Origin of the sequence: Methylocella sp. CPCC 101449, assembly GCF_031921685.1 — a bacterium.
Taxonomy (GTDB): Bacteria; Pseudomonadota; Alphaproteobacteria; order Rhizobiales; family Beijerinckiaceae; genus Terripilifer.
In genome coordinates, this window is the sequence record NZ_JAPDHU010000002.1 from 736,219 (window position 1) to 790,397 (window position 54,179).

61 protein-coding genes (2 of these 61 only partly in view) are annotated in these 54,179 nt (G+C 61.7%); 23 read left to right on the forward strand and 38 right to left on the reverse strand.

The features are described from left to right. Positions 1–884, forward strand: partial view of a pilus assembly protein TadG-related protein gene (locus tag OIM99_RS14165; protein WP_311851069.1) — the 3' end only. 898 nt of this gene lie to the left of the window's left edge; only the last 884 of its 1,782 coding nucleotides appear in the window; its start codon lies beyond the left edge, outside the window; it ends in the stop codon at positions 882–884. A gap of 47 nt (positions 885–931) precedes the next feature. On the opposite strand, the gene OIM99_RS14170 is transcribed toward OIM99_RS14165, so the two are convergent. Beyond that, complete coding sequence (locus OIM99_RS14170) at positions 932–1,189, reverse strand: hypothetical protein (RefSeq protein ID WP_311851070.1); 258 nt, start codon at positions 1,187–1,189, stop codon at positions 932–934. A 358-nt stretch (positions 1,190–1,547) separates the two neighbouring features. Continuing rightward, positions 1,548–2,579 carry a LacI family DNA-binding transcriptional regulator gene (locus tag OIM99_RS14175; RefSeq protein ID WP_409371516.1) on the reverse strand — a complete coding sequence of 344 codons (1,032 nt, stop codon included), beginning with the start codon at positions 2,577–2,579 and terminating at the stop codon, positions 1,548–1,550. 187 nt (positions 2,580–2,766) lie between these two features. On the opposite strand from OIM99_RS14175, the gene OIM99_RS14180 reads away from it, so the two are divergent. The 3 genes from OIM99_RS14180 to OIM99_RS14190 all read left to right on the forward strand — a co-directional run bounded on the left by OIM99_RS14180 (position 2,767) and on the right by OIM99_RS14190 (position 5,405). Continuing rightward, positions 2,767–3,708, forward strand: a complete 942-nt coding sequence (locus OIM99_RS14180; protein WP_311851071.1) for a dihydrodipicolinate synthase family protein — start codon at positions 2,767–2,769, stop codon at positions 3,706–3,708. A gap of 87 nt (positions 3,709–3,795) precedes the next feature. Continuing rightward, a complete protein-coding gene (locus OIM99_RS14185; RefSeq protein ID WP_311851072.1) occupies positions 3,796–4,776 on the forward strand; it encodes a tripartite tricarboxylate transporter substrate-binding protein in 981 nt (326 codons plus the stop codon). Between the two features lie 245 nt (positions 4,777–5,021). After that, the gene (locus tag OIM99_RS14190; RefSeq protein ID WP_311851073.1) at positions 5,022–5,405 is read left to right on the forward strand and encodes a hypothetical protein; all 384 of its coding nucleotides are present in this window, start codon (positions 5,022–5,024) and stop codon (positions 5,403–5,405) included. Between the two features lie 13 nt (positions 5,406–5,418). Here the strand turns inward: OIM99_RS14190 and OIM99_RS14195 are convergent, their stop codons facing one another. The 4 genes from OIM99_RS14195 to OIM99_RS14210 are packed head-to-tail and all read right to left on the reverse strand — an operon-like array spanning position 5,419 to position 8,012. Continuing rightward, positions 5,419–5,952: a DoxX family protein gene (locus tag OIM99_RS14195; RefSeq protein WP_311851074.1), complete on the reverse strand. Its 534-nt coding sequence runs from the start codon at positions 5,950–5,952 to the stop codon at positions 5,419–5,421. Further along, complete coding sequence (locus tag OIM99_RS14200; RefSeq protein ID WP_311851075.1) at positions 5,949–6,746, reverse strand: DNA-binding domain-containing protein; 798 nt, start codon at positions 6,744–6,746, stop codon at positions 5,949–5,951. Before OIM99_RS14200 ends, OIM99_RS14195 begins: the two co-directional genes overlap by 4 nt. Then, positions 6,736–7,668 carry a DUF692 domain-containing protein gene (locus OIM99_RS14205; protein WP_311851076.1) on the reverse strand — a complete coding sequence of 311 codons (933 nt, stop codon included), beginning with the start codon at positions 7,666–7,668 and terminating at the stop codon, positions 6,736–6,738. The genes OIM99_RS14200 and OIM99_RS14205 overlap by 11 nt, the downstream gene beginning before the upstream one ends. Before the next feature lie 38 nt (positions 7,669–7,706). Then, complete coding sequence (locus OIM99_RS14210; RefSeq protein ID WP_311851077.1) at positions 7,707–8,012, reverse strand: DUF2282 domain-containing protein; 306 nt, start codon at positions 8,010–8,012, stop codon at positions 7,707–7,709. A gap of 232 nt (positions 8,013–8,244) precedes the next feature. On the opposite strand from OIM99_RS14210, the gene OIM99_RS14215 reads away from it, so the two are divergent. Further along, the gene (locus tag OIM99_RS14215; protein WP_311851078.1) at positions 8,245–8,760 is read left to right on the forward strand and encodes a sigma-70 family RNA polymerase sigma factor; all 516 of its coding nucleotides are present in this window, start codon (positions 8,245–8,247) and stop codon (positions 8,758–8,760) included. Next, positions 8,753–9,415: a DUF1109 domain-containing protein gene (locus tag OIM99_RS14220; protein ID WP_311851079.1), complete on the forward strand. Its 663-nt coding sequence runs from the start codon at positions 8,753–8,755 to the stop codon at positions 9,413–9,415. Before OIM99_RS14215 ends, OIM99_RS14220 begins: the two co-directional genes overlap by 8 nt. Positions 9,416–9,429: 14 nt before the next feature. On the opposite strand, the gene OIM99_RS14225 is transcribed toward OIM99_RS14220, so the two are convergent. Continuing rightward, positions 9,430–10,524, reverse strand: a complete 1,095-nt coding sequence (locus OIM99_RS14225) for an AI-2E family transporter (protein ID WP_311851080.1) — start codon at positions 10,522–10,524, stop codon at positions 9,430–9,432. A 224-nt stretch (positions 10,525–10,748) separates the two neighbouring features. Between OIM99_RS14225 and OIM99_RS14230 the strand changes: the two genes are divergently transcribed. Beyond that, complete coding sequence (locus OIM99_RS14230; protein ID WP_311851081.1) at positions 10,749–11,258, forward strand: DUF3060 domain-containing protein; 510 nt, start codon at positions 10,749–10,751, stop codon at positions 11,256–11,258. A gap of 10 nt (positions 11,259–11,268) precedes the next feature. Here the strand turns inward: OIM99_RS14230 and OIM99_RS14235 are convergent, their stop codons facing one another. Continuing rightward, a complete protein-coding gene (locus tag OIM99_RS14235; protein ID WP_311851082.1) occupies positions 11,269–12,603 on the reverse strand; it encodes an MFS transporter in 1,335 nt (444 codons plus the stop codon). Between the two features lie 132 nt (positions 12,604–12,735). On the opposite strand from OIM99_RS14235, the gene OIM99_RS14240 reads away from it, so the two are divergent. Further along, complete coding sequence (locus tag OIM99_RS14240) at positions 12,736–13,254, forward strand: VOC family protein (protein WP_311851083.1); 519 nt, start codon at positions 12,736–12,738, stop codon at positions 13,252–13,254. Between the two features lie 73 nt (positions 13,255–13,327). On the opposite strand, the gene OIM99_RS14245 is transcribed toward OIM99_RS14240, so the two are convergent. Together OIM99_RS14245 and OIM99_RS14250 are read right to left on the reverse strand one after the other, a co-directional pair. Next, positions 13,328–14,494: a mandelate racemase/muconate lactonizing enzyme family protein gene (locus tag OIM99_RS14245; RefSeq protein WP_311851084.1), complete on the reverse strand. Its 1,167-nt coding sequence runs from the start codon at positions 14,492–14,494 to the stop codon at positions 13,328–13,330. A 7-nt stretch (positions 14,495–14,501) separates the two neighbouring features. Then, positions 14,502–15,428, reverse strand: a complete 927-nt coding sequence (locus tag OIM99_RS14250; RefSeq protein WP_311851085.1) for a 2-dehydropantoate 2-reductase — start codon at positions 15,426–15,428, stop codon at positions 14,502–14,504. Between the two features lie 297 nt (positions 15,429–15,725). Here OIM99_RS14250 and OIM99_RS14255 point away from each other — a divergent pair, with 297 nt between their 5' ends. Continuing rightward, positions 15,726–16,733 (forward strand): LacI family DNA-binding transcriptional regulator, encoded by a 1,008-nt coding sequence (locus OIM99_RS14255; RefSeq protein WP_311851086.1) that lies wholly within the window; start codon positions 15,726–15,728, stop codon positions 16,731–16,733. On the opposite strand, the gene OIM99_RS14260 is transcribed toward OIM99_RS14255, so the two are convergent. Next, entirely contained in the window at positions 16,730–17,707 is a 978-nt protein-coding gene (locus OIM99_RS14260) for a tripartite tricarboxylate transporter substrate binding protein (RefSeq protein ID WP_311851087.1), read from the reverse strand. The two genes, OIM99_RS14255 and OIM99_RS14260, sit on opposite strands and share 4 nt — an antisense overlap. Positions 17,708–18,068: 361 nt before the next feature. On the opposite strand from OIM99_RS14260, the gene OIM99_RS14265 reads away from it, so the two are divergent. Next, the gene (locus OIM99_RS14265; RefSeq protein WP_311851088.1) at positions 18,069–19,112 is read left to right on the forward strand and encodes an LLM class flavin-dependent oxidoreductase; all 1,044 of its coding nucleotides are present in this window, start codon (positions 18,069–18,071) and stop codon (positions 19,110–19,112) included. 33 nt (positions 19,113–19,145) lie between these two features. Here OIM99_RS14265 and OIM99_RS14270 read toward each other — a convergent pair whose 3' ends face one another. The 10 genes from OIM99_RS14270 to OIM99_RS14315 all read right to left on the reverse strand — a co-directional run bounded on the left by OIM99_RS14270 (position 19,146) and on the right by OIM99_RS14315 (position 28,879). Further along, positions 19,146–19,640 (reverse strand): MarR family transcriptional regulator, encoded by a 495-nt coding sequence (locus tag OIM99_RS14270; protein ID WP_311851089.1) that lies wholly within the window; start codon positions 19,638–19,640, stop codon positions 19,146–19,148. 65 nt (positions 19,641–19,705) lie between these two features. Further along, positions 19,706–20,707: an NAD(P)H-quinone oxidoreductase gene (locus tag OIM99_RS14275; protein ID WP_311851090.1), complete on the reverse strand. Its 1,002-nt coding sequence runs from the start codon at positions 20,705–20,707 to the stop codon at positions 19,706–19,708. 42 nt (positions 20,708–20,749) lie between these two features. Continuing rightward, positions 20,750–21,565 (reverse strand): IclR family transcriptional regulator, encoded by an 816-nt coding sequence (locus OIM99_RS14280; RefSeq protein ID WP_311851091.1) that lies wholly within the window; start codon positions 21,563–21,565, stop codon positions 20,750–20,752. Positions 21,566–21,636: 71 nt separating this feature from the next. After that, positions 21,637–22,065 (reverse strand): nuclear transport factor 2 family protein, encoded by a 429-nt coding sequence (locus OIM99_RS14285; RefSeq protein WP_311851092.1) that lies wholly within the window; start codon positions 22,063–22,065, stop codon positions 21,637–21,639. 1 nt (position 22,066) lies between these two features. After that, positions 22,067–22,840: an aldolase/citrate lyase family protein gene (locus tag OIM99_RS14290; RefSeq protein WP_311851093.1), complete on the reverse strand. Its 774-nt coding sequence runs from the start codon at positions 22,838–22,840 to the stop codon at positions 22,067–22,069. 6 nt (positions 22,841–22,846) lie between these two features. Continuing rightward, positions 22,847–24,199 (reverse strand): Rieske 2Fe-2S domain-containing protein, encoded by a 1,353-nt coding sequence (locus OIM99_RS14295; RefSeq protein ID WP_311851094.1) that lies wholly within the window; start codon positions 24,197–24,199, stop codon positions 22,847–22,849. Between the two features lie 13 nt (positions 24,200–24,212). Then, positions 24,213–24,995: an ABC transporter ATP-binding protein gene (locus OIM99_RS14300; protein ID WP_311851095.1), complete on the reverse strand. Its 783-nt coding sequence runs from the start codon at positions 24,993–24,995 to the stop codon at positions 24,213–24,215. After that, a complete protein-coding gene (locus OIM99_RS14305) occupies positions 24,995–25,789 on the reverse strand; it encodes an ABC transporter permease subunit (RefSeq protein ID WP_311851096.1) in 795 nt (264 codons plus the stop codon). The genes OIM99_RS14300 and OIM99_RS14305 overlap by 1 nt, the downstream gene beginning before the upstream one ends. Before the next feature lie 36 nt (positions 25,790–25,825). Further along, entirely contained in the window at positions 25,826–26,794 is a 969-nt protein-coding gene (locus OIM99_RS14310) for an ABC transporter substrate-binding protein (RefSeq protein ID WP_311851097.1), read from the reverse strand. A 69-nt stretch (positions 26,795–26,863) separates the two neighbouring features. Next, positions 26,864–28,879, reverse strand: a complete 2,016-nt coding sequence (locus tag OIM99_RS14315) for a thiamine pyrophosphate-dependent enzyme (protein WP_311851098.1) — start codon at positions 28,877–28,879, stop codon at positions 26,864–26,866. A gap of 413 nt (positions 28,880–29,292) precedes the next feature. On the opposite strand from OIM99_RS14315, the gene OIM99_RS14320 reads away from it, so the two are divergent. The 3 genes from OIM99_RS14320 (at position 29,293) to OIM99_RS14330 (ending at position 32,629) form a co-directional block, all read left to right on the forward strand. After that, positions 29,293–30,459 (forward strand): MFS transporter, encoded by a 1,167-nt coding sequence (locus OIM99_RS14320; RefSeq protein ID WP_311851099.1) that lies wholly within the window; start codon positions 29,293–29,295, stop codon positions 30,457–30,459. Positions 30,460–30,555: 96 nt separating this feature from the next. Further along, on the forward strand, positions 30,556–31,899 hold the full coding sequence (locus tag OIM99_RS14325) for an esterase-like activity of phytase family protein (protein WP_311851100.1): 1,344 nt from the start codon (positions 30,556–30,558) through the stop codon (positions 31,897–31,899). A 145-nt stretch (positions 31,900–32,044) separates the two neighbouring features. Continuing rightward, positions 32,045–32,629, forward strand: coding sequence for an HdeD family acid-resistance protein (locus OIM99_RS14330; RefSeq protein ID WP_311851101.1), 585 nt, complete (start codon positions 32,045–32,047; stop codon positions 32,627–32,629). A 19-nt stretch (positions 32,630–32,648) separates the two neighbouring features. Here OIM99_RS14330 and OIM99_RS14335 read toward each other — a convergent pair whose 3' ends face one another. The 3 genes from OIM99_RS14335 to OIM99_RS14345 are packed head-to-tail and all read right to left on the reverse strand — an operon-like array spanning position 32,649 to position 35,206. Continuing rightward, on the reverse strand, positions 32,649–32,780 hold the full coding sequence (locus tag OIM99_RS14335; protein WP_311851102.1) for a DUF2474 domain-containing protein: 132 nt from the start codon (positions 32,778–32,780) through the stop codon (positions 32,649–32,651). Further along, positions 32,780–33,790 carry a cytochrome d ubiquinol oxidase subunit II gene (cydB, locus tag OIM99_RS14340; RefSeq protein WP_311851103.1) on the reverse strand — a complete coding sequence of 337 codons (1,011 nt, stop codon included), beginning with the start codon at positions 33,788–33,790 and terminating at the stop codon, positions 32,780–32,782. The genes OIM99_RS14335 and cydB overlap by 1 nt, the downstream gene beginning before the upstream one ends. 9 nt (positions 33,791–33,799) lie before the next feature. Next, positions 33,800–35,206: a cytochrome ubiquinol oxidase subunit I gene (locus OIM99_RS14345; protein ID WP_311851104.1), complete on the reverse strand. Its 1,407-nt coding sequence runs from the start codon at positions 35,204–35,206 to the stop codon at positions 33,800–33,802. Between the two features lie 271 nt (positions 35,207–35,477). On the opposite strand from OIM99_RS14345, the gene OIM99_RS14350 reads away from it, so the two are divergent. The 5 genes from OIM99_RS14350 to OIM99_RS14370 all read left to right on the forward strand — a co-directional run bounded on the left by OIM99_RS14350 (position 35,478) and on the right by OIM99_RS14370 (position 38,157). Further along, entirely contained in the window at positions 35,478–35,837 is a 360-nt protein-coding gene (locus OIM99_RS14350; RefSeq protein ID WP_311851105.1) for an ArsC family reductase, read from the forward strand. Between the two features lie 86 nt (positions 35,838–35,923). Then, a complete protein-coding gene (locus tag OIM99_RS14355; protein ID WP_311851106.1) occupies positions 35,924–36,292 on the forward strand; it encodes a DoxX family protein in 369 nt (122 codons plus the stop codon). Positions 36,293–36,308: 16 nt separating this feature from the next. After that, complete coding sequence (locus OIM99_RS14360; protein ID WP_311851107.1) at positions 36,309–37,118, forward strand: DUF72 domain-containing protein; 810 nt, start codon at positions 36,309–36,311, stop codon at positions 37,116–37,118. Continuing rightward, positions 37,118–37,750 (forward strand): hypothetical protein, encoded by a 633-nt coding sequence (locus OIM99_RS14365; protein ID WP_311851108.1) that lies wholly within the window; start codon positions 37,118–37,120, stop codon positions 37,748–37,750. Before OIM99_RS14360 ends, OIM99_RS14365 begins: the two co-directional genes overlap by 1 nt. Positions 37,751–37,938: 188 nt before the next feature. After that, positions 37,939–38,157 carry a hypothetical protein gene (locus OIM99_RS14370; protein ID WP_409371517.1) on the forward strand — a complete coding sequence of 73 codons (219 nt, stop codon included), beginning with the start codon at positions 37,939–37,941 and terminating at the stop codon, positions 38,155–38,157. On the opposite strand, the gene OIM99_RS14375 is transcribed toward OIM99_RS14370, so the two are convergent. Further along, complete coding sequence (locus OIM99_RS14375) at positions 38,141–38,653, reverse strand: MarR family winged helix-turn-helix transcriptional regulator (RefSeq protein ID WP_311851110.1); 513 nt, start codon at positions 38,651–38,653, stop codon at positions 38,141–38,143. The genes OIM99_RS14370 and OIM99_RS14375 overlap by 17 nt on opposite strands. A 55-nt stretch (positions 38,654–38,708) precedes the next feature. On the opposite strand from OIM99_RS14375, the gene OIM99_RS14380 reads away from it, so the two are divergent. Beyond that, positions 38,709–39,662: a zinc-binding alcohol dehydrogenase family protein gene (locus OIM99_RS14380; RefSeq protein ID WP_311851111.1), complete on the forward strand. Its 954-nt coding sequence runs from the start codon at positions 38,709–38,711 to the stop codon at positions 39,660–39,662. Between the two features lie 12 nt (positions 39,663–39,674). On the opposite strand, the gene OIM99_RS14385 is transcribed toward OIM99_RS14380, so the two are convergent. Further along, complete coding sequence (locus OIM99_RS14385; RefSeq protein WP_311851112.1) at positions 39,675–39,971, reverse strand: hypothetical protein; 297 nt, start codon at positions 39,969–39,971, stop codon at positions 39,675–39,677. 257 nt (positions 39,972–40,228) lie between these two features. Between OIM99_RS14385 and OIM99_RS14390 the strand changes: the two genes are divergently transcribed. After that, the gene (locus OIM99_RS14390) at positions 40,229–40,975 is read left to right on the forward strand and encodes an NAD(P)-binding domain-containing protein (RefSeq protein WP_311851113.1); all 747 of its coding nucleotides are present in this window, start codon (positions 40,229–40,231) and stop codon (positions 40,973–40,975) included. A gap of 68 nt (positions 40,976–41,043) precedes the next feature. Here OIM99_RS14390 and OIM99_RS14395 read toward each other — a convergent pair whose 3' ends face one another. After that, the gene (locus tag OIM99_RS14395; RefSeq protein WP_311851114.1) at positions 41,044–42,021 is read right to left on the reverse strand and encodes a S1C family serine protease; all 978 of its coding nucleotides are present in this window, start codon (positions 42,019–42,021) and stop codon (positions 41,044–41,046) included. Positions 42,022–42,167: 146 nt separating this feature from the next. Then, positions 42,168–43,358, reverse strand: coding sequence for an MFS transporter (locus tag OIM99_RS14400; RefSeq protein ID WP_311851115.1), 1,191 nt, complete (start codon positions 43,356–43,358; stop codon positions 42,168–42,170). 377 nt (positions 43,359–43,735) lie between these two features. On the opposite strand from OIM99_RS14400, the gene OIM99_RS14405 reads away from it, so the two are divergent. Both OIM99_RS14405 and der read left to right on the forward strand, forming a co-directional pair. Further along, entirely contained in the window at positions 43,736–44,395 is a 660-nt protein-coding gene (locus tag OIM99_RS14405) for a tetratricopeptide repeat protein (RefSeq protein ID WP_311851116.1), read from the forward strand. 17 nt (positions 44,396–44,412) lie between these two features. Next, positions 44,413–45,831, forward strand: coding sequence for a ribosome biogenesis GTPase Der (gene der / locus OIM99_RS14410; RefSeq protein WP_311851117.1), 1,419 nt, complete (start codon positions 44,413–44,415; stop codon positions 45,829–45,831). On the opposite strand, the gene OIM99_RS14415 is transcribed toward der, so the two are convergent. The 10 genes from OIM99_RS14415 to OIM99_RS14460 form a co-directional block, all read right to left on the reverse strand. Next, a complete protein-coding gene (locus OIM99_RS14415; RefSeq protein ID WP_311851118.1) occupies positions 45,828–47,273 on the reverse strand; it encodes a deoxyribodipyrimidine photo-lyase in 1,446 nt (481 codons plus the stop codon). The genes der and OIM99_RS14415 overlap by 4 nt on opposite strands. 119 nt (positions 47,274–47,392) lie before the next feature. Then, on the reverse strand, positions 47,393–47,704 hold the full coding sequence (locus OIM99_RS14420) for a hypothetical protein (protein WP_311851119.1): 312 nt from the start codon (positions 47,702–47,704) through the stop codon (positions 47,393–47,395). Positions 47,705–48,001: 297 nt separating this feature from the next. Further along, positions 48,002–48,313, reverse strand: coding sequence for a hypothetical protein (locus tag OIM99_RS14425; RefSeq protein ID WP_311851120.1), 312 nt, complete (start codon positions 48,311–48,313; stop codon positions 48,002–48,004). Positions 48,314–48,535: 222 nt separating this feature from the next. Next, positions 48,536–48,781, reverse strand: coding sequence for a hypothetical protein (locus tag OIM99_RS14430; RefSeq protein ID WP_311851121.1), 246 nt, complete (start codon positions 48,779–48,781; stop codon positions 48,536–48,538). Between the two features lie 175 nt (positions 48,782–48,956). Further along, the gene (locus OIM99_RS14435) at positions 48,957–49,949 is read right to left on the reverse strand and encodes an aldo/keto reductase (RefSeq protein WP_311851122.1); all 993 of its coding nucleotides are present in this window, start codon (positions 49,947–49,949) and stop codon (positions 48,957–48,959) included. A gap of 90 nt (positions 49,950–50,039) precedes the next feature. Further along, entirely contained in the window at positions 50,040–50,297 is a 258-nt protein-coding gene (locus OIM99_RS14440; protein WP_311851123.1) for a YARHG domain-containing protein, read from the reverse strand. 86 nt (positions 50,298–50,383) lie between these two features. Further along, a complete protein-coding gene (locus OIM99_RS14445) occupies positions 50,384–50,857 on the reverse strand; it encodes an SRPBCC family protein (protein WP_311851124.1) in 474 nt (157 codons plus the stop codon). A 27-nt stretch (positions 50,858–50,884) separates the two neighbouring features. Next, positions 50,885–51,238, reverse strand: a complete 354-nt coding sequence (locus OIM99_RS14450; RefSeq protein ID WP_311852265.1) for a DoxX family protein — start codon at positions 51,236–51,238, stop codon at positions 50,885–50,887. Between the two features lie 177 nt (positions 51,239–51,415). Next, on the reverse strand, positions 51,416–52,696 hold the full coding sequence (locus OIM99_RS14455) for an RNA polymerase sigma factor (RefSeq protein WP_311851125.1): 1,281 nt from the start codon (positions 52,694–52,696) through the stop codon (positions 51,416–51,418). Further along, positions 52,693–53,067 carry a YciI family protein gene (locus OIM99_RS14460; RefSeq protein ID WP_311851126.1) on the reverse strand — a complete coding sequence of 125 codons (375 nt, stop codon included), beginning with the start codon at positions 53,065–53,067 and terminating at the stop codon, positions 52,693–52,695. Before OIM99_RS14460 ends, OIM99_RS14455 begins: the two co-directional genes overlap by 4 nt. 448 nt (positions 53,068–53,515) lie before the next feature. On the opposite strand from OIM99_RS14460, the gene murC reads away from it, so the two are divergent. Continuing rightward, positions 53,516–54,179 carry the 5' end (the start) of a Mur ligase family protein gene (gene murC / locus OIM99_RS14465; RefSeq protein ID WP_311851127.1) on the forward strand. 758 nt of this gene lie beyond the right edge of the window, so the window shows 664 of its 1,422 coding nt (coding positions 1–664); its start codon is at positions 53,516–53,518; the stop codon falls past the right edge of the window.

Here is a 54,179-nt window from a genome sequence, read left to right on the forward strand (position 1 = left end):
TTGGTGTTTATGGCGTGCGGGTGCCGGGCGAAGGCGATCCGCTGACCGCGACGATTTCGGCGCTCAATCTCGTCTCTTCCATCGCGCAGGTTTCCGGCGGCACCAATCAGCTCAGTGCTTCGTTGAGCTTGGGCCTGCCGGGCATTTCTTCGGTCAATCTCGCGCTCGCCATCGGCGCGCGTCCGGTCAGCACGAGCGCGATCGCCGTCGGCTCGATCGGTTCCACCGCCTACACCGCGCAGACCAGGCTGCTGCTGACGGTGAGCCTGATCGGCTCCGGCAAAGCGTCTCTGATCAACGTTCCCATCTATATTTCGATTGCCAGCGCCTATGCACGCCTCACGGCGCTGAGCTGTTCGCCATCGAACCTCAGTTCGTCGAGCGTCACGCTCGGCGTCAAGCCGGGCATCATCGACGCGTGGATCGGCAATATCAGCATGTCCGACATGACCAATTTCACCAGCCCCCCGTCGCCGGGCACGGCTACATTGGTCAATGCGATCGGCGTCGTCACGGTCACCGGCAGTGCCCACGCCAGCATCAGCAATATGACGGAAACGCCGCTGACGTTCAGCTATGCCGACATTTCATCGGGCACCGTCAAATCGACGTCGACCACGGATTTCACCACGTCGCTGATCACGAGCTTGATCACCAATCTGAACATGCAGGCCACCGCCCTTGGCGGATTGCTCAATCTTGATCTGCTTGGACTCGGAGGTCTCGGTGGCACGCAGAGTCTGGTGACCAGCACGCTGACGAGCGCGACCGGCTCGATCGATACCATTCTCAACAGCGTGCTGACCGCCCTTGGAATCAACATCGGCGAAGCCGATGCCTGGGTCACGGGCGTGAGCTGCGGCAACGCTGTCTTGGTGAACTGAATTGCAGCGACATTCCATGCGCCAGTAAAAGCACGAAAAGCTGTCCGTTAGTTCGACATCAACGAAAAGAAGTAACGCGTTTTCCGTCGCACGTCTTTAGATCTTCGTTCTTCTACATCGTCAGATTTCATGAGCCGTTTGCGAAAAGGGGCGCAAAGTCGGATGCGCAGTACGAGAACTTTATCGAGGGTGATGGTGGCAGACGTCCTTCCTTCGATTTTTCTGGAAACTTCTTCCAAGAGTTCGAGCGCCTCTTCAGCATTGCGCATCCGCGACACCGCATGAGCGTGCTTGGAGTTTTCCATTAGACCCTCCGGTTTCGTATTTTATGTGGCAATCGAAAACGGTTGATGATCGATAGCCCAGACATAAGAGGGGACTGTCGATCGCGTTCCTTCACTGCCGCAAGAATTCCGGGGATGAAAGCGCGGTGAAAAAGACAACAGAAAGGGGTGCCATGGAATCCCAAGCAGAGTTCAAATGCTATGGTGTTCGACCGGCAGAAAGATTTTGTCTTTGGGTCGGACGTTAAGCGCGTTGCGACCACTTTCTCGCGCGGTTAATGCATGTTTAATCAGTCCGCGCCGATCACCAATAGAGTTTTAATTGGATGCTGAAATGGTTTGCGGCGATCAATAATCAACGGATCGTCCGGCCTGCGTTTCAACGCGGCGGATGAGCCGTCGATCGCCGAGGGATTAACGTCGGTGTCGCGATCCTGATCCGATCATGTTCGCCGGTCGGTCCGTGCGTCAATAGATCCAAGGCGGCATTGGCGATCTGATCGAAAGGCACGCGCACCGAGGTCAGCGGTGTCGGCAGGCGGCTGACGATGGGAATGTCGTTATAGCCGACGAGCGAAACGTCGCCTGGCACCGACAAGCCGAGCCGTTGCAGGGTCGAGAGCGCGCCGATGGCCGTATTGTCGTTGACGGCGAAAATGGCGGTCGGCGGGACGGGCAGGCGCATCAATGTCTCGGCCGCTTCGGCGCCGGAGTCGATGCCGAAGGTCGCGTCGACGATCAGCGACGGATCGACCGAGACGCCAGCTTCGGCCAATGCCTGCTGATAACCTTTGAGGCGGCCCTGGCTGCTCGAGGCATAGTCAGGCCCCGCGATCAGGCCGATGCGGCGATGGCCGAGATCGAGCAGATGCCGCGTCGCCAGATAGCCGCCGAGCCGGTCGTCGACGACGGAGGAGAGACTGCGGCCGTCGGTGCGCAGGATGAGGACGAAGGGTACGCCGCGTGCCGTCAGCTCCTGCGGAAAATCATCGTCGGTGCGCGCGGTCGAGAGGATCAGGCCGTCGACGCCCCGTTGCAGCAGGGTTTGCGCCGCCGTGCGATCGGCCTTCGGCTCATCTTCCGTGATCGCCACGATGGCGAAGCGGCCGGTGCGGCTGCACGCGCGTGCCAGCGCTTCGTAATGCATCGCCATGACCGTGTCGGTGAGGCGGGGCACCACCACGCCAATGGTCATCGTATTGCCGCGCCGCAGACTGGCGGCGGCGCCGTCGCGGACATAGCCGAGATCGGCCGCGACCTGGCGCACACGCTTGGCGGTCTCGCTGTCGGAGCGGGGCAGGCGTTCGTCGAGGATGCGCGAGACGGTCGACTTGGAGACGCCGGCCGCCGCCGCGACGTCATGCAAGGTCACCCGCGATTGTCGCTCTAGAATTTCTGGGTCCACAGGCACTTGGCATCCTCTCGCAGGCAGCCGGTCGAATCGAGCCCGATGGACCGCCCAATCGGTGATTGACTCGAAAACCGGTCGCGTCTATATCTGGGAACGTTCCCGCCATCGATCCTGATCCCAATGAGGGCATCGCGCGGTCCGTATTGGGAACGTTCTCGGTAACGATATTATCATCAGGGAGATGACTATGTCTATTATGGACCTTCGAGGCCTAAACCCCGCTCCGGTCACGGCTTTCACCCGCGACGGCGAAGTCGATCACAAGGCCAATGCGGACATCGCGCGCTGGCTGGTGTCGGTGAAGGGCGTCAAAAGCCTCGTCATTCTCGGCCATGCCGGCGAGGGCACGTTTCTGACCTCGGAAGAGCAGGTGGAGCTGATCCGCACCTATGTCGACGCGGTCGGCAAGCAAGTGCCGATCATTGCCGGCATCACCGGCGAAGGCACCAAGGTTGCGGCGCTCGAAGCCAAGCGGGCGGCGGATGCCGGCGCCATCGGCGCGCTCGTCTATCCGAACCACGGCTGGCTGCGCTTCGGCTTTCAGAAAGGCGCACCGCAGGATCGCTATAAGGCCATCCACGAAGCCTCGGGCCTGCAATGCATCCTCTTCCAATATCCCAATGCCACCAAGGCCTCCTACGATCTGCAGACGCAGCTCGAGATCGCCGCGCAGCCGGGTGTCGTCGCCACCAAGAACGGCGTGCGCGACATGAAGCGCTGGGACACGGAAATTCCGGTGCTGCGCAAGGAATTCCCGGATCTGCAAATCCTCACCTGTCACGACGAATGGCTGCTGCCGACCATGTTCGATGTCGACGGCATGCTGGTCGGCTACGGCAGTCTCGCGCCGGAGCCGCTGGTCGATTTCCTCGCCGCCGGCAAGGCGCGCGACTACAACGCCGCCCGCGCCATTCATGATCGCCTGCTGCCGGTGACGAAGGCCGTCTACCATCGCGGTTCGCATATGGAAGGCACCTGCGCGCTCAAGCTCGGCCTCGTCGCCCGCGGCAAGCTCGATCATGCCACCGTGCGCTCGCCGCTCGTGCCGCTGGCGGCCGGCGCCGAAAAGGAAATCCACGACGCGCTCGCTCAGGCCGGCCTGCTCGCCAAAGTGGCCGCTGCCGCCTGACCCGATGGCCGGCGCGACGGAGGTGGCGCGCCGGCCATTTTGCCTTGATCATGCTGCTCGCGTTGCGAGCTGAGGGAGGGAGGACCCATGTTCCAGCGTCGCCAAATTCTGGTCTCGTCGCTTTCGTTGCTCGGCGCTTCGCTGAGCGCCATGCCGCTGCGGGCTCAGACCAAATATCCGGACCGCCCAATCCGCCTGATCGTCCCCTTCGCCGCCGGCGGCGGTGTCGACGTGTTCGCGCGGCTGCTGGCGGAGAAGATGCGCCAGGCCCACGGTTACAATCTTGTCGTCGAGAACCGGCCGGGCGCCAATGGCGCCATTGGTGGCGGCGCGGTGCGCAATGCCGAGACGGATGGTTATACGCTGCTGTTCTCGGCTTCGACCCATGTGATGGCGCGCCAGGTGATGAAGAATGCGCCCTATGATCCGCTGACCGATTTCACGCCGATCGCGCGCGTCGGCCAGGCGCCGATGATGATGGTCATGTCGCCGTCGCGGGCGCCCAATTCGCTGCCGGAGATGGTCGCGGCGGCGCGCTCGGCACCCGACAAATGGATGTTCGCCGTCTCCGCGCTCGGCGCCGCCGGCCATCTGGCGACCATCGACTTCAACCGCGTCGCCGGCCTCAATCTAACGATCGTACCATATCGTGGAACGGCGCCGGGCCTGAACGATGTCGCCGCCGGCCATATTCAATTGATGATCGATCCGGTCCTGGCGCTCTTGCCCATGGCGCAGGAGGGGCAGGTCAAAGGACTGGCGGTGACGACGGCCAAGCGGACGGCCCTGGCGCCGGAGTTTCCCACCGTAAGCGAGCAGGGGCTGCCCGCCTTCGATCACACCACTTGGTATGGCGTCTGGGGGCCGAAAGCCTTGCCGGCCAGTTTGGTCTCGCAACTCAACGAGACCATCAATGAAGCCGTGCGCCAGCTCGAAGCGGAAAAGCGTCTCGCGCAGATCGGCCTTGAGGCTATCGTCGAAGGACCGTCCGAATTCGACGCCTTCGCGCGCGGTTATGTGACGCGCAATGCCGAGTTGCTGAAACTGGCGAATTACGAGCCCGTCTAGCTCGACCGCGTGTTTGAACCTTTTTCGCCGAGGTCGCTGGAAGGCGATCTCGGCGTTTCCATTTCAACGGCCCAGATCAAGGCATAGATCGATACCGGTGAGTTTTTAACGCAATGGGTTCGTCTATTACCCTTGCAAGCCATGTGGATTTTGGCGCGAGAGAAAGTTTTTGCAGCAATAGAAGGGCCATTTACATCGCCGCAATGTGCAGTAGAGTTCCGGTATATTTTAGGGCCTATTTATATATGAAACGCTTTATTCCCTTTGCTGCCGCCCTTCTTCTGAGCGTGCCAAGCGCCGATGCGGGCGAAAACGAAATCGTGTCCTGGACTGCCTTCGGCATCGGCACCGATAGCTGTGCCAACTGGCAATCGTCCGATGCGTATAAGTCGGAAGGCGATGCGTGGATCCTCGGCTTTTGGTCCGCGCTCAATCTCGCAAGCCGCGTCGACGCCAGGATCGACGCCGACATTGATGCAAACGGCATCTGGAACAGCGTCCGAGAGGCTTGCACTCAAACGCCATCAGGCAAACTCGCCGATGCTGTCTTGGAGACCTATGACAAGATGGTCGTTCGACGTCGGGGCGCGATCGATGGCTGGACGTCCGGTGCGTTGGGAGCGCGATAGTCTCGCTGATCGATCAGGCCGCAGAGCGCGATGGAGATTTGGCGGGATGTTCGTCCTGCGCTGTCGATCGATGAAAAAAATGCCATAAGACATGGTCGAGTGAGGCGCGTCCCGCGCCCCAGGTGATGATCGCCAGCGCCATGGCAGCCCAGGAGATGTGAATGGGCCAGCCATCCGGGACGGTGAGTTGCACGATCAGCGTCATGACCAACAGCCCCAGCGCGGCCGTTCTGCTGGCGAGGCCGAGAATAAGAAAAACGGGCAAGGCGACTTCTGCGCATCCCGAAAGAAAGGCCATGATCGCCGGCGCGGGAAACGGATAGGGACCGCCCGGCAGATGCAGCATGAATTCGTCGGAGAAGAGCGTGACTGCGGTGTCGTTGATCTGAAGAAATCCATCCCATTTCAGAATGCCCGATCGCCAGAACGGAACGGCCAGCGCCACGCGCAAGACGAAGAGGGTGAGGGCCGGAACGGCGAGCGTCTGTAACACCTGGTTCCAGAAGGTCACGCCATCCGCAATCTTCTTTCGAAACGAAACAGTCATTGGGTCTCTCCCAGACGAATGGCACAGAAAGCACCGGCTTCGATCAGGCCCGCGATGCCTGTGGCGATATCGAAAGCGTTTGAGTCCTCAAGTGCCATGGCGGCGGCTTGCCCCAACGAATGCCCTGAAATGAGGGCCTCCAGGAACGTCGATTGCCCCGGCGGCAGATATTGGACGGTGACATCAAGCCCCGGCCGTGTGATGAGGGCGTCTTCACGATCTGCAATATGCAGCGATGCAGGGGGATCGCGTTCGGTACGATAGGCAGCGAAAAGCGACACCGAGGAATAATCCGAGCGGATGATCCGTGTTGCCGGATGGGGTGTCAGGACGACATCGGCGAGCTTATCCGGCGGCAGCGATGCGAAAGCGCTCGGTTGAAGAGGCTCGACATCGGCCGCGTGATAGGCGTCGAGCCAGGCGCGTTCGAGCCGCGCGACGTCGGTAAGATAGGGCAATGCCTTGGCATATTCGTACTGTTCGATGAAGGTTGGAAAGTCGCGTCCATATTCAAAGAGCAGCGGCGATCTCGGCGGGCAGGCCCTGACGTGAGATCGCGCCATCGCTCTGAAAAAATCCACGCCTGTGATCCGTTGCACGGCCGGATAGATGGCGGCGAGCGCGTCGACCAAACTGACGGTGACATTGTTGCGATAGATATTGTAGCGGCGGGCAAGCTGCGCCTCGCGCGAGCCATTGAGGATCGCGGGCGCTCTCTGGGCCGGATCGAGCAGCGGCGCTGAGAACCTGGCCGCATATGAGGCCGGATCGCGAAATGAATCTTCAGAGAGCATGTATCGGCTCCATTGTTGAACGTGGGAGTGCGGCATGGAGCACGTCCCGCGCGGTCTCGGCCTCCGCCTTGAGGATCGGCCAGGCAGGAAGTTTGCTGTCCCATTCGATGAGCGTTGGCAGCGGCCCGTAGCGTCCAATGACCGTTTCATAAAGCGCCCAGACCGCGGCATCGACCGGCTCGTCATGGCTGTCGATCAAGACCGGCGCACCGTCTTCGTCGATCTCTTTGTTATGGCCAGCCAGATGAATCTGGCCGACGCACGCAAGAGGAAAGTCCGCCAGATAGGCGAGTGCGGAAAAGCCGTGATTGGTCGACGATACGAAGACATTGTTGATGTCCAGCAAAAGCCCGCAACCCGTGCGCTCCGAAAAGCTGCGGATGAAATCGGTCTCGCTCATCGTCGATTCTGTGAACGTGACATAAGTCGCCGGGTTCTCGATGAGAATGCGACGCCCGATGGCATCTTGCAGTTCGTCGATATGGTCGCACACGTGGGCCAGGGTGCCCTTGGTATAGGGCAGGGGCAGGAGATCGTTGAAATAGGTCGTGGCATGGGGCGTGGAATGCGTCGACCAGGCCAGATGTTCGGAAACGAGAGCAGGCTGGTATCGATCGATCAGATGTTTGAATCGCGCGATATGCGCCTTGTCGAGCGGTTGCGGACCGCCGATCGACATGCAGACGCCATGGAGGGAGATCGAATGATCGCGCCGGATGGTTGTCAGCACGTCGTGGGGTGGGCCGCCTTGGCCCATGTAGTTTTCGGCATGGACTTCGAAGAACAGAGATGAATCCCGTTCCTGCATGATGTCGGGCAGGTGTTCATGCTTGAGGCTCGTGCCGACAAGCCCTGCTGTCACGTCCGGAAAGCGGGAAAAATGCGCAGTGGTTGCCGTAGCCAAAGTCGGAATGGCTTCCATGGGTTTTCCCCGCTCTCGAAGATGATGCGATAGGCGGATCAGACGGGCTTCAGCGAGCCATGACCGCCATTGGGAAGCTGGATGGTCGTGCAGGTTCCGCCTCTGACGAACTTCCAGGCATTGCCTTGGAAGTCGACCGTCGATGTGCCCTGGCATGTGGTGCCCGGGCCAGCGGCGCAATCGTTCTGGCCTTTCAGAGCGACGCCGAAGCATTTCTCTTTCTTTGCGGCCATCGCTGCTTCACCTTCGGCCTTCGACAACGGGGCGGCGGCAGCGATTGTCGCAAGCGCCGTCGTAAGGGCGCTGGCGAGAATCAATGAATTCACTGCGCTTTTTGCAGACATGACGTTCTCCACATGAGCTTTACGTCGTACCGTCCAGGTACGCCTTCGTTCATTCGGAGAGCGCCGCAAAAGGTTACGCCGTTACGTTTCACGAGTTCGTGATCTGGCGTGCGCGTGCTAGAGTCATTGTGCTGATCGTGACAATCCGATGCCGGATCTGTAACTTTCCGCTCCGTCGGACGAATAGGAATTCATCGAAGTGCAGCAAGTCGAGGAGCGACTGAAGACACTGATGGTTCAGAGTCTGGCAGGAGATGAACGGGCGTATCGATCGCTGTTGGACGACGTTGCCCGGCAATTGCGCGGCTATTACGGACGCCGGCTGCGCGAGCGCGCCGCGATCGACGATCTCGTTCAGGAGACATTGATCGCCGTTCACAGCCGTCGTGCGACCTATGACAGCGGGCGCCCCTTCACCGCATGGCTCCATGCGATCGCCCGATACAAATTGATCGACTACCTGCGCTCGAACAAGCTTCGAGAGACCGTGACGTTGGACGATGCGCCCGAAGCCCAGCTCGCGTCCCCGGTAACCGAGAGCGAGCTGGCGCATCAGGATTTGGATACGGTTCTGGAAGAGGTGTCGCCGTTGCAGAAGAGCCTCATCAAGGCGGTCAAGGTCGAAGGGCGATCGATCGCCGAGGTCGCATCTTCCTCCGGTCTCAGCCAGTCGGCCGTGAAGGTGACGGTCCATCGCGCCTTGAAGAAATTAAGCCAGCGTTTCGGCAGAGGTCAGACGCATGATTGATCCGATGTCGCCAAACCCAACGGACAGTTTGATCGAGCGGCTGGCCTCGGAGCTCAAGCCAACCGCGCGGAGCGCCGTTTCCCGGTTCATTTGTCTCGGCCTCATGGCCGGCGCCTGTGTTTCCGCTCTCGCCGTACTTTGGCTTTGGGGCGTTCGACCGGACATGCCGGCTGCTCTGTCGACGGGGGCGCTTTGGCTGAAGGAAAGTTTCGTCGTGGCGCTGGCCGGTGCCGGTATCTTCGCCATGATCGGATTGGCTCGCCCGGATGGCACAGCCGGCGGCCCGGCGTGGATCGCCATCGGAGCGGCTTGCGTCATGGCGCTGCTGGCCGTCCTCGAACTCGCGGGCGCCCCTCCGGCCGTCTGGAAGACGCTCATGATGGGCAAGACCTGGGCGACATGTCCCTGGTTGATCCTGGCGCTCGCCGTCCCTGTGCTGATCGGCAGCATATGTGCCATGCGGTCGATGGCACCGACACGGCTGCGGTTGGCGGGGGCTGCCTGCGGATTGGCATCGGGCGCGCTCTCGGCGCTTGTCTATTCGGTCGCCTGCGATGAAAGCGCGGTTGCCTTCGTGTTCATCTGGTATGGCGGAGCGATTGTTCTGGCAACCCTGGCGGGTGCTTGGCTCGGCCCCAGGGTGTTGCGCTGGTAGGGCAGCACGCCCGTTTATTCATCGCCGCTCAGGAAATGGCCGATGGCGGCGAGCGGCCTGATGCCGTCGGCGACGATCTTGACGATGGCAAGCATGGGCACCGCGAGAATGGCGCCCGGCACGCCCCACATCCAGAACCAGAAGATCAGCGAGATGATCACCAGCACGGGATTGAGCGTGAAACGTTTGGCCAGCAGCATCGGCGTGACGATCTCGCCTTCGATGATGTGAATGACGAAATAGAGGATGGCGGGGAGCAGGGCGAGCCAGAGCTGGTCGATGACGAGCAGGCCGGCGAGCAGGAAAATCACGACACCGAACAGCGGTCCCATGATTGGCACATAATTGAGAAGAAAGGCGACGGTGCCCCACAGAACCGCATCGCCCAACCCCGTCAGCCACATGGCGATACCGGTCGCGATGCCGACGGCGAGGTTCATCAGCGTGATGGTGAGCAGATAAGCGGAGATGTTCTTCTCGACATCAAGCGATAGTTCGACGACCTGCCGCTTGTCCTTGAACGTCGGCAAGATTTCCACGGTGCGCTTGAGGAAGGTGTTGCCGGATACCAGCAGAAAGAAAAGGATCAGAATGGTCTGGAAGAAGCTGGAGGCGAAATGCGTACCGCCAGTGAAGAGCCGCGTCGCGATACCGGCGGCAAGGCCCGTGCTCTGCTGCGACCCGGAGCTGGCGCCGTCGACGAAATGATCGATCTGGCTAAGGAAGGTTTGCAGCGTATTGATCGGCTCGTTGAGGAATTTCATGCGTTCCTGCAGCCGTGGCACACCTTCCGGCAGTTTGGCAGTCCAGCCGGCCGCAGGGCCTGAGATGGCCGCACCGAGCCCGACGATGGCGCCGAACACGAGCAGGATGAGCAAGAGGGCCGCGAGACTGCGCGGGACGCTGAACTGTTCAAGAAAGCGCATGCCCGGTTGGAACAGCAATTTGAGCACGAAAGCCAGAACGATCGGCAGCACGATTTCGGCGGCGAAATAGGCGATGCAGAGCAGGGCCAACAAGACGAGTATGGTCAGAAGAACGACCACAGGGTCGGAGGGCAGTGCAATTGTTTCGGCTTCCGTTCGTTCGCCATTGCCGTTCGTCGTCACGAAGTTCCCCCAAGCGTTTGCTGCTTAGACGCCGAAGGGTATCACAGGGTTCCATCGGCGCAGCCACTGTAAGATAACCGCAAAGTGACGGAACCTCCTGCAGTTTGGGCCGTTAAAAAACGCGTGGTGTGTGCAAAGCGGGGACGCAATCGCCTTGCCCATGGATGCGCTCGCATCCGTCCACGATCGACACTGATAAAATCCCGTATACAAAGGCTTTTTTCATGAAATCTCCGCTCCTCGCCATGGCCGCGGTTTGCGCTTTCGCTCATGTCGGCTACGCCGAGGAGTTGAAGATCGAAGGGGTCGGCATTCGTCGCGACATTCCCTGCAACGGCCAGGATGTCGGCGTGTATGGCGCGGAGAACAAGATCACGCTCACGGGGGAGTGCGGGCGGATCACCGTGCATGGGTCCGATCACAAGGTGTCACTGGAGCGCGGCACCGATCTGTCGGTGTCGGGCGCCGACAATGCGGTGACTGGCGGTACGGTTTCGAGCCTCAACGTGCAAATCGCCAAGAACACGGTTGCGGTGACGATCCAGCCGACGGAAGGCAAGGGCAGGGTCGATGTTTCCGGCGCCGAGCAGAAACTGAACCTGGTTCTCGCCACACCCGCCGAACTGAAAGTCATCGGCGCCGATCAGAAGGTGGAATGGTCGCTCGCCAGCGGCGCGCCGGAACCGTCCATTTCCTCCTCCGGCGTCAACAACAGCATTCAGAAGAAGAAGTAGCGACAAACCTTCATTCGTCGCCGGCGTTGAGATCGGTATGCAGTGTTTCTCTTGCCAGGAAGGCTGCGATCAACGCCGGCACCACCAGAACCAGACAGTACAGGCTGATCGGTAATGTCGAGCCATATTTCTCGATCAAGGCAACGCCGATGAACGGCGCGATGGCGCCCGACAACACCGAGCCGAGCTGATAGCCGAGCGAGAAGCCGGTGTAACGGGCTTCGGTCGGAAAAGCCTCGACGAAATAGGGCACTTCGCCCATGGCGATCACCGCATGGGTGAGCAGACCGACGCTGATGGCGAACGTTGCCGCGGCGAACGTAGCATTGTCGAGAATGCGGAAGATGAGGAACGACCAGACGAGCGCCAGCAACAGGCCGCCGATCATCATCGGCTTGCGTCCGATTTTGTCGGACAGCATGCCGAGGAAGAGGAGAGAGATTGCTTCGAGGATGGACGCAATCATCACCGCGTTAAGCGCCGTGGAACGCGGCACCTCGACGATACGCGTCAGATAGACGATGCCGAAGGTGATGAAGATATAGAACAAGGTGTTTTCGCCGGCGCGGATGACCAGCGTCGAGAGAATCTGCCAGCGCGAGCGCAACAAGGCATTGGTGAGGGACGGGGGCTTGGCCTTGGCGTGCTGCGCCTTGAGGCGGTTGAAGACCGGCGATTCCTCGACGCTGAGGCGCATCCACAGACCGATGACGATCAGAATGCCCGAGAGATAGAAGGCGATACGCCAGCCCCAGGTGCTGAATGCATCCGGTGTCATCGCATAAACCAGAATGGAGAGAACGCCGGCGGCCGCGGCATTGCCGAGCATGGCGCCGCAGAGCGGCCAGGCGGCCCAGAAGGCGCGCCGCTTTGGATCGAGGCTTTCGGTGACCATCAGAATGGCGCCGCCCATTTCGCCACCGACGGCCAGGCCCTGGATGATGCGCAAGAGCACCAGGAGCACCGGCGCCCACACGCCGATGGAGGCATAGCTTGGCACGAGGCCGACGGCGAAGGTCGCGCCGCCCATGAGGATGAGGCTCCAGACGAGAGCCTGCTTGCGGCCGAGACGATCGCCGATATAGCCGAAGACGATGCCACCGAGCGGACGGCTGATGAAGCCGATGCTGTAGGTCATCAGCCCGAGCAGCACGCCGGTCATGGGGTCGAATTTTGGGAAGAATTGCTGGTCGAAAACCACGACCGCCGCCGAGGCGAAGACGAAGAAATCGTACCATTCGATGAAGGTGCCGATGGAGCAGGCGCCAAGCAGCCGCTTCGAGGCGGTGGCGGTTTCCGCCGGGGCCGGCGCGCTCAAGGTCATGTCTGAAGTCTGGCTTGGCACCGCGTCCCTCCCTCGCAGCAAATCCTAGGTTGCGGCATAATGCACACGTGTGTATTAAGGTCAATGACTGGTTTTGCCATTATGCACACGTTTGCTTTCTAGGCCGGTCGGATCGAAGCCAGGAGAGGGATCATGGCCATCAATTGCTTTTCACATGTCGCTTTTCGCTGCCGGGATGCGAAGGAAACGGTCGATTTCTACAGCGGCCTCCTGGGCCTGCGGTATCATTTCGGGGTTGCCGCCGACACGGTCGCCTCGACGGGCGAACACAGCCCGCACATCCACATTTTCTTCGAGGTGGCGCCGAACTCCTATCTCGCCTTCTTCGAGCTGCCGGAAGCACCCGACATGCAGTTCGATCCCAACACGCCGCGCTGGGTCCAGCACACGGCGCTCACGGTGCCGACCGAGGCCGAGGTTCTGGCCTATAAGAAGCGGCTCGAGACCGCCGGCATCGAGGTCGTCGGCGTGACGGACCATGGCCTGTTCAAGTCGATCTATTTCTTCGATCCGAACGGCTATCGCACCGAGATCACCTGCGAGACCTTCGATCCGAAGGTGCTCAAGCATCTCGAAGACAACGCCTGGCGTTATCTCGAGGAATGGACGCGCACCAAGCGCGCGCCCGAAGGCATGACCATGCTGCCGTAGCACTGAATGGCTATAGCGTTTTCAAGCGAAATGGATCGCGGTTCGCGTAAAGAAAACGCGTCAAAATAAGCATCTAGATGCACAGTGTCTTGAGCACCGCGGCGATCTCCGGCTTCTGCTCCAGGCCGAAGCCGGGCGCATCGCTCGGCCGTACCCAGCCGCCGCCAACCGGGCAGGCGGAGGGATAGCCGCCGAAGGGCTGGAAGACACCGGGATAGGCTTCGCAGCCGCCAAGGCCAAGGCCAGCCGCAATATGCAGATTGATGAGATGGCCGCCGTGCGGGAAAGCCTGCGCGCGGTCGAAGCCCGATTGTTCGAGCAGATCGAGCATGGCCATATATTCGCTCAGGCCGTAGCTGAGCCCGGCATCCATCTGGAAAATGTCGCGGCCGGGGCGCAGGCCGCCGAACAGCAGCAGGTTCTTCACGTCCTGCCGCGAGAACAGGTTTTCGCCAGTTGCCACCGGGCGTGAATAGAGTTCGGTAAGTTGGCGGTTGAGGTCATAGTCGAGGGGATCGCCGACCTCTTCATACCAGCGCAGATCGTAGCCCTCGATGGCGCGGGCATAGGCGAGTGCCGCATCGATGTCGAAGCGGCCATTGGCGTCGACCGAGAGGCGTTTGCCATGGCCCGCGACGGCCAGTGCTTCTTCGATCCGCGCCATGTCGGCGGCCATCGGCGCACCGCCGATCTTGATCTTGAAAGCGTCGAAGCCCTGATCGCGATAGCCGAGCAACTCGTCCGTGAGAGTTTTGCCGCTGCCTTGCGGATAGTAATAGCCGCCGGCGGCATAAACCGGCACCGCCGGCTGCACGTCCGGTCGCCCGGCGGCGCGGGCGATCGTCAGATAGGCCGGCTCATCGGCCAATTTGGCGTTGAGGTCCCAAAAGGCCAGTTCGACGGCGGCGATGGCTCCGGCGCGATCGCCATGGCCACCTGGCTTCTCATTGGTCAAAGCCACGGCGAGCACCTTTGCCGGATCGAAGGCCTTGCCGTCGTCGTCGAGCAGGGCATGCGGAGCGGCGGCCTTGAGGCGGGGGATGATGCGATCACGCAGGATGCCGCGCTGCGCATAGCGGCCGATCGAATTGAAGCCGAAGCCGATGACGGGGCGGCCGTTGCGCACGACATCGCTGACCACGGCGACGAGCGAAACGTCGTGATCGGTGAAGGAGACCACCGCGTTGGAGATGGCGCCTTCGAGCGGCACGCTGCGTTCGATGATGTCGACGATGCGCATGGCGCCATTACTCCCGGCCGCCAAAGGCGCGTTCGCGTTGCCTGACAAGATGGGTGAGCGTCATGTTCACGGGCGCGCTCAAGCCAACCTTGGCGGCCTCGCGCGGCACGGCGCCGTTGATGACGTCGATCTCGCTGACCCGCCGCTGCTCGTGATCCTGCAGCATCGACGGTTTGGCATGGCGCACGCTGCGACCGAAAGCCAGCGCGTGTTCCACCGGATCTTTCACTTTGATCGCCACCCCATTGGCCAGGCCGATGCTCCAGGCTTCCGCCGCCGCTGCCCGGCTGACAGGGCCCATATCAGGATCGTCCATCACTTCACCGACCGTCAGGCCGGTGAGCGTGCAGGGGGCACTGTAAGCCACATTGCAAATCAGCTTCTCCCACTGCATGGCGACGATATTGCTGGAAAATTCCGTCTTGAAGCCGGCTTTCGACCAGGCGTTGATAATGGGGCTCAGGCGGGCTTCGGTGAGGCCATCAAAAGCCCCGATGCGGATCGTCTCCATGCCGTTATGAAAGACATCGGCCGGGCCGCGCCGGATGGCGCCAAAGCCGCCGGCAATGCCCACGGCGAGACGCTCGGCGCCAACGGCTTCGGCCACAGCCTGGGCGCTGCCAAGCCCATTCTGGATCGTCAGGACGATGGTCTGCGGTGCCAGCAGGCGCGAGAGCTGCGCACGCACGGTATCGACATGCCCCGCCTTTACGGCGACGATCACCAGATCGACTGGTTCTTCAGGGATATCGGTCGAGGCACGCAGACGAACGGTGCGGTCGCCGCTGGCGCCTGCCACATGCAGGCCCCGTTCGTTGATCGCTTGCACCTGATCGGCGCTGCGATCGATGGCGATGACCTCGTGACCGGCACTGGCCAGCAGAGCGGCGTAAATCGATCCCATCGCACCGCATCCGACCACGGCGATCTTCATATTTTATCTCCAGCCCATTGGCTTGATGCAGCTTTCTCCCTCCGGCGCGCGGAGGCGCCAGGGTGTCATGCTTCGCAAAATGCATTGTATGAGGTATGAAATGCACACGTGTGCGTTGTCAAGACAGTGAGCCGATTGCCAGCAATGGCTGCTCACTTTGTGGGTAGGATAACCTAGAATGTGGGTCATCTGTGCAAAGTCGGGCTTTACCGAAGCAATTCCACTCCATAAGAGCATTAATCATAAAATTGCATACAGACTGCGCGCAGCACGTTGAGGGAAGGGCTGTCGAAAGCGATGCACCAGCGGCGCACCACGATTAAGGACATCGCCGTTCATCTTGGGATCGATCACTCGACGGTCTCCCGGGCGCTGAACGACAATCCGAACATTTCGGAGGAGACCAAGCATCAGGTGCGGCAGGCGGCCCTGCGGCTTGGCTATGTTGCCAATGCTTCGGCGCGGGCCATGCGCTACAACCACAATGCGCTCATCGGCCTCGCCATCCCCGACATCCGCAATGATTTCTACAGCGCCGTGGCGCGCGCCTTGGCCGAGCGCTGCAATCGCGCCGGCTTCCAGATGGTGCTCGTCAACACGGACGATCATCCCGAAGTTGAATATCGGCAGGTGCGCGCGCTGATGGAAGCGCGCGTGGCCGGCGTATTGATCACGCCGACACCGGAACTGCTGGACACGACCGCGAAACTGCTGGCGCCTGTGCCGACGGTGCAATTCGTGCGGCAATCGCCCAAGCTGTCGGGCGATATCGTGCGCATGGACGATACGCGCGCCATGCGGGAAGCCACCGAACATCTGTTGGCGCAGGGGCACAAGCGCATCGGCTATGTCGGCACGCGCAAGGACATCAACGTCGGGCAGGCGCGGCTGAACGGTTATCTGGAAGCGCATGCGGCCGCTGGCCTCGCCGTCGATGAACGCTATCTGGCGCTGGTTTCGCCGCGGCAGACATTCGGATCCGATAGCGTCGCGCGCCTGCTTGCCGTGTCGCCGGCGCCGACCGCGCTCATCATCGGCAGTTCCGAACTGACCATCGGTGGCCTTGGCGCCATTCAAGCGGCAGGCCTGACCATTCCCCGCGAATTGGCCGTCGTCGGCTACGGCGATCCGGTCTGGTGCCGTTTGCTGTCGCCATCTCTCACCGCCGTGCAATTGCCGGTGGACGAAATGGTCGAGGCGGCGGAAGCATTGATTCTCGATCGGATCGGCGGCAAAGCGCCGGCAGGAGCGGACGTTCGCTCATGCCGGCCCACCTTGGTCGTGCGTGGATCGACCGCGACTTAATTCGAAGCGGTAATGCCACGTTCCCGGATGATGGCGCCGAAACGCTCGGAATCCTTGCGGGATTTTTCCGCGAAAGCCGCCGGCGTCATCGGCGAGGGGATGTTGCCGATGGCGCTGATGCGCTCCTGCAAGGTCGTGTTGGCCAGAGACTTGTTGATCTCCGTATTCAGGCGCGCCACGATTTCCGGCGGCGTTTTAGCCGGCGCATAGACGCCGAAGATCGAGTCGCCATCAAAATCGGTCAGGCCGAGTTCGTGCAGGGTCGGGGTATCGGGAAATTGCGGCGAACGCTGCGGACTGCCGACAGCCAGCAGCCTGAGCTTGCCGGCCTTCACATGTTCGATCGCGATGCCGGGATCGAAGAGAAAGTCCAGCTGCCCGCCGAGCAGGTCGGTGAGCGCGGGCGCCGCGCCGCGATAGGGCACGTGGACGATATCCGTCTTGGTCATGCTCCGCATCATTTCCGCGCCCAGATGCGGCGAACTGCCGACGCCGGGCGAGCCAAAATTGCGCTTGCCGGGATTGGCTTTGAGGTCGGCGAGGAAAGCGTTGAAATCCTTCGCCGGATTTTCGGTGCGCACAACCAGATAAAGCGGCACGCGGGCGACGGCGGCGACAGGGACGATTTCCGTGGTCGGATCGAACGGCATCTTCGCGTAGAGATGCGGATTGATCGAAACCATGCCACCTGATGTCATCAGCAGCGTATAGCCATCGGGGGCTGCGCGGGCGACGAATTCACCGCCGACATTGCCGCCGGCACCGGCCTTGTTTTCGATCACCAGCGGTTGGCCGAGCGTATCATTCAACGGCTGGCCGATCAGGCGGGCCAACTGGTCCGCCGCGCCACCGGCCGGAAAGCTGACGACGAGGCGAAGCGGGCTGGTTGGCCAAGTTTGCGCCAAAGCCGTGGACATCTGTCCGACCGCAAAGGCCACAGCGATAAGCAATCCTCTCTTAAACGTTCTCGACATGATCTCCCTCCAAAGAGCCGGTCGTTGATCTCGCAAGCATAGCGCTTTGCGGTTTGACTTGGTCAAACGTTGCAAAGACGCGTCAAATAAGTGACCTGCGTAAAAGTGCTGATGTGGTGCTGCTGGTGCGCTCGATCCCTCCACCTCATCGAGCTTGAGCCGAATTCGGCGTCCGAACCTACGTAGGCATTTAGTTTGGAGTCAACCTATTTGGAACAAATCTATTTCCTACCAAAGGGTAATTTTTATTTGACTCAAGACAGTTTGATATCAAACTATATTGATAAAGGGCCTCGATGTGGCGAGGGAGGCCGCCGCGCGTGTGAAAGCGCGGGAAGCCTCGATTTGGGAGCTAAAGAGCATGTTACGGACTTGGGTCTTTGAATTTTTTCCGGAATTGACCGATCAAACCGCTGTGGCATCCGGCCAATCCACGCCGCAATATTTTGCAGACTACCTCTCGCTTTGGCAGCGCGATGAAGCGCTGGGCTTCGACGGCATTTTCTTCAGCGAACATCACTTCGGTAGTTCGTTCAGCTCCTCGCCAAATCTCCTCATCGCGGCCACGGCGATGAAGACCAAGACCATTCGCCTCGGTGTCATGGGGGTGGTCGTTCCTTATTATCCGGCCGCGCGCATTGTCGAAGAAATCGGCCTTATCGATCAGCTTTCGGGCGGACGCCTTGAAATCGGCACCGCCATCGGCGTACCGCAGGAGCTGGCGCAAGTGGGTCTGACCATGGATCAGGCGCGGCGCATGTATAACGAGGCGATCGAGATTCTGGATTCAGCGCTCGAAACCGGGATCGCCCATTACGACGGCGAATTTTTCAAATACGACCATCTCCCGCTTTTGCCGCGGCCGGCGCAAAAACCGCAGCCGCCGAAATGGACGACGGTCGTCAGCGCGGATTCCGCCTGCAAAGCCGCCCGTCGGCACAGCAGGATTTGCACAGGCTTCATGACCACGCAGGAGGTGAAGGCTCTTTTCGATGCCTATCTCGCAGAAGCGGAGATCGTCGGGCTGGAGGCCGGCGGTGATCATCTGGGATTGCGCCGCCGCGTCATCGTCGCCGAATCCAAGACGGCCGCCGACGAAATGTCTCATTCGGCGGCGGAGCGTTACAAGGCTTTCGTCGCCAATGATCCGAGAATGAAGTTCTCGCATATCCCTGATGCGCCGCGACAGAAGGGTCAGAGCGGCGGCTTTTCGGTGAGTGACGATGAATTCATTTCCGGTACGCCGAGCCAGGTCGCCGATAGAATTATCGATCAGTGCGAGCGTTCGGGCGCAGGAAACTTCTTGGCCATTCTGCATTGGGGCGCCGGATTGAATGAAGTCAGCGCCGCGCATGAACTGTTTGGGCAGAAGGTGTTGCCGATCCTGAAAAAGGCCAATCTCTGAAGCGAGAACGCGTTCGATCGGAACGCGCGCCTCTCATTCGTCTGAGGACAGGCCGGTCGTGATCTGGCGCAGAATCGCGATCAAGCGGGCGCGCTGGTCCTTGGTGATCAGTTGGTCCAGCTCTTCCTCATGGGCCTGCACCTTGACCTTCATCTGTTCCATCGTCGTTCGGCCGCGCGCGGTCAGGCGTAGTTCATAGCTGCGCCGGTCGTTCTCCCGGCGGACACGCGTGACGAGCCCGCGCTCGCACAGATCATCGAGGGCAGGGGTAAGGCTCGACGTATCTCTTTTGATGGCCTTGCCAAGCGCCGCCTGTGTCATGCCCGGATTTTCATGGATGAGTGCCAGAATGGCGAACCGCCATTGCAGCGTGCCGGTGTCGGCGACGCTGCGAAGATAGGTTCTGACGGAGGCTTCCAGCGCGATCCGAAGGTTGAACCCGATGGTTCCGCCGAGCCAGCCGAGATGGGTTTGTGAAGGCGTCTCGGCGGCTGCGGGCACACGCTTTTTCGTCGTCTTGATCGGCATCAACTGGTTCCCAACGTCACATGACGATAGGAACCAAACTATTTGCCGTCAACCTATTGGCGGGATCAGCCTTTCACGTCGAGAATGATCTTGCCGACGTGAACGGAGGATTCCATGCGCCGATGCGCTTCCGCCGCTTGGCCCAGCGGATAGACGGAATCGACCAGCGGCCGGATCGTCCCAGCGTTGAGCAACGGCCAGACATGTTCGGCGAGTTCCGCCGCGATCTTCGCTTTCTGCGGCACCGACTGCGGCCGCAGCGTGCTGCCGGTGACGGTGAGGCGCTTCATCATGATCTGTCCGAAATCGACGGTGACGGAGCGCGTGCCGCCGAGAAAAGCGATCTGCACCAGCCGTCCCTCAAGCGCCAGCGCCTGCAGATTACGCGGAATGTAATCGCCGCCGATGATGTCGAGTACGACGTCGACGCCTTTGCCGCCGGTGGCGTCTTTCACCACCTGGACGAAGTCCTCATTGCGATAGTTTATGGCGCGGGTGGCCCCCAGCTTGACGCAGGTGGCGCATTTGTCGTCGCTGCCGGCGGTGGCAAACACCGTGGCGCCCTTGGCGACCGCCAGCATGATCGCCGTCGTACCGATGCCCGACGTGCCGCCATGAATGAGCACGGTCTCGCCGGCACGCAGCCGTCCGCGCATGAACAGATTGCCCCACACCGTATAGAAGGTCTCGCACAGGCCAGCGGCCTCCACCATGCTGAAACCCTTGGGCACGGGCAGGGCATGATCGGCTGGCGTGACCACATATTCGGCATAGCCACCGCCAGGCAGCAGCGCCGTCACCGCGTCACCGACTTTCCAGCGGCTCACGCCTTCGCCAAGAGCTGCAACCGTGCCGGCGGCTTCGAGGCCGGGCAGATCGGAAGCGCCAGGCGGTGGCGGATAATGACCGCTGCGTTGCACGACGTCAGGCCGGTTGATGCCAGCAGCCGCCACTTCGATGAGGATTTCGCCAGGGCCGGGCTGAGGCACCGGGCGTGTCGCCAAGGTCAGGACTTCGGGTCCTCCCGGCTGTTTGATCTCGGCAACCTTCATGCTTGTCGGCAACATTGAACGCTCTCCAAAAGGCTTATCATCGCGGTGGTGATGGGATCAGGCGAAGCTCGGCAGCTTCATCGACCGGCTGAGCGATTGCAGCAGTTCGAGAATTTGCGTGAAGTTCGCGGTGAAGCGCTCCGAAGGCGCCGAGACGCAGACCGCGTAATTTTCGCCCGCGATCCGGAACGGTACGGCGACGCAGCGCAGCCCCTCGGCATATTCCTCGTCGTCGAGCGCATAGCCATCGGACTGAATGCGGCGGATTTCGCGCCGGAACGCCTCCGCCGTGGTGATCGTATTGGCGGTGCGCGGCAGGAACTTGCAGCCGCGGATGAATTTATCGCGCTCTTCCTCCGAAGCGATGGCCAGCAACAGCTTGCCTGACGCACGCGCATGGATGTCGCCGCCGCGCCGGCGCGACGCGCCGCCTGAGGCTTGGATCGGATTGGTGCCGGTTTCCACCGCCAGCGTGATCAGATCGCCATCGAGCCAGCCCGAGACATAGCTGGTTTCGCCGGATTTTTCGGCGATCTTCTTGACCAAAGCGCGCAATTCGTCCGGGCAGGAGAACTGCATGTTGAAACCGTCGATCAGGTCGCCGACGCGCAGCCCGAGAAGAAACTTGTTTTCCAAGCCCCGCCGCAGCAGGCCGAGCGATTGCAGCGTGTGCAGCAGGTGATAAGTCGCTTGCAGCGGCAGACCAGTTTTACGGCGGATTTCGCTGACCCCGAGCCCATCGCGGCTCTGGGCGACGGCGAAGAGGATCGACATGGCCCGGGCCACCGATTGCACACGCGGCTTCGGCGCTTGTTCCTCAGCCTCGTCTTCCATGCGCTCACCGTTGAGCGCCTCTTCGTCGGTATTTTTCATCAGTTTAAGACCAGTCGTCTGTTGCGCGTCGTCGTCCTGTTACTGACATGGGGCCGGCGGCGCGTCCATGGTTAAGCCGCGACCATGAATTCGCGGACCGTCTGCTTGCGGCGAATGCGCCAGGTTCCATCGAGCCGCACCAGGTCGCCGTGGGACGACAGCACCATGGTGGGGCCGGGAACCGTGGGCACGCCCTCTCCACCCGGCGCGGTGTAAAAGGTGATGCACAGCGAAAAAGAGGCCACATCGTCACCCTTCGCCGTCGTCACCAGATTGGTGATGATATGGCGGGCGCGCGTATCCGTGCTGCGGCCTTCGTAGATTTTCTCCACGGCGGCCGGCCCACGCACGACGGCGCCGGCTCGATGCCATTCTCCATCTGGGGCAAAGAAGCTCGCGACGTCCTTGAAGCGAGCTTCGTCGATCGCCTGATAGAAGGCGAGCAGCAAACGCTGGCAGTCCCATTCCGCCGCCAGCCGGTTGTTGTCCGTCGCTGTCATCTCAAGCGCCCTGGGCCACGGTGGCGGCAATCGCATTTGTGCCCTGGATCAACACGCCGATATCGGCGCCGCTGATGAAGAACGTGCCGCCGAACTTGCGCCAGTGAGCGATATCGGCGGCGGCCGCGAGGCAGCCGGTCATGACGCCGCATTGGCGGGCGAGCTGCATGCCGTCTTCGAGAGCCTTGCGCACTTCCGGCGCATTGGGCTGGCCAGGGAAGCCGAGCTGGGCCGCGAGATCGTTCGGGCCGAAGAACACCGCATCGACGCCTTCGACGCCGCAGATGTCCTTGAGGTTCATCAAAGCTTCGCGGCTCTCGATCTGCACGGTGACGGCGACCGGCGAGGGACCGCTGCGATAGTAATTCTTGTCGAGACCCCACTGGGCGGCGCGCACGCTGCCGCCGATGCCGCGCCGGCCTTCCGGCCCGAAACGGGTGAGCGAGACGATGTGACGGGCCTGTTCGGCGGTGTGGACGTTAGGCACCATGATGGCATCGACGCCGAGATCGAGCAGCGGCTTCAGCGTGTCGACATGTTCTGAGCTGATACGCACCAGAACCGGCTTGCGCCCGCCGGCCGCCGCGATCTGCTGATGCAGGATCGGGATATTGGTCGCCGCATGTTCGGCTTCGATGGCGAGATAGTCGATATTGGTGTGGCTGAGGATTTCGATCGTCTGGAAGGTCGGAATGCAGGCAAAGATGCCGCAGACGAATTCGCCCGAGACGATACGCTGCTTGAACGAGGGGCGGGTGGTGGCTGCGATATTCATGTGCTCTTACTCCGCGACCTGCTGGGTCGGTTGAGGGGGAAGTTCCGTGGCGAGGCCGAGCTTGTTGCCGAACCGCTCCACCATCACGTCTTCGAACGGGATCTTGTCGGAACAGACATGGCTGCCGCAGCGCAGACGATAGAGTTCCGGATGCGAATGGGCGGCCGGCAGCAGGCCTTCATTGTCGAGCACGCGCGCCGCATCGAGGATATAGCGGCGGAACTGCACGACACCGATGTCCGAGGAATTAAGGTGCTCCTTGGTGCGGTCGGCGATCAGCCCCTGGCTGATTTGAATGGCGGCATCCTGTTCCGACACGCCCTTGATGCCGGTAAAGCTCTTGTGCTTCTGATCCAAGCGGTCGATCAGGAAGTCGTTCGCCTTGTTGCGGAAGGGCATATAGTTTTCGTCGACTTCCGAATGGATCGACGCGCCGGTGCGGAAACGTTTGACCTCTTCGACGCCCAGCGGTCGATCGGGGTTCCAGCTATAGGTGAAGATCCAATGCGACGTGTCGTCGATCGGCACCCAGCATTGGCCGTGCATGGTTTCGCCGGGCAATGCGTTGGGGGCGAGGCCATGGTTGGGCATCAGGAATTGGCTGATGCGCCAGTAAGTGTCGCCGGGATCGGCATGACGGGCGCCGCCGAGCACGAGACCAGATTCGTGTGAGATGATGGAAAAGCGGACCGCGCCATCGTTGCGGATCCATTGCAGCCGCCGTTCGTCGGCCGAGGACTGGCCGACGAACTCCGCGCCCTTGGCCTGCTGCCGGTTCTTGTCGATCGGCAGATGCAGGAAGGAGAAATGCGCCGTATCGAGCCCGCCCTCGCAGGCCTGCGCCCAATTCGACTCCTGATATTTCTTCGTCACGAAGACATGATTCAGCGGCAGTTGCGTGAATTCCAGTTCCGGAAATTCCGGCATCTGCTCCTTGGGGCCGAGATAGACCCAGATCATGCCGCCGGCCTCGCGGGTCGGATAGATATCGAGCGTGATCTTCTCGCACATCTTCTGGCGCTGGCCGTTGTCCGGCAGGGTCGGCACGTCGAGGCAGCGGCCATCCGCGTCGAACTTCCAGCCATGATAGACGCAGCGGATGCCGCCTTCCTCGACGCGGCCGAAGAACAGGTCGGCGCCGCGATGCGGGCACACCGGCGTGATCAGTTGCGCCCGCCCGGAGCTGTCGCGAATGGCGATCATATAGGTGTTGAGAATGTTCACCCGCCGCGGCGGACAATCGGGCTCCGGCAGTTCTTCCGAAAGCAGGGCAGGCTGCCAGAAGAACCGGAACAAATGCCCCATCGGCGTGCCTTCGCCGGTTTCCGTCAGAAGGCGGTTGTCTTGTGCGCTGAGCATCTGGGTTTCCCCTCTATTCAACGATGCCGAGTTTCTCGGCGATCAGATCATGCAGGACTTTGAAGGCGGCCGGATCATTGCGGTCGGCTTCGGTGGGGCGATGTTCGAGCAGCAGCTTCGCCGGTGCGCCGAACACGAGAATACGATCCGCCATTTCGATGGCATCGTCGATGCGGTGGGTGACGAACAGGCAGGTCTTGCGCAGTTCGCGGATCAGACGGCTGATGTCGGCGCGCAGCACCTGCGACGTCACATGATCGAGCTGGCTGAAACATTCGTCGAGCAGCAGGATTTCGGGGTCGATGGCGAGCGCCCGCGCCAGGCTGACGCGTTGACGCATGCCGCCGGACAGTTCATGCGGATAGAGATTGGCGGCGCGCTCGAGGCCGACCCGCGCCAGCCATTCGGTGGCCTTCTTGCGGGTCGCCGTTTTTTCCTCGTGCAGGATCTGCAAGCCCAGTTCGACATTTTCGAGCGCCGTACGCCACGGCATCAGGCGATCGGTCTGGAAGCCGACGGCGATGACGCGGCGCAATTGCTGGAACTCCGCTTTTGGATCGAAGCCCATCACGCGCACCTCGCCACGCGTCGGCGCGAGATTGCCCATGATGAGATTGAGCGCGGTCGATTTGCCGGCGCCCGTGCGGCCGAGGAAAGAGACGATCTCGCCGCGCTCCACGGCGAAGGAGAGGTTCTGGATCGCCACGACGTCGCCGAAGGTGACGCCGACATGTTGCAGTTGAATGGCGGGCAGATCGGTTGTCTTCGGGGCGGTTTGCATCAGCTCGGCTTGCATCAGCGCACCTCGATCGTCTGACGGTAGCTGAGCATATATTGCTCAACCCACGTCACCAGTTGTTGCAGCACGATATTGAGCCCGACGAGCAGGATCGTCCAGGCAAGGATCGTGGCGATATCGAAATTGGCCTGGGCCAGGCCCATCTGCGCCCCGATGCCGGCGGTTGCCGCGATCAGTTCGGCGAAGATGATCATGCGGGTCGCGTAGCCGATCACCGAGCGCGTGGTGGCGAAAATATAAGGCAGAACGTGCGGGAAGATCAGATAGCGCAACACCTGCCAGCGGTTCGGCCGGAAGCTCTCACACATCTCCAGAAGATCCTTGGGCATGGCGCGAATGGCATCGGCCACGCCCAAGGCATAGAACGGAATAACAATAACCAGCAGGATGAAGAAGATGCGCAGTTCCGGCATGCGGAACCAGAACACTGCGATCAACATCCAGGAGAGGGCCGGAATGCCCGTATCGATCACCACGACTGAGCGCACATAGGGGCGTGCGGTCGGAAACATGCCCATGACGAGGCCCAGACCCGTGCCGATGAGCATGGCGCATCCCAGGGCCAGTGCCAGCCGGCCGAGGGTAAGCAGCATGTCGCCATAGAGTGGCAGCAGCTTGTTCCACAGGCTGCTGATGATGTCGGCTGGCGGCGGCGCGATATAATGCGGCGCCACCATGCTGGCGATCTGGAGAAGGATGACGATCGCCACCGCGGTGACGATTCCTGCATAGCGCTCATGTTTGGGCAGGCGCGGCAGTGCGGGTTTTTCCTGCATCACTTCGATTGTCATGGGCCACTCTTATGCGTGATAATTTGAACGAGACTGTCAGCTCGGGAAGAAGTCTGGATTGATCTTCGGATTCTTCTCGTCGATATAGGCTTGGGCGGCGCGAATGGCCTCGCGACCGTCTTCGTTCAACATCGACAGGTTGAGGAATTTCAGGCGGCCGGCCTCATGGGCTTTGATCATGTCGGACACTTTGAGACCAAGCTTCGGTGCCGCGATGCCGTAGATTTCCGTTGGATCGGCATTGATCGCGGCAACGAGATCGCGGCAGGTCGCATCGACGCGCTTGGCGAGATCGGCATCGCGCGCGATCGCTTCCTTGCGGACGGCGAGACCGAAATAGGGCAGCGGGCGCTTCTGCTTGCTTTCATATTCGCGGCCGAGATTGAAAATGGCCTTGAGGTCCGGCACCTTTTCAAAAGCGCTGATGATATTCGGCTCCCAGGACAAAGCCGCATCGACATTGCCTGAGACGACCATGGCAACCGCTTGCACCGGGTTCGGCACGTTCTGCACCGGCATGTCCTTGCCGAGCTCGACGCCATAGGCGTTTTTCAGCACCGCCCGGCACATGTTGTAGGAGCCCGTGGCGACGACGGCAGCGAGCGGCCTGCCTTTCAGTTCCGTGGCCGATTGCGGGCCATTCTTGCCGGCGACGATGTTGATGATGTCGGCGGTGGTGAAGATCGAGGCCAGTTTCACCGGCACGCCCTTGTCGGACATGCCCTTGAAACTGTCCCAGGCACCGATGGCGAGATCGAAACTGCCGGCGATGAAATCGCTGTAGTAGCTGGGCACCGAGGTATAAGCGGTGGCGAGTTCGATGTTGAGACCGTGTTTGTGGTCGAAGCGTTTCGCTTTCAGATATTCATCGAAGATCACGCTGATGCCGGCATTCAACGTTGCATAGCGCACGTTCGTTCGTGCCTGCGCATGGACATAGGGTGCAAAGCACAGGGATGTGCTCGCTGCGCCTGCCTGTAGGATGTGGCGTCGTGTAATGCTCATTTTCTCCCTCCCTCACTCTTGCGCGTCCCTTCCGCGCCTCACATCGCCAGTGTCTCTCCCAACACCGGCCTATTCCGCGACAGCCCGCATTACCGCGCTGCCGCCCCCTAGAAGAGCTTTGACCTGCGCCACCACTTTGGCGGCGCTGGGCAGCAGTTGCGCCTGCAACACGGGCGAGGCCGGCATGCGCACGTCCGGCGTCGCCAGCCGCGCCACGCGCGCCATGCCGGCATCACGCAGCCGGCAGGCGAGTTCGGCGCCGACGCCGCCCGTCAGATTGGCTTCGTGGACGATAAGCGCGGTTTCGCCGGCGGCGCGTACGGCAGCGATCAATTCATCCTCGGGCAGGGGCGATAGCCAGCGCAGGTCGATCACCGCCGCGTCGATCCCGAGCTTCGCCAGCTCTTCGGCGGCGCTTTCGATGACCGGCATGCCAGTGCTCCAGCTCACCAGGGCGATATCCTTGCCGGCGCGGCGCTGGCGCAGGCCGCCCATCGGCTCGACTGGCCCTTCGAGAACGGCCATTTCCTTGCGTTGATAGAAAACCCTCGATTCAATGATGATGGTCGGATCGTCGCTGGCGATGGCCGCGCGCAGCATGTCGTAGGCATCCTGCGCCGTTGCGGGCAGGCCGATGCGCAGGCCCGGAATATGGAACAGCAGCGCTTCGAGCGATTGCGAATGCTGAGCGCAGGACCCTGGCGTCGTGCCCTGCTGCATGCGCACCACCAGCGGTGCCGACGCCTTGCCCTGGGTGATGTAACGCAGATTGGTCATCTGGTTGATGATCTGGTCGATCGCCACCAGCATGAAATCGGCCCACATGATTTCGACGACCGGTCGCATGCCCATCATGGCAGCGCCCAGCGCCGATCCGAGAATGGCGCTTTCCGAAATCGGCGTGTCGAACACGCGATCCTGGCCAAAAGTCTTTTGCAGCGTACGCGTGCAGCCGAAAATGCCGCCGCCACCGCCGACATCCTCGCCATAGACGAGAAGCTCGGGCCGCGCCTGCAGTTCATGTTTCAATGCCGTGGTCACCGCATTGCCATAGGTCGTCTCGGCCGGAGCGCCGCTGCGCGTCACGCGTTTGGCTGTGGGGCTCGGTGCGATGACGTGATCGGCGGCGCTCGCCGGATCGGGCAGGGGCGCGGCTTCAACCTGTTGCCGCAACTGCTGGATTTCCTGTTTCATCTCGCCGTCGATCGCGTCGAGCTCTTGCGCCAGACGCGGGTCCTGTTCGATGAGCTTTTGACGCAGCAAAACGATCGGGTCCTTGGCCTGCGTCGCGTCCCATTCGTCCTTCGGCCGGTAGTGCTGGCCATCCTTGTTGTAATGGCCCCAGAGGCGCACGGTCTCGAATTCGAGGAAGATCGGCCCGTTGCCTTCGAGCAATTGCTGACGCGCCATCGCCACGCTGTCGCGCACCGCGATCGGGTCGCCGCCATCGACGGTCGCTGCCTTGATGCCATAGGCGCCGGCCCGGCGGGCCTGGCGTGGTACGGGCGCGACATCGCTCGACGGCGTCATCTCGGCCCAGCCATTGTTTTCACAAATGAAAAGCACCGGCAGCTTGTTCAGGCTGGCGAAGACCAGCGCTTCATGGGCCGAGCCTTGGTTCATAGCTCCATCGCCGATGCTGACGACGGAAATGCCGCCGGTTTTCTGCAGCTTTTGGGCGAGAGCCACGCCGGCGGCGATCGGATAGCCGGCGCCGACGATGGAGTTTTCACCGATGAAACGTTGATCGGGCGCGATCATCAGGGCTGAGCCGGCGCGGCCGCCGTTTACGCCGGTGGCGCGATGGCAGATTTCGCTCATCACGGCGAAGGGATCGAGACCCACTTCCAGCGCCCAGCCATGGCCGCGATAGGTCGCCGAAATGCGGTCTTCATCGCCGAGCGCCTCCAGCGTGCCGACCGGAATGGCTTCCTGGCCGGCGCAGAGGTGGATCGAGCCGACCGCCAGTCCAGCCTCGCTGAATTGCATGCAAAGCTGCTCGAAACCGCGGATGCGGGCCATTCGCCGATAGGCACGCAGGCCGAAAGTCGCGTCGGAATTGTCCTTGGGCACGTCAGACCTCACCCGAGCCGGGCCTCCCTGTGGTCTTATCTTATTATGATTGAGATATCATATAGTGATTGTCAAGGCGCTTTCTTGGCCCCGGCGCCACCTGCCCACAATCGCGAGCGAGGGGCCGGACGACTGCTGGCCGGGGGGCGGGGATCATTGATTGCGCGCGGCCTTGCGATCGGGCGTCGGGGGCCGCCGTCTTTCGGGGATCACTCCCAATGCCAATCGCTCGCTGGCGTGTTGGCTCGATCAGCTCGGTCGCAATCATCATCGCTGTTGTGCAAATCGTTGCCAGCATCGTCGTCAACGCGAGATGTTCGGTCGTTAGCCTGCGCGCTGCATCGCGGTCGTAGCGAATAACCAGGAGCGTTGCTGGAAAAGGGATTTGCTTTTCGAGCGGTGCCCCGTATTCCTGCGGTCGGATCATGATGCAACAAAAGAACAATACGTCAGCGGCAATTCCGATCTTCGCGCTCGTGTTGCTGGCTGCCAATTTGCGGCCGGCGCTGACCAGCGTGGGGCCGTTGCTCGAGGAAATCAGGCAAGGCACCGGAATCTCCGTCACATCAGCCGGCCTGCTGAGCAGTCTGCCTTTGTTCGCCTTCGCCTGTTTCTCGCCATTGGCGCAGTTTGGACGGCGGCTGGGGCTGGAACGCACTCTGGTGGTGTCGATGCTGGTGCTGATCGCAGGCATGCTGCTGCGTTCGCACGGCTCCGTGCCAGCGCTATTCGGCGGCACGATCATGCTCGGCGCCGGCATTGCCGTCGCCAATGTCCTCATCCCCGGCGTCATCAAGCGCGACTATCCGAGCCGCGTGCAGAGCATGACCACGCTCTATGCCATGGTCTTGGGGCTCAGCTCGGCGATCGCCTCGGGGCTTGCCGTGCCGTTAGCCGATCGGTTGCCCGGAGGATGGCGAATGGCTTTGGCCGTATGGTCAATTCCAGCTGTCATTGCTTTGCTGGCCTGGCTGCTGCCGGCCGTACGGACATCGGGCGAAAAGAACATCGTGCGCGTGCCGCGCACCTCGGTCTGGCGCTCATCGCTGGCCTGGAAGATCACGGCCTTCATGGGCCTGCAATCCATGGCGTTCTACATCATCATCAGTTGGTTTCCGGTGATCCTGCAGGACATGGGCTATTCGGCGGAGAATGCCGGCTTTCTGATCACTCTGTTCCAGCTCATTTCGCTGGTGGTCGGCATCAGCATTCCGCCGCTCCTGAAACTGGCTACGGACCAACGGCCGTTCGTGTTTTTCGCCTCGCTGTTGATGTCCGCCTCGCTCGTCGCGCTGATCCTGATGCCGGGTCTGGCCTATCTCTGGGTCTTGCTGATGGGGCTGGGCAGTGGCGTCTGTTTCGTCCTGGCGCTTGCCTTCATCGGGCTGCGCTCGTCCGACCATTATCGGGCGGCATCTTTATCTGTCATGACGCAATCGATCGGCTATCTGGTGGCCGCGATGGGGCCGGTCGCCTTTGGCGTTCTGCATGATGTCGCACACAATTGGACCGTGCCATTGATGGCGGTGGTGGTGGTGACCTTGTTCCAGGCCTTGTTCGGCCTGGCCGCTGGCCGTAACCGTACGGTCTGAGGGGAAATTTAACATCCGCCACGGAGACTGTGAATATCGTCATCCGGCTGTCATTGAGGCGCTCCATAGGGGCGCGAACGTGTCTGGAGACGAACTATGAAACGGCCCTTTTCCCTGCTTGCCTCGCTGTCCCTTGTCGCTTTGTCGATCGCCGCATTCGGCAGCCAGGCGGCGGCTGAAACCATCCAGTCACGCATCTTTTCCTCCGACGATCCGAAGCTGGAATGGAAGACGGTGAAACTGCCGAACGGCCAGACGGGCGCCTATACGCTCGGCATCGGCTCGGGTGCTTTCCGCCATCGCAACGATCCGCCGAATGTCGTCTGGACCATCGGTGATCGCGGCCCGAACATGACCTGTAGCGAAGCGCCGGGGATCCTCGGCGACGAGATCGCGCAGACCTGCCGCAAGCTCTCCAACGGCCGCATCTATCCGACGCCGGACTATGTGCCGTCGATCTACAAGGTTGAACTCGATCGCGACAAAGGCACGTTCAAACTGCTCGAAACGATCCCGCTGCGTAAGGCGAAGTCGGGCGCGACGATCACCGGTCTGCTGAACCCGCAGACCAAGGCGTCCAAGGACACCGGCATGGATCTCGCCGGCAATGTGCTGCCCGACGATCCCGACAACATTGACCTCGAAGGTATCGTGCGCCTGTCCGACGGCACGTTCTGGGTCGGCGAGGAAATGGGTCCGTCCATCGCGCATGTCTCCGCCGATGGCCGCATCCTCGATCGGCACGTGCCGGTCGATGCGGCCGGCGACTATAAGAACGCCGAAGCCAAGATCGTCGCCGATCTGCCGGCCATCCTGTCGAAGCGGCAGGGCAATCGCGGCATCGAGGGCATCGCCGTCTCGCCGGACGAAGCCTTCCTCTATTTCATGGTGCAGAACCCGCTCGCCAATCCAGATGCCAAGGCCTATCAGGGCGCGCGCAACACGCGCTTCTTCAAGTTCGATCGCCAGGCCGGCAAGGTCGTGGGTGAATGGGTCTATCAGCTCGCCGATCCGCAGTCGTTCGGTTTCGATCCGTCGCCGCGCCAGAACGAGCCGCGCATCTCGGAAATATTGGCGCTCGGCACCGATCGTGTCCTGGTGCTGGAGCGCACCGAGAAGACCACAAAGCTGTTCGAGATCACGCTCGACGGCGCGACCAACATTCTCGGCAGCAAGTGGGATGATGTCGCGACGTCGCCGACGCTCGAACAGCAGAACGATCTCGGTCCGCTCGCGGTGACGCCCGTCACGAAGACGCTGCGCCTCGACACGTTCCGCGACCTCAAGGACGCGCCGGAGAAGGTTGAAGGCCTGGCCATCCTCGAAGACGGCACGCTCATGATGATTAACGACAACGACTTCGGCATTCGCGGCGACAAGACGAGAATCGTTCTGGTCAAGGGCGCCGTGTCGGCCGATCCGGCGATCTGGAAAAAGTAACCGGACCGATCCGGCCAAAGCACTTATTCTGATGCATCTTCGCGGCGTTTGATGATTTTCATCAAACGCCGCAAGTTTATCGCGATTTGCCTCCGGCGAACTTTCGGCGCATCGTGGCTCCGTTCGCTCAATCAGGAGGCTGGTCATGACAGACGCTTCATCCGCAAGTCCGAACCCGCAACCCACCATTCCAGCGCCCTTCGATCTGTTGAAGGCCAAATGGGGCTGGATCGTCGCTCTCGGCGTGGTCTATGCCATCGCCGGCGTGGTTGCCCTCGGCAGTGTTGTCATGGCGACGGTGGTGAGCGTGCTCATCGTCGGCTTCATGATGATCCTCTCCGGCGTCTTCGAGATCATCAACTCGTTTCAGTTCAAGAGCTGGGGCAAGTTCATCCTCTGGTTCTTGCTCGGGCTGCTCTACATCGCCTCGGGCGTGATCTGCTATCTCAACCCGCTGCTCGCGGCGGCGGCGCTGACGTTGATGCTGGGCATTTCGCTGATTGTCTCGGGGGTGCTGCGCATCATTCTCGCTTTCAATATGAAGAGCGAGTCGCCCTGGATCTGGGTGGGCCTCTCGGGATTGCTGACGGTGATCCTTGGCGCGATCCTGTTGTCGGGCTGGCCGCTGTCGGGCCTTTACGCGCTCGGCATTTTCCTCGGCATCGATCTGATATTCGCCGGCGCGGCCTGGATCGGCCTTGGCCTGGCGGCGCGCAGCAAGCAGGCTTGAAGCCGCTACGGCATCCTCTTTAGCCCTTGAGCCAGAAGCGGATGCCGTAGGCGACGATGCCGAGGGCCGTGATGCTGGCAAGCCAGATCCCGGCCATCCACAGCAGCCGCTGCCACAGCGGCGCCTGCGGCTGCATGTTTGGCGCGGCCATCAGTGATAGCCCTCCGTGCCGGCCTTGCCGCGGAACACCCAATAGGCCCAGCTCGTATAGGCGAGGATGAGCGGCAGGATGATCACGACGCCAACCAGCATGAAGGACTGGCTGCGGTGCGGCGCGGCCGCATCCCAGATCGTCACCTTGTCGGGCACGACATAGGGATACATGCTGACGCCGAGGCCGGCGAAGCACATCAGGAAGAGCGCCAGCGCCAGAAAGAACGGCCAGCTCTCGTGCTGCCGGCGCATGGCGAGCCAGAACATGGCGGCAAGGATGGCGGTGAGCAGCGGCACCTGCGCGGTCACCAGCACATTAGGGAAGGTGAACCAGCGCTGGTAATAGCCATAGGCCAGAAACGGCGTCGCCAGGCTGACGGCTAGAATGGCGATCAGCGTGCCGATGAAAGAAGTCCAAGCCAGCCGCCGCGCATGCTCTTGCGCGCGTCCCTCGGTCTTCCAGATCAGCCAGGTGGCACCGAGCAGCGCATAGCCGATCACCGTGCTGACGCCGGTGAGCAGGCTGAAGGGCGACAGCCAGTCGAGCCAGCCGCCGCCATAGGCGCGGTTTTCCACCGCAATGCCTTGCAGCAGCGCGCCGAGGATCATGCCCTGCGCGAAGGCCGCGACGACTGAGCCGATGGTGAAGGCCGCATCCCAATAGGGCCGGTGGCTGGGATCGCGGAAGCGAAACTCGAAGGCGACGCCGCGAAACACCAGGCCGAGCAGCATGGCGATCACCAAGGGATAGACTGCCGGCATGATGATGGCGAAGGCGAGGGGGAAGGCGGCGAACAAGCCGCCACCGCCCAACACCAGCCAGGTCTCGTTGCCGTCCCAGACCGGGGCGATGGAATTCATCGCCTGATCGCGTTCCTCGCCGACGGCGAAGACGGGAAAGAGTATGCCGATGCCGAGATCGAATCCGTCCATCACCACATAGGCGAAGACGGCGAAGGCGATGATGGCGGCCCAGATCATCGGCAGGTCGATGAGAGATGCGCTCATGATCTCACCTCACCGGAAGGATTTGCTGGCGACCGCCGGCGCGGGCGTGAGCCCGGCGGCGTGCGAAGGATCGTGACCGAGATCGGCTTCACCGCTCGCCGGTGGCTTGGCCATCAGCCGCAGCAGATACAGGACGCCGAGGCCGAAGACGATGAAGTAGACGATGACGAAAGCGATGAGCGAGGTCGCGACAGCGGAGGCCGCCAGCGGCGAGGCGCTGTCGACGGTGCGCAAGAGGCCATAGACCGTCCACGGTTGGCGGCCGACCTCCGTCGTCACCCAGCCGGCGATAACGGCGACGAAGCCCGCCGGTCCCATGGCGACAGCAAAGCGATGCAGCAGCCGCCAGTCGTGCAGGCGGCCGCGCCAGCGCGCCAGCAGGCTCCACAGGCCCAGAAGCAGCATCAGCATACCCAGGCCCACCATGATGCGGAACGACCAGAACACGATGCCGATCGGCGGCTTGCGATCGTCCGCCACCGTATCGAGCCCGGCCAGTGGTGCGTTGAGATCGTGTTTGAGGATCAGGGACGACAGTTTGGGAATCTCGATCTTGTAGTCGACACGCTTCTCGGCGCTGTTGGGAATGCCGAACAGGATGAGCGGCGCGCCGTCGGGATGGCTGTCGTAGTGGCCTTCCATGGCCATCACCTTCACCGGCTGATGTTCCAGCGTGTTGAGCCCGTGCTGGTCGCCGACGAAAATCTGGATCGGCGCCACTATGGCCGCCATCCACATCGCCATCGAGAACATCTTGCGCGTGCGCGGGTCCTTGTGGCCGCGCAGCAGATGCCAGGCACCGACGCCGCCCACGACGAGCGACGTGGTCAGATAGGCGGCGATGACCGTATGGGTGAGCCGATAAGGGAAGCTCGGGTTGAAGACGATTGCCCACCAGCTCGGACCTGGCACGAACTGGCCGTTGGCGGCGATCTCATGGCCGGTCGGCGTCTGCATCCAGCTATTGGCGGAGAGAATCCAGAAAGCCGAGATGAACGTGCCGACCGCGACCATCACCGTCGCGGCGAAATGCAAATTCTTGCCGACCCGGTTGAGGCCAAACAGCATGACGCCGAGAAAACCGGCTTCGAGAAAGAAAGCCGTGAGCACTTCGTAAGCCATCAGCGGGCCGATCACGGCGCCGGCTTTGTCGGAGAACACCGACCAGTTGGTGCCGAACTGATAGGACATGACGATGCCCGACACGACGCCCATGCCGAAGACGACGGCGAAAATCTTCAGCCAGTATTTGAACAGATCGAAATAGAGCTGCTTGCCGGTCCACAGCCACAGGCCTTCAAGCACGGCGAGATAGCTGGCGAGGCCAATGGAGAAGGAGGGAAAGATGAAATGAAAGCTGACCGTGAAGGCGAATTGAATGCGGGCCAGAAGAACGGGATCGAGATGATCGAACATGTGTCGCTCGCGTCTTTCCCAGCCATTCGCCGGGACCGCCGCGACGCTAACCACGTCGCAGAGCGCGGCGAAATTGCGACATTGTTGCACGCATTGCGACAGTGGTCAAAATCGCAATTGTTTTCAGATGGATCGATCAGGTGTGGCGAAATGCGACTGCGCCCGCGCGTCGCATGTGGAACAGGTGAGACAAGGGCGCCGCAAACGCTTGCCCCAACTCTTGCCGAAGCTTCGCTCATCGCGTCATAGTCGGACTCAACAGGAGACGATCATGGCCAAGGCGAAAGCGATCACCATCTACGGCATCAAGAATTGCGACACGATGAAGAAGGCGCGCACCTGGCTCGACGATCACGGCGTCACCTATCAATTCCACGATTATAAGACCTCCGACATCGATAAGGCGTCGCTGGAGAAATGGTCCGGGGTGGTCGGCTGGGAGACCTTGCTCAACCGTGCCGGCACTACCTTCCGCAAACTGCCCGAGAAGGACAGGGAAGGGCTCACCGAAAAGAAGGCGATCGCGCTGATGCTGGCGCAACCCTCGATGATCAAGCGCCCGGTGCTCGACGTCGACGGCAAGCTGACGGTGGGGTTCAAACCCGACATCTACGGCAAAATCTTCGCTTAAACCCGCGCTTTTGCCGTTTTCCGCACCTTGCTGGCGGTCGCGCCCGAACTTGGATAGGTTCGGCCGGTCATCGAGCGAGCCTTATCATGTATGCTGACAAAACCGTGTTGCAGGTCGTGGGACAACTGCTGATCGCTCTCTTGTTCATCGGCACGGGCATCATGAACGCCGGATGGAAACAGCAGCAGCATGTGGATCGCATGATCGACGCGGGCATTCCTTTTCCCTGGATGGTCCTGTGGATCGGTTTTGCGGTGCAGATCGCCGCCGGGATCATGCTGGCGCTCAATTGGCACACGCCGGTGGCGGCGGCGCTGCTGATCGTCTTCACCATCGCGGCTTCGGCGATTTTCCATCGCTTCTGGCTGGTGGCCGATCCGCTGCGGCGGCATTTTCATGTGAGCAATCTGTTCGGCAATGCGGCGGTGATCGGTGGGCTGTTGCTGTTGATGTGAAAACAAGGAGGGCATGATGGCGAAAGCAGCCAAAGCCAATATCCGGATCGGCGTCGGCGGTTGGACCTTCGAACCCTGGCGCGGCACCTTTTATCCGGATGGCCTCACGCAGAAGCGCGAACTCGAATATGCGAGCCGGCATCTGACCTCGATCGAGATCAACGGCACCTATTACGGGTCGCAGAAACGCGACAGTTTCATCAAATGGCATGATGAAACCCCCGAAGGCTTCATTTTCTCGATGAAGGGCACGCGCTTTTCCACCAATCGCCGCGTGCTGGCGGAGGCGGGCGATTCCGTTGCGCGTTTCCTGGGGAGCGGCGTCGCCGAATTGAAAAGCCGGCTCGGTCCGGTCAATTGGCAATTCCATCCCTCGAAGAAATTCGACGCGGCCGATATGGGCGCCTTTCTGGCCCTGCTGCCGAAGACCATCGAGGATCAGCCGCTGCGTCACGTCATCGAAGTACGCAATGACAGTTTTTCGACGCCGGATTTCGTCGAATTGGCGCGCAAGCATGGGGTGGCCGTCGTTTGCGCTGCCGGCAATTCCTATCTGCAGATCGCCGATCGCACCGCCGATTTCGTTTATGCCCGCATCACCATCACCGATGAAAAGGTGAAAGGCGGCTTTACCGCCGCGACGATAGACAAATGGGCCGAAGCGGCGCGCGCTTGGGCGGCCGGCGACATTCCCAAAGGCATGACCGCGATCGCGCCGCTGCCGAAGACCAAGACGCCGCCGACCGACGTGTTCATCTACATCATCGGCGGCCACAAGGAGCGCAACCCGGCGGCGGCCCAGGCGCTGATCGAGAAACTGGCCTGATGCCGCTGCAAAACCGCGTGCTGCCGGACGGCGAGATCGTCGCCATCCCGGAGCGCGGCCTGTTCACCGGCAATCGCGGCATCATCCATGATCCAGCGACCCGCACCTTGCTCAAGCGGCGATGGACGACCCACGCCTGGATCGTCTGCGTCTGTGAATTCAAAGGTCGACGCCGCGCCGTGATGGCGCAGCGCAGTTGGACCGAACTGTTCTTCCTCGATGAGGCGACGGCGCTCGCGGCCGGCCATCGGCCGTGCTTCTTCTGCCGCCGTGCGGATGCCAAGCGCTTTCAAGCCGCTTGGGCGGACGGCAACGCTGTCGCTTTGCCTAAAGTCGCGGAGATGGATGCGGTTTTGCATCGCGAGCGGCTGACGGGCGAGGGCAGGGAGAGGCATAAGCGCCTGCATGACGTGCCGAAACCGGTCGACAGGCTGCCGGATGGCGTCATGCTACGGGACGGATCCGCCGATTATACGGTGGCGGGTGGCCGATCGTGGCGATGGTCGCCGTGCGGTTATCGGCGCGAGGACATGAAAGGGCTGCAACCGCAGATGTTGACGCCGCCGTCAATTTTGCGCGCATTGGTTGCAGGCTACCATCCAACATTGCATTGCAGCATCACATCTGGTTGATAAGTCTGCCTTATTATCGCGATGCGGTACAGAAATTCGTCAATTATTATTGTTATGACCGTGGTGTGACATATATTCCCCCGCACTGCATATTCCGGCCGGCCTTCAATGCGCCGGCCAATTCATGAAGTGGTTGGTTTTCAATGATCAATGCCTTTGCGAAATTGGGTTTCGACTCGGCGATGCTGATGTTTGAATCGCAGCAAGTGATCGCCCTTCGTTTGGCGAAGCTGGCGCTTGGCGGTCCGGCCGCCATGAGTGAGGCCAACCGCATGGTGAGCGAGAAGGGCATCGCTTTGGCCGAGGCGGCCACTCACATGGCCTTTGGCGGTTCGACCGAAGACGTGGTGCGCAAGGTGCGCCGTACTGTCCGCGCCAATCGCAAGCGTCTCACCCGGAATCACTGATCGGGTTCGATGAACCGTTCGCCGGTTCATCCTTCACCGCATCCGCGAACCTGCGCATGAGCCGCACCAGTTCGTCGATGTCGTGCGTGTCCCACGTTGAAAAGATGTCACCGAGAATCCGATCGCGCGCCGTGTCGACGAGATCGGTCATGGCCTTGCCTTTTGCTGTAATGGCCGCTTCGCGCACGCGGCGATCGGCAGCGCTGCTGCGACGTTCCACCAGACCCAGACTTTCCAGCTTGGCGACCTGTCGGCTGACCGTCGTGTAATCGCGCCCGACACCTTCAGCCATGTCCACCACGCCGATAGGCCCGAACCGCTCGATCCCGACGAGCAGGGGAAATAACGCTCGGTCGAGCGGAATTCCGGCCGCCTTGATCAGTATCTCGTCGCGCTGCGGCTTGTTCATCACGCCGATGATTTCAAGAACGGCCCTGTGAAGCTGGCGAAGCTGATCACGAATATGTGTATTTTGCACATTATTGATTGACGGCATTCGGGCGCTCCATATATGTGCATTATACACATAATGGCCAGAAAGGGAAATTGTCATGAAGGCCGCCATCGTCCAGAAAGCCGGGCAAACGCCCGTATACGGAGATTTTCAGGAGCCGACGCCGACCGCGGGCGAAAACCGCATCACGGTGACGGCCGCCGCCATCAGCCAAGTTGTCAAAAGCCGGGCCTCCGGCCAGCACTACAGTTCGTCGGGCCAGTTTCCCTCTGTCGTCGGCATCGATGGCGTAGGCCGGCTTGATGATGGCCGCCGGGTTTATTTCATCCTGCCGAACGCGCCTTACGGCAGCATGGCCGAGCGCGTCGTGCTGCCCGCCGCCCATTGCTTGGCCGTGCCCGACGATCTCGATGACATCACCGCCGCCGCCATCGCCAATCCCGGGATGTCCTCTTGGGCCGCTTATGCGGAACGGGCGCGGCTGAAGGTGGGCGAGACGGTGCTTGTCAACGGCGCCACCGGGACGGCTGGCCGTCTGGCGGTGCAGATCGCCAAACATCTCGGCGCGAAAAAGGTCATCGCGACGGGCCGCAATGTCGAGGCCCTGCGATCGGTCGCTGCGCTCGGCGCCGATGTGACGATCCCGCTGGGGGGAGACGAGACGGTTCTCGAAGCGCGGTTCAAGGAACAGTTCGCGGAAGGGATCGATGTCGTTATCGACTATCTGTGGGGCAAGAGTGCCGAATGTCTGCTGATCGCCGGAGCCAAGGCGGGCGCCGAGGCCGTGCCGATCCGCTTTGTTCAGATCGGTGCAGTGAGCGGTTCTGATATCGCACTGCCGAGCGCGGTGTTGCGTTCATCGGCGATCGAGCTGATGGGCAGCGGGCTCGGAAGCGTTCCCCGGGAGCGCTTCATCCGGAGCATCGACGGGCTGCTGCGGGCAGCCAAGCCTGGTGGCTTCCAGATTGCGACCAAGGCCGTGCCCTTGTCGGAGGTCGAGCAGGCCTGGCCGCAAGATGACAGCACCCGGCGCACCGTTTTCACGGTGTAACGCGGCTGCAAATCAGCGCTGCTCGGTCTGCTGCTCGGCCGGAATATTGTAGAGCGGGATAACCCGAACCTGCTTACGCGGCTGAACGGGCGTGGCTGCCACTTGCGGCGCCACCGGGGCCGGAGCCACCGTTTCCGCCATGGCGACTTTCACCGCCGTGCCGCTGGCGGCTTTCACGCCATTGCCTTGTGCCAGAACCAGGGCGCCACCGACCAGCAGGGTCGAAAGAGCGATGATCACAGTGCGGCCAAAACGGACATTCGCATATCCGCGGCTTTCACCTTCGAAGTTGATGCGATTGCGGGACATGAGCCTCTCCTACCGGCCGACTGCCTCGGCCTTGGTGTGGCTCTTATGCGCTCTGGGGCCGAGGGCGGCTGTGCGATGGCACACAGGGCCAATGAAGTTCCATTCGAGCGCTAGGAATATTGAATTTTTAGAAGCTGTTAGCCGGCACTCTTCGTAAGGTCGACCACCGACTGTTTTCTATCGGGATCGTGATTTGTGCCGTCGCCCGAGCGCCGACTAGCATCGTCGTCGGTGCTGGGCCTGATCGGAACCCAATCATGATGAACCCACCGTTTTCTTCCGTCGATCGCCGCGCTCTCCTTGCCTTGGGTGTCGGCGGACTGACGCTCGGACTGTCGCCGGCTTTCGCGCAAACCTCCGGCGGTACCAAACCCAAGATTGCGACGATCGGCGCCGGCCGACAGGGCGGGGCGCTAGGAACCTTGTTCGCCAAGGCCGGCTATCAGGTGATGTTTTCGGCGCTCGATCCCGATGCACTGAAGGATCTCGTGGCCGCCGCCGGCCCGAACACACAGGCCGGTACCACGGCGCAGGCGGTGGCCTTTGGCGATGTCGTTTTGATCGCCGTGCCTTATTCGGCGATGGAACAGATCGGCCGGGATTTCGGCAGCGGGCTGGCGACCAAGCAACTGGTATTGGACATTTCCAACCCGATCGGCGGACGCGATGGCGCCGACCTGGTGAAGAAGATCAACGATGAAGGCGGCGCCGGCCTCGCCACCGCACGCATTCTGCCAGGCGCACACATCGTTCGCGCTTTTAACGCCATCAACTATGCAGCGTTGCCGCGCGCCGCCCATCGCAGCGGCACTCCTCTTGGCGTGCCGATTGCCGGCGACGACCCAAAGGCGGTTGCGCTGGCGACCGCCCTGATCAAGGACATCGGCTTCGAGGCTGTCGTCGTCGGCGGTCTGGCCAACGGCAAATATCTCGTGCCGGGAACGCCGCTCGCCGGCGAGCATACGCCCGACGAGCTGCGCAAGATCGCAGCCGGCTTGAGTTAGAGCGCTGAGCGCCACCGTCTCCGTGTCATACCGGACGCCGCTGGCGATCCGGTATGACACAGGGCCAATTAATGCAGCTTCGGTGCCTTGAACATTTGCGTGCGGTCGCCTGAGCGCACGCTGACGTCGAAGGTCACGCCGTCCCGATGCAAGGTCATCGGGATATCGCAGCCGGCATCGCCCTGAGCGTAGATGGTGCGGTAGAGCTGAGCCAGGGAACTGATCGGCTTGCCGCCGATGGCGACGACGATGTCACCGTTCTTCAATTCGGCCCGTCGTGCCGGGCCGCGTTGGCTGCGCCCGACGACCACGACTTTGTCTTCGATCTCGGCCGCATAGATGCCGAGCCAGGGCCGGGGCGGCACGCTGCGCCGGCCGAGCCGGACGAGATCGTCCAAAATGGGTTTCAGAAGATCGATAGGCACGATCATGTTGAGATGACCGCGCTCGCCCTTGTCGCCACCCTGTTCGAGATGCAGCGAGCCGATGCCGAGCAATTCGCCGGTTTCATTGATGAGCGCGGTACCACCCCAGTTGGGATGGGCGGGGGCGGTGTAGATCGCCTCGTCGAGCACATATTCCCAATAGCCGGCGAATTCCTGCTTGGCGACGATGCGACCGGCGACCGAATGTTCACGACCGCCGGCACCCGCGACGATCACTGCATCTCCGGCGCGCGCCGAGGCGGAACTGCCGAGCGGCAGGTGGGGCAGGTCGAGCCGCGCCAGCGCCTGAACCAGGCCGAAGCCACTTTCCTGATCATAGCCGATCACCGTGCCGGCGAAGGTGCGCCCGTCGTTGGAGCGCAGCCACACTTCCTCTGCCTCGGTGATCAGATAGCCGATGGTCAGAAACAGGCCGCGATCGTTGATCAGCACCGCATTGCCGGCCCGCTCGGTGCCCAGGGTCTCCGCCGTAAAGGCTTCTTCCGGGACGCGCGCACTCAGCGACACGACGGACAGAAGCGCGTCGTCGAGGTCGAAAACATAGTCGTGCGCTTTGGGCTGCAGGCTGGAGGGAAGTCTCCACTCGGGCTGCGACGGCATGGGCATTCACTCCAAGACCGGCCAAAACCTGGGCCGGCAAACCTGTCGGGTTCCATTATATAGCATCAAGTCGCGATTTTTGCAGGGCGTTCCGTGGGAAGTCACGTCCGCTCATCACAATTCCAAGACGCAATTATAAGACGTGGCTAATAGGTGAGATGGGGCCGGCGGCGGACGTAAATGCTGATCACCGCCAGGCCCACCAACATGACGCCGCCGACCATGAAAAAGCTGGTGGCGAGCGTGCTGATCGAGGCGACGACGCCCATGCTGGTGGGCGTGATGGCGGCAGCCGCGCGATTGGCCGTGGTGCGCAGAGCCGCGCCGATGCCTTGAGCTTTGCGTCCCGACGCCTCGATCAGCATCGACAACATCAGCGGTTGGCTGAGGCCCATGCCCAGACCGCGCAGGGCCGAAGTGACCGCGAGCGCCGGAAAGGCGGTCAACAGGGGCGTCACCGCCACGAAAATCACCGAAACCGCGGACGACAGGATGAGGGTCCAGATCGGCGGGACGATCCGCACGACCGGGCCGACCAGCAGTGCGCCGGCGGCCGCGACCGCCGAGGACACGGTGACGAGAATACCGATTTGCGTCGCCGAAAAGCCGATCGTCGTGAGATAGAGCGGATAGAAAGAGTCCTGCACGCTGCTCGCGCCGATGCGGATGACGGTGACCATCAGCACGATGGTCATGCCCGGCAATGCCGCCATGCGCAGGGCCGCCGAATAATCCGAAATCCGGGGCATGAAATCGGCGAAACGCAGGTTGCGGGCGAGGGCGCCGCTGCCACGCGCCGACGTGCTGGGGGCGAAATAGGCGGAGACGAACGTACCGACCGCCCAGAGCGTCAGCACGGTAAAGCCGCCGAACGTGCCGAAATGATCCCAGGCGAGACCGGCGATCGGAGGGCCGATGAAACTGCCCATGCGCAGGATGAAGGCAAAACGGCCGGCCAGTTTATGGCTGCCGCGCATGTGCAGGCCGAACTGGGTCTGCGCGCCGAGCCAGCCGATCGCGGAGCCATAGCCGTTGAACATCTGCAAAAGGAACACGCCCGGCAGCCAGACGACCACCGGAAACAGCGGGATGGCGAAAATGCTCAAGAGGCAGCACCAGACCATCAGCCGGCGGGGACCGAAACGGTCCATCAGGGCGCCGCCATGGATAGCGAAGAAAAAGGGCAGGATGTGCCGGGCGCCGATAACGAGGCCGACGGTCGCCGCCGAGGCGTTCTGGCCATGCAACCACAGCGGCAAAACGATGCCCGCGACATCGTTCAGGCTGTTGGAAAAGAAACCTGTCAGATAGATCGGAATCTGGACACGCCAAGGCACGTCCGGCTCGGCCGGCGTGGGCGTGGTCTTCGCATTCGGGTCGATTTTTTCCTCCGCCGGCCGGCGATCATGGCGTCGGCTCTTATGTTTTCGTTCTCGTAGCTTGGCGATCCAGCGTCAAGCTGTCGGTTCCGAAGCCGGTTAGAGCGTTGGATATCTATTAAATTGAAACATTTAGATATATTTGTATTATATTGATATACAACAAGATAATTTGGTATTTATAGCTGCCGATGGCCTGTTGGAAAGCGGCTTGGCGGGACGCAAGGTGAATTCGGGGGCGTGACGTTGCGAGCCTCGCCTTCGCCGCGACTCCGTGCTAACCGCAAGGCAGAATGCCTGACCCTGAGTCAGGCGCATCCTTTTCCGGAAAGTCCATGTCCGATTTTATCCGCGAGGTCGACGAGGAATATCGCCGCGACCAGGCCGCCAAATTCTGGCAGAAGTATCAGAACGTCATCATCGGCATTGCTGTGGTGGTGGTCGCCGCCACCGCTGGCTGGCGCATCTGGGAGTCGCAGCGCCTGAAGGCGGCGCAAGCCGCCGGCGCGCAGTTCCAGGCCGCCCTGCAATTGGTGCGTGACAACAAGCCGAAGGAAGCGGAAGCTGCCTTCCTCGACATCGCCAAGAGCGGCAACCCGGGCTACCAGGTGCTGGCGCGCCTGCGCGCCGCCGACGAGATCAGCACCCGCGATGCCAAGGAAGCCGTGCAGATCTATGACGCGATCGCCGCCGACAGCGCCGTCGATCCGCTGCTGCAGCAGGCCGCCAAACTGCGCGCCGCCTATCTGCGCATCGACGAAGCCGATCAGGCCGAAATCAAGCAGCGCATCGAGCCTTTGGCCGCGCCGACGAGCCCGTTCCGGCACACCGCTCGCGAACTGCTGGGCCTCGCTGCGCTGAAGGCCGGCGACATGCAGGGCGCCGGCCGCTGGCTCGACATGGTCGTCGCCGATCCGCAGACGCCGCAATCAACCCGCGACCGCGCCCAGACCTTGCTCGGCCTCGTCGCTTCTGGAGCAACGGCCGGGCAATAAGTCCGGATTGGATCATCATGCATTTTACCGTCGCCATCATCGGGCGGCCGAATGTCGGCAAGTCGACCCTGTTCAATCGACTTGTCGGCAAGAAGCTGGCTCTCGTCGACGACCGGCCCGGGGTGACCCGCGACCGGCGTGAGGGCGACGCGCATCTCGGCGACCTCGATTTCTCGATCATCGACACCGCCGGCCTCGAGCAGAGCGATCCGGATTCCTTGACCGGCCGCATGCGTGCGCAGACCGAGGCGGCGATCGCTTCGGCGGACGCGATCTTCTTCGTCATTGACGCGCGCGCCGGTATCACGCCGACCGACCGGCATTTCGCCGATCTGGTGCGCCGTGCCGACAAGCCGATCGTGCTGATCGCCAACAAGGCCGAAGGCAAGCTGGGCGAATCCGGAGCCTATGAAGCGTTTTCGCTGGGTCTGGGCGATCCCGTGGCGCTGTCGGCCGAACATGGTGATGGCTTCGGCGAACTCTATGCCGCGCTGCGCGAGGCGCTGCCCGAGCAGACTGAACTGCCCGCCGACGAGGACGATGAAGCGGCCGCGCCGCTCGTGCTCGGCGACGAGGAAGACGGCAGCGAACTCGATCCGACCAAGCCGCTGCGCATCGCCGTCGTCGGCCGTCCCAATGCCGGCAAATCGACCCTGATCAACCGCATCATCGGCGAGGATCGTCTGCTGACCGGCCCCGAGGCCGGCGTGACGCGCGACTCCATTTCTGTCGATTTCGCCTGGACGCCCCGCAATGGGCCTGAGCGTAAGATGAAGCTGTTTGACACGGCTGGTCTGCGCCGCAAGGCGAGCATTCAGGACAAGCTGGAAAAACTGGCTGCGGGCGACGCGCTACGCGCCGTGAAATTCGCCGAAGTGGTGGTTCTGCTGCTCGATGCGACCATTCCGTTCGAAAAGCAGGATCTCACCATCGCCGATCTCGTCGAACGCGAGGGCCGGGCGCTGGTCATCGGTGTCAACAAATGGGATCTCGTCGAAGACCCGCAGAAGCTGCTGCGTGATCTGCGCGAGAAAGCCGATCGCCTGTTGCCGCAAGTGCGCGGCGCAGCCGTCGTGCCGGTCTCGGGCCTGGAAGGCACCGGCATCGACAAGCTGATGCAGGCGATCCTGCGCACGCACGAAACTTGGAACAAGCGCATCTCCACCGGCCGCATCAACCGCTGGCTGGAAGGTGCGGTCGAACAGACGCCGCCACCGGCCGTCTCCGGCCGCCGCATCAAGATCCGCTATATGACGCAGCCCAAGGCGCGCCCGCCTTACTTCGTCATTTTCGGCAATCAGCTTGACCACTTGCCGGTCAGCTACGAGCGGTTCTTGATCAACGGATTGCGCGAGACCTTCGAACTGCCCGGCGTGCCGATCCGCATTTCGAAGCGCACCACCAGCAACCCTTACGAGAAGCGCAAGCGCGGTTAGTCCAGGCTCTTGAAGGCAGCCAACGCTCGGGCTCGTGCCTCGGCATGGTCGACGATCGGCTTCGGATAGGTTTTGCCGAGCGCAATCCCTGCTTTTTTCAACACCTCCGCCGGTGCGGTCCACGGCTTATGGACATAGGCGTCCGGCAGTTCCGCCAGCTCCGGCACGAACTGACGCACGTAACGCCCGAGCGGATCGAACTTCTCGCCCTGGAGGATCGGATTGAAGATGCGGAAATAGGGCGCAGCATCCGCGCCTGAACCGGCGACCCATTGCCAGCTCGCCGCATTATTGGCCGGATCGGCGTCGACGAGCGTATCCCAGAACCAGGCTTCGCCCTCGCGCCAGTCGAGCAGCAGATGTTTGATGAGGAAAGAGGCTGCGATCATGCGGACGCGGTTGTGCATGAAGCCGGTCTGCCACAGCTCCCGCATGCCGGCATCGACGATCGGATAGCCGGTGAGCCCTTTCTGCCAAGCGCGCCGGTCTTTCACCGATTTGCGCCAGGGAAAGCCATCGAAGCGGGCGTTGAAATTCTCTCGCGCCAGCTCCGGATAATAGAACAGCAGGTGATAGGAGAATTCGCGCCAGCCGATTTCCGAGAGAAACTTCGCTACGTCCGAGCCGAGCGACGGCGTGCGTTGTCTCGCATGTTGGGCTGCATGCCAGATCTGACGCGGCGAAATTTCGCCGAAGGCCAGGTGCGGCGACAATCGTGACGTCGCCGGTTGATCGGGCCGGTCGCGCCGATCGGCATAGCCGGCGAGGGTCTCGTCGAGAAAGGTCGAAAGCCTGGCGTGCGCGCCGGTTTCGCCGGGTGTCCAGGCCTCGCGCAGGCCGCCGGCCCAGTCCGGCTTTCGGGGCAGCAAATCGAGATCGGCGAGTTTGCAGCGTTCCGGCGCAGTGCGCTTCCATGGCGCCGCCTGAACTTTGGCGGGCGCGCGTTGCGGCGCGCCAGGTTCCGGCATGGCGAGGCAGGCCCGCCAATAGGGCGTGAAGACCTTGAAGGGGCCGCTGCTCTTGGTGGCGATGGTCCAGGGTTCATGCAGGAGTTGGCCGTTGAAGCTTTCGGCGTGAACGCCGGCTTGCGACAGCGTCGACTTGAGCATCTTGTCGACTTCAATCCCTGCCGCGTCGTAACGGCGGTTCCAAAACACGTGGGAGGCATCGAACGCCGCCGCGATCTGGGGAAGCAGGGTGAGGGCGCGGCCCTTGAAAAAATCGAGCCGGCCGCCGCGCTCCGCCAAATTCCGCGCAAGCTGGTCGAGGGAATGATGCAACCACCAATGGCTGGCGCCGCCAGGCGCGCGCAAGCTGTCGTCGCTGTCCAGAATGTAGATGACAAGGAGAGGGGCGCCCGTGGCCACCGCTGCCGCAAGGGCGGGGTTGTCACTGAGGCGCAAATCGTTGCGAAGCCAGACGAGGGCGGGACCTTGAGGCATCAAAAGCGTTTCCATCCAATCGATGATTTGTATGGCAAACGCGCCGCAGGGCAAAACGCAAAAAGAAGCCGCCGCGTCGGGGAACGCGGCGGCTTTGAAAACTCAATTACGCGTCGGGATTAGTCGAGCGTGCTGTCCTGATCGTTATAGATCGCTTGCAGAGCACGATCCTTGGCGGTCACCGTGAAATTCTGGGGAGCCGATGCGACGAACGGCTGGCCAGCGAACGTGGTCTGCTGACGCAGATCATTCACGCGCTGCGCACGGATATCATTGGCCGAGCGATGGATGGGTTGCGCAGCCACGGCGGCCTGCGGCGCCACATACGAGTCAAGCGTGGCATCGGACGGACGGCTCTGCGCAAACGAAGCGCCAGAGAAAGCCATGGTCGCGGCGAAAGCGCCCGCAACAAGAGCAAAAGAACGAGTCATAATCATCTCCATAGTTCATCTTGCTTGTGTCGCGGCCCGTATCGGCACCGGAACACAAGGACGTCAATCGGCGTCATGAATAGGATGTAGGGATCATCTTCGATTTTACATCGCCTCGTCACGGCGTCGTGACTGTTTGTGAACGGTTGCTGAAGAGCGCGCGATGATTTCAGCCCCTGTCCTGGAGCGCTTTCTTCACGCGAACAGCTCTCCACTCGAAAAGCACGATGAGCGCAAAGCAAAACCGCCGCGCTAAGAGCACGGCGGCTTGGTCGTCTTACAAACGGAACGCGCGGATTAGTCGAGCGTGCTGTCCTGATCGTTGTAGATCGCCTGCAAAGCGCGGTCCTTGGCGCTCAGCGTGACGTCATGGGCAACGGTCGGAGCAAACGGCTGGCCAGCGGAAGTGGTCTGCTGATGCAGATCATTCACGCGCTGCGCGCGGATATCCTTGGCGGAACGATGAATCGGTTGAGCAGCCACCGGGGCCTGCGGAGCCACATACGAGTCGAGCGTGGCATCGGACGGACGGCTCTGCGCGAACGAAGCGCCAGAGAAAGCCATAGCTGCGGCGAAAGCGCCCGCAACAAGAGCAAACGAACGAGTCATGATAATTCTCCATACCTATTCTTGCATGCGCTCCGGCCCGCATTGGCACCGGAGCGCAGGGACGTCGATTGGCGTCCGGGTTAGATTTATGTGCCGAAATCCACTTTTCGAGGGGCTCTCACGGCGACGTGAATAGTCGTGACCGCAGTGCGGTAGTCCTTTGAAAATATTGAATAGTTTTGGCACGAAGCGGTGTAGATTGCGGGACGGCCAAGCCGTTGATCAATAATAGTGATTATTGAAATCCAGCGTCTGATCGCGGCCGTGATAGGCCCGCTGCGGATCGAACTCACGCGGCGAAAGCGTCTGCGTGGCAGAGGGTGCATAGGCCGGCGCAGGTTCCGTCACCATGGCGCGGTAATGCCGTTCGTTGTGCTTATGGGTGTGCCGCGTTTGCGCGAAGGTCGGTGCCGCAAACACGAGTGTGGCCGCGATCGCAGTGGCGGCGAGGGCGAAGGTCTTGGTCATCTTTATCTCCAATCGGCATTCAAGCCAGCCCGCCACTTGACGAGACTATGCGACAGGATCGCGGCATGATTGGCGTTTGGAGCGTGTTCTCACGCGCTTGTGAGGCGTATTGACAGCGCGTGAGAACGAGCTTTGAAACCTGCGTTCGAAGGTCGCAGGGGCTTATTCTTTGCTACTAAAGGAACACGCTTCCCATCTGGCCTTCGGGATAACGCAGACCAGCTGCCGCGCCTTTCGGAATGGCTTCGGCGATACGACGTAGATCGTCGGCGTTCAATTCCACATTCAACGCGCCGATGTTTTCGAGCAGGCGTTCGCGCCGCTTGGTGCCGGGAATGGCGATGACATCATCGCCTTGCGCCAGCAACCACGCCAAGGCGAGCTGGCCCGGCGTGCAGTGCTTTTCCGCAGCGATGGATTTGAGCCGGCCGACAAGATCGACATTGCGCGCCAGATTGTCTCCCGAAAAGCGCGGATGGCGAAGACGCGCATCGCCGGTGCCGAAAGACGACGCATCGGTGACTTGCGCTGTCAGCAGGCTGCGGCCCAGCGGCGAATAAGCGACGAAGGAGATGCCGAGATCTTTCGTCGTCTGGCGCGTCTCTTCCGCCTCGTTACGATAGAGCAGGGAGAATTCATTCTGCACGGCCGAGATCGGATGCACCTTGTGGGCGCGTCGGATCGTCTCCGGATTGGCTTCACTCAAGCCCAGCGCACGCACCTTGCCCTGCTGGACGAGCTTCGCCATCGCACCGACGGTATCTTCTACCGGCACGTCCGGATCGATGCGGTGCTGGTAGTAGAGATCGATTGTCTCGACACCGAGCCGCTTAAGACTGGCTTCGCAAGAGCGGATGACGGTCTCGGGCTTGCCATCGGCGAACTTGCCCCCGCGGCCGCCGAGATTGCCGAACTTGGTGGCGATAACCGCCTGATCGCGACGGCCCTTGACGGCCTGCGCGATCAATTCTTCATTCTTGCCGTCGCCATACATGTCGGAAGAATCAAGCAGCGTGATGCCGTTGTCGAGCGCGGCGCGGATTACGTCGATGCTGGCTTCATCGGTGCTCGCGCCGTAGGTTCCGGTCAGAGACATGCAGCCGAGGCCGATAGCTGGCGTTTCGATCCCTGATTTGCCGATCTGGCGCAGTTTCTTGGTTGTGCTCATCGCTTTGTCATCCACTCGATTTTCGGGGTTGGCCATCACTTCATATTAAATGGCGAAGGCGAGCGCAATTTGGCGGGACAATGCGCCGATTCAGCGCGGACACCCGCGCAGATCTTCCTGTTCCTGAATGGCATTGACGAGGGCTTGTTGGCGCGGCGTCAGGCGCCCGTAGGGCGAAAAGCAATTCGCACCGAATTCGGCGCGGGCGCGCGCTGTTTTAAAACAATAGCCGGCCTCGGCGTAAATCGCGTTGCGCTGATACCAGAGCTGGCCGCAGGACTGCGCCTGCGCGCTGGCAACAGGAAGGGCAACGGTTGCAATCGCAAGGATAAAAGCAATGGCGCGCATGAAAAAGGCTCCAATGAAATGGAGCCTCATTCTGCCACGGGCAGGATGATCCGCCCAGGGCCCATGCGCACCTTGTCTTTTGGCGTTCAGATTTGAGCCGCGAGCGCCGCGAGCTGGTCGGTGCAGATGCCCCAGCCTTGATGGAAGCCCATCTTTTCATGGGCTTCCCGATCTTCGACGGTCCAGTGCCGCGCCACGGCCGTGTAACGGGTCTGGCCGTTGCCGATGTCATCGAAGGTTAATGTGAGCGTCATGAACGGCTTGTTCGAGGGCACCCAGGCTTCGGTGAAAGCATCGGTGGCGACGATCTTCTCGTTCGGGATGACTTCGAGATAGACGCCAGGGCAGGGCATGTCCGTGCCTTCGGGGCTGCGCATTACCACCAGGCTCGATCCGCCGGGCCGCACGTCGGTCTTGACGACGGGCGTCGTGTAGGGCGCGGGCGCGAACCATTGCTTCATCAGCTCCGGTTCGGTCCAGCAGCGATAGAGCTTTTCACGCGGCGCATCGATGACACGGGTGAGGATGAGTTCGCGTTGGGCAGCATGGGTCTGGGTCATGATCGTTGTTCCTGATGGGTGAGAAGTTCAAAGACGGATCGGCAGCAATTTGCGCAGGCGCCCGTCGCGCAACCACAATCCGCCCCAGGCGATGACGCCGAGATAGAGACCGAAGAGCAGATGGGTGAAGAGCGGCGAGTCGACCCGCAGATGCGTCGCCATGGCGCCGCCAAGCAGGCCTGTCAGCAAGATGGCGCCGAGCACGGATGTCTTTGGAAAGGCATAGAGCAGGGCGATGCCGAGCGTCAGGATGCCGAGGCCTCGGGCTTGCGCGATCGTGCCGCTGAAACCCAGTTGCTGCATGGTTTCGGTGACGGGCGCGATCGGGATGAGCTTGATCCCGCCATCGAAGATAAGAAAGGCGACGACAAGGCCGCTCATGATGCGGCCGGTCCACAACCAGGCCTTGTTTGCGTTTTCGCTCGTCACTGCAACGTCTGTCACGACGTCCTCCTTCGGTGATCGAGACCGCAGCCCGAGTGCTGCGGCCGTTGTGATCTAAGGACGAAGGAAGGAGGGCTATGCCGACAGCGGCGGAAAAAATTTAGGCGGAAAGGTTCAAGCCCGCGAGGCGACGGGACCTTTCTGCTTCGCCTCGGTCTCGGCGATCAGGCGATCGATATGCATGCGGATATGCGCGGCCTCCGCCGGCGTATGGGCGAGCGCGATCGCTTGATTGAAAGCGACCCGCGCTTCCTGATTGCGCCCGAGCTGCAGCAGCAATCCGCCCTTGAGGCCGAAGAAGTAGAAATAGCCGGAGAGCTTCGCCGCCAACGGCTCGATCATCGCGAGCGCATCGGCTGGGCCGCGCACCTTCGAGACCGCCACCGCCCGGTTGAGCGTGACGACCGGCGAAGGCTGCATCTGTTCCAGGGTGGCGTAGAGCCTGTCGATCCCGCCCCAATCGGTATCTGCCGGCTTGGCGGCGCGGGCGTGCAGGGCGGCGATGGCCGCCTGGACCTGATAGGGGCCCGGCCGGCGGTGGCGTACCGCCTTGTCGATCAGCGCCAGCCCCTCGGTGATGAAGGCGCGCTTCCACAAGGTGCGGTCCTGATCCTCGAGCAGGATGATCTCGCCCTGGCTGTCGAAGCGGGCGGGGGCGCGGGCGTGCTGCAACAGCAGCAGCGCGGTCAGGCCCATGATTTCCGGTTCCGTTTGGAACAGGCGCAAGAGCAGGCGCGCCAGGCGGATCGCTTCGTCGCACAGGGGCTCGCGGTCGGGCGCCGTCGGGCCGCTGGCCGAATAGCCCTCGTTGAAGACCAGATAGACCATGGCCGCGACCGCCGCGAGCCGTTCGGAGCGCTCGACAGCGCCCGGCGTCTCGAAGGGCACGTCGGCCTTGGCGATGCGCGCCTTGGCGCGGGTGATGCGCTGTTCCATGGCGCTCTCGCCAACCAGGAAAGCCCGGGCGATCTGTTTGACGCTCAGGCCGCTGACGATGCGCAGCGCGAGCGCGATCTGCTGCGAGGCCGGCAGGTCCGGGTGGCAGCAGATGAACAGCAGCCGCAGCACGTCGTCGCGGTAGTGATCGCTGTCGAGCCGGTCGGCCATGTCGCTTTCGGCGTCGCCGTCATCGGAAATATGCTCTTCATCGGGAAGCGCCTCCTGCTTGCGCCGGCGCCGCACCTCGTCGATGGCGGTGTTGCGCGCCACCATGATGAGCCAGGCGGTGGGATCGCGCGGCGGCCCGTTCTGCGGCCAGGATTTCAGCGCCCGCAGGCAGGCATTCTGAAAAGCTTCCTCGGCCGTATCGAGATCGCGAAAATAACGCAGCAGAGCGGCGACGGCCTGGGGCCGGGCAGAGGTCAGCGCACCATTGATCCAGGTCAGATCGGTCACGTGATCTTCACTCCCGGCATGAAATAGCCGATCGGCCGGATTTCGTAGGTAGCACCGTCATTGGCCTGCATGAGCTGTTTGGCGGTGTCGACGGCTTCGTCGAGATCGACACATTCGATGACGAAGAAGCCGAGCAGTTGCTCCTTGGTTTCGGCGAAGGGACCGTCGATGACGAGCTTTTCCTCGCGCGCATTTTCGCGCAGCGTCGTCGCGGCGGTCGTGGGCAGCAGTCGCGCCACCGGGCCGAGACGGCCGGCCTTGGCCAGCTTCTCGTTCACCTCGGTCAGTTGACGCATGATCTGTTCGTCCTTCTCCTTCGGCCAGGAGCAGACAACGTCTTCGGAGTGGTAGCAGAGGATCGCATAGAGCATCGAACATTCCTGTGTTGAACCAAGGACGAATGCGCGAGCTTATAGCCGACAAAGCCGACAAAAAATTCCGCATGTCCCGCATGGCGGACGGGACGGCGGCGGACACGCCCCGATCGGAAGCGCCGACCGACCGCAACGCAGCGCCGGCGGCCCGGGCGCGGGTGGAACCGCCCTGGCAGGGACCGGGCGCCAAAATCGGGGTTTGGGGGTCAAAAATGACCGAAAAGGCCTCGAATCGAGGGATTTTCACTGGAATTTCTTTGCCGCGGACTCATTTTTGCCTGATGCGGCGTCACAATAGGATGCTATGATTCAGTCAGCCAGATGAGGTCCCCTCGATCGAATTTGGTCAGGTCCGGGCGGGGAATCAGGCCCCCGCCCGGATCGCTTTTTATCGGCTCTGCTATGGTCAACACGCGCGATTCGGCGCGGCGAAGCGGAGCGGCAGTTGAACGGTTTTCCCTATCGTAAGGCACATGTGATCGGTATCGGCGGCGTCGGCATGAGCGCCACCGCGAAACTGCTGCGTGACTCTGGCCTCGCCGTTACGGGTTCCGACGAAGCGGTCTATCCGCCGATCTCCGACGTGCTGCGTCGCGAGCACCTCGATTATCGCACACCTTACGCCGCCGACAACATTCCCGTTGATGCTGATCTCATCGTCATCGGCAAGAATGCCAAATTGGTGCGCGCCACCAATGAGGAAGTGCGCACGGCGGAAGACAGCGGCCGCGCCATCATGTCCTTTGCCGAAGTGCTGGGTTATCTGTCAGCCAACAAAACCGCTGTCGTCGCTGCCGGTTCCTTCGGCAAGACGACGAGTGTGTCGCTGTTGGCGCATGCGCTGCTGGAAAGCGGCCTCGATCCGTCCTTCATGATCGGTGCCGTGCCATTGTCGCCGCCAACGGCGGCTCACGTCGGCAAGGGCGAGCTGTTTCTGCTCGAGGGCGACGAATATCCGTCTTCCAATACGGACGATCGTTCGAAATTCCTGCATTACCACCCGGCGCACGTGCTGCTGACGCCGCTCGCGCATGATCATGTCAACGTCTTCCCGACGATCGAGAGCTATCTGGCGCCGTTCGCGCAACTGATCGAGATGGTGCCGGCAG

Coding starts and splice junctions, on each gene's coding strand:
- OIM99_RS14170 (WP_311851070.1), bottom strand. CDS start 1,189: ATGGAAAACTCCAAGCACGCTCATGCGGTGTCGCGGATGCGCAATGCT.
- OIM99_RS14180 (WP_311851071.1), top strand. CDS start 2,767: ATGTCTATTATGGACCTTCGAGGCCTAAACCCCGCTCCGGTCACGGCT.
- OIM99_RS14185 (WP_311851072.1), top strand. CDS start 3,796: ATGTTCCAGCGTCGCCAAATTCTGGTCTCGTCGCTTTCGTTGCTCGGC.
- OIM99_RS14190 (WP_311851073.1), top strand. CDS start 5,022: ATGAAACGCTTTATTCCCTTTGCTGCCGCCCTTCTTCTGAGCGTGCCA.
- OIM99_RS14195 (WP_311851074.1), bottom strand. CDS start 5,952: ATGACTGTTTCGTTTCGAAAGAAGATTGCGGATGGCGTGACCTTCTGG.
- OIM99_RS14200 (WP_311851075.1), bottom strand. CDS start 6,746: ATGCTCTCTGAAGATTCATTTCGCGATCCGGCCTCATATGCGGCCAGG.
- OIM99_RS14205 (WP_311851076.1), bottom strand. CDS start 7,668: ATGGAAGCCATTCCGACTTTGGCTACGGCAACCACTGCGCATTTTTCC.
- OIM99_RS14210 (WP_311851077.1), bottom strand. CDS start 8,012: ATGTCTGCAAAAAGCGCAGTGAATTCATTGATTCTCGCCAGCGCCCTT.
- OIM99_RS14215 (WP_311851078.1), top strand. CDS start 8,245: ATGGTTCAGAGTCTGGCAGGAGATGAACGGGCGTATCGATCGCTGTTG.
- OIM99_RS14220 (WP_311851079.1), top strand. CDS start 8,753: ATGATTGATCCGATGTCGCCAAACCCAACGGACAGTTTGATCGAGCGG.
- OIM99_RS14230 (WP_311851081.1), top strand. CDS start 10,749: ATGAAATCTCCGCTCCTCGCCATGGCCGCGGTTTGCGCTTTCGCTCAT.
- OIM99_RS14240 (WP_311851083.1), top strand. CDS start 12,736: ATGGCCATCAATTGCTTTTCACATGTCGCTTTTCGCTGCCGGGATGCG.
- OIM99_RS14245 (WP_311851084.1), bottom strand. CDS start 14,494: ATGCGCATCGTCGACATCATCGAACGCAGCGTGCCGCTCGAAGGCGCC.
- OIM99_RS14250 (WP_311851085.1), bottom strand. CDS start 15,428: ATGAAGATCGCCGTGGTCGGATGCGGTGCGATGGGATCGATTTACGCC.
- OIM99_RS14255 (WP_311851086.1), top strand. CDS start 15,726: ATGCACCAGCGGCGCACCACGATTAAGGACATCGCCGTTCATCTTGGG.
- OIM99_RS14260 (WP_311851087.1), bottom strand. CDS start 17,707: ATGTCGAGAACGTTTAAGAGAGGATTGCTTATCGCTGTGGCCTTTGCG.
- OIM99_RS14265 (WP_311851088.1), top strand. CDS start 18,069: ATGTTACGGACTTGGGTCTTTGAATTTTTTCCGGAATTGACCGATCAA.
- OIM99_RS14270 (WP_311851089.1), bottom strand. CDS start 19,640: ATGCCGATCAAGACGACGAAAAAGCGTGTGCCCGCAGCCGCCGAGACG.
- OIM99_RS14275 (WP_311851090.1), bottom strand. CDS start 20,707: ATGTTGCCGACAAGCATGAAGGTTGCCGAGATCAAACAGCCGGGAGGA.
- OIM99_RS14280 (WP_311851091.1), bottom strand. CDS start 21,565: ATGAAAAATACCGACGAAGAGGCGCTCAACGGTGAGCGCATGGAAGAC.
- OIM99_RS14285 (WP_311851092.1), bottom strand. CDS start 22,065: ATGACAGCGACGGACAACAACCGGCTGGCGGCGGAATGGGACTGCCAG.
- OIM99_RS14290 (WP_311851093.1), bottom strand. CDS start 22,840: ATGAATATCGCAGCCACCACCCGCCCCTCGTTCAAGCAGCGTATCGTC.
- OIM99_RS14295 (WP_311851094.1), bottom strand. CDS start 24,199: ATGCTCAGCGCACAAGACAACCGCCTTCTGACGGAAACCGGCGAAGGC.
- OIM99_RS14300 (WP_311851095.1), bottom strand. CDS start 24,995: ATGCAAGCCGAGCTGATGCAAACCGCCCCGAAGACAACCGATCTGCCC.
- OIM99_RS14305 (WP_311851096.1), bottom strand. CDS start 25,789: ATGACAATCGAAGTGATGCAGGAAAAACCCGCACTGCCGCGCCTGCCC.
- OIM99_RS14310 (WP_311851097.1), bottom strand. CDS start 26,794: ATGAGCATTACACGACGCCACATCCTACAGGCAGGCGCAGCGAGCACA.
- OIM99_RS14320 (WP_311851099.1), top strand. CDS start 29,293: ATGATGCAACAAAAGAACAATACGTCAGCGGCAATTCCGATCTTCGCG.
- OIM99_RS14325 (WP_311851100.1), top strand. CDS start 30,556: ATGAAACGGCCCTTTTCCCTGCTTGCCTCGCTGTCCCTTGTCGCTTTG.
- OIM99_RS14330 (WP_311851101.1), top strand. CDS start 32,045: ATGACAGACGCTTCATCCGCAAGTCCGAACCCGCAACCCACCATTCCA.
- OIM99_RS14335 (WP_311851102.1), bottom strand. CDS start 32,780: ATGGCCGCGCCAAACATGCAGCCGCAGGCGCCGCTGTGGCAGCGGCTG.
- cydB (WP_311851103.1), bottom strand. CDS start 33,790: ATGAGCGCATCTCTCATCGACCTGCCGATGATCTGGGCCGCCATCATC.
- OIM99_RS14345 (WP_311851104.1), bottom strand. CDS start 35,206: ATGTTCGATCATCTCGATCCCGTTCTTCTGGCCCGCATTCAATTCGCC.
- OIM99_RS14350 (WP_311851105.1), top strand. CDS start 35,478: ATGGCCAAGGCGAAAGCGATCACCATCTACGGCATCAAGAATTGCGAC.
- OIM99_RS14355 (WP_311851106.1), top strand. CDS start 35,924: ATGTATGCTGACAAAACCGTGTTGCAGGTCGTGGGACAACTGCTGATC.
- OIM99_RS14360 (WP_311851107.1), top strand. CDS start 36,309: ATGGCGAAAGCAGCCAAAGCCAATATCCGGATCGGCGTCGGCGGTTGG.
- OIM99_RS14365 (WP_311851108.1), top strand. CDS start 37,118: ATGCCGCTGCAAAACCGCGTGCTGCCGGACGGCGAGATCGTCGCCATC.
- OIM99_RS14370 (WP_409371517.1), top strand. CDS start 37,939: ATGTTTGAATCGCAGCAAGTGATCGCCCTTCGTTTGGCGAAGCTGGCG.
- OIM99_RS14375 (WP_311851110.1), bottom strand. CDS start 38,653: ATGCCGTCAATCAATAATGTGCAAAATACACATATTCGTGATCAGCTT.
- OIM99_RS14380 (WP_311851111.1), top strand. CDS start 38,709: ATGAAGGCCGCCATCGTCCAGAAAGCCGGGCAAACGCCCGTATACGGA.
- OIM99_RS14385 (WP_311851112.1), bottom strand. CDS start 39,971: ATGTCCCGCAATCGCATCAACTTCGAAGGTGAAAGCCGCGGATATGCG.
- OIM99_RS14390 (WP_311851113.1), top strand. CDS start 40,229: ATGATGAACCCACCGTTTTCTTCCGTCGATCGCCGCGCTCTCCTTGCC.
- OIM99_RS14395 (WP_311851114.1), bottom strand. CDS start 42,021: ATGCCGTCGCAGCCCGAGTGGAGACTTCCCTCCAGCCTGCAGCCCAAA.
- OIM99_RS14405 (WP_311851116.1), top strand. CDS start 43,736: ATGTCCGATTTTATCCGCGAGGTCGACGAGGAATATCGCCGCGACCAG.
- der (WP_311851117.1), top strand. CDS start 44,413: ATGCATTTTACCGTCGCCATCATCGGGCGGCCGAATGTCGGCAAGTCG.
- OIM99_RS14415 (WP_311851118.1), bottom strand. CDS start 47,273: ATGCCTCAAGGTCCCGCCCTCGTCTGGCTTCGCAACGATTTGCGCCTC.
- OIM99_RS14420 (WP_311851119.1), bottom strand. CDS start 47,704: ATGACTCGTTCTTTTGCTCTTGTTGCGGGCGCTTTCGCCGCGACCATG.
- OIM99_RS14425 (WP_311851120.1), bottom strand. CDS start 48,313: ATGACTCGTTCGTTTGCTCTTGTTGCGGGCGCTTTCGCCGCAGCTATG.
- OIM99_RS14430 (WP_311851121.1), bottom strand. CDS start 48,781: ATGACCAAGACCTTCGCCCTCGCCGCCACTGCGATCGCGGCCACACTC.
- OIM99_RS14435 (WP_311851122.1), bottom strand. CDS start 49,949: ATGAGCACAACCAAGAAACTGCGCCAGATCGGCAAATCAGGGATCGAA.
- OIM99_RS14440 (WP_311851123.1), bottom strand. CDS start 50,297: ATGCGCGCCATTGCTTTTATCCTTGCGATTGCAACCGTTGCCCTTCCT.
- OIM99_RS14445 (WP_311851124.1), bottom strand. CDS start 50,857: ATGACCCAGACCCATGCTGCCCAACGCGAACTCATCCTCACCCGTGTC.
- OIM99_RS14450 (WP_311852265.1), bottom strand. CDS start 51,238: ATGAGCGGCCTTGTCGTCGCCTTTCTTATCTTCGATGGCGGGATCAAG.
- OIM99_RS14460 (WP_311851126.1), bottom strand. CDS start 53,067: ATGCTCTATGCGATCCTCTGCTACCACTCCGAAGACGTTGTCTGCTCC.